The sequence below is a fragment of the Chryseolinea sp. H1M3-3 genome (assembly GCF_029360725.1).
Taxonomy (GTDB): domain Bacteria; phylum Bacteroidota; class Bacteroidia; order Cytophagales; family Cyclobacteriaceae; genus Chryseolinea.
Window position 1 is genome coordinate 381,310 of sequence record NZ_JARKMY010000010.1, and the last position, 57,671, is coordinate 438,980.

45 protein-coding genes (1 of these 45 running past the window's edge) are annotated in these 57,671 nt (G+C 41.3%); 18 read left to right on the forward strand and 27 right to left on the reverse strand.

The genetic code is table 11. The features are described from left to right. The 9 genes from P2W71_RS18530 to wecB form a co-directional block, all read left to right on the forward strand. Positions 1-946 (forward strand): asparagine synthase C-terminal domain-containing protein (locus P2W71_RS18530; protein WP_276372806.1); only part of this gene is annotated, 946 nt, incomplete at its 5' end. A 93-nt stretch (positions 947-1,039) separates the two neighbouring features. Further along, a complete protein-coding gene (locus tag P2W71_RS18535) occupies positions 1,040-1,822 on the forward strand; it encodes a class I SAM-dependent methyltransferase (protein ID WP_276372807.1) in 783 nt (260 codons plus the stop codon). Between the two features lie 65 nt (positions 1,823-1,887). Beyond that, a complete protein-coding gene (gene asnB / locus P2W71_RS18540; RefSeq protein ID WP_276372808.1) occupies positions 1,888-3,783 on the forward strand; it encodes an asparagine synthase (glutamine-hydrolyzing) in 1,896 nt (631 codons plus the stop codon). After that, positions 3,780-4,871, forward strand: a complete 1,092-nt coding sequence (locus tag P2W71_RS18545) for a glycosyltransferase family 4 protein (RefSeq protein ID WP_276372809.1) — start codon at positions 3,780-3,782, stop codon at positions 4,869-4,871. The genes asnB (P2W71_RS18540) and P2W71_RS18545 overlap by 4 nt, the downstream gene beginning before the upstream one ends. 168 nt (positions 4,872-5,039) lie before the next feature. Beyond that, positions 5,040-6,839, forward strand: a complete 1,800-nt coding sequence (gene asnB, locus P2W71_RS18550) for an asparagine synthase (glutamine-hydrolyzing) (protein WP_276372810.1) — start codon at positions 5,040-5,042, stop codon at positions 6,837-6,839. A gap of 20 nt (positions 6,840-6,859) precedes the next feature. Next, on the forward strand, positions 6,860-8,185 hold the full coding sequence (locus P2W71_RS18555) for a hypothetical protein (protein ID WP_276372811.1): 1,326 nt from the start codon (positions 6,860-6,862) through the stop codon (positions 8,183-8,185). A 31-nt stretch (positions 8,186-8,216) separates the two neighbouring features. Continuing rightward, the gene (locus tag P2W71_RS18560) at positions 8,217-9,434 is read left to right on the forward strand and encodes a delta-aminolevulinic acid dehydratase (RefSeq protein ID WP_276372812.1); all 1,218 of its coding nucleotides are present in this window, start codon (positions 8,217-8,219) and stop codon (positions 9,432-9,434) included. A 73-nt stretch (positions 9,435-9,507) separates the two neighbouring features. Continuing rightward, positions 9,508-10,323: a WecB/TagA/CpsF family glycosyltransferase gene (locus P2W71_RS18565; RefSeq protein ID WP_276372813.1), complete on the forward strand. Its 816-nt coding sequence runs from the start codon at positions 9,508-9,510 to the stop codon at positions 10,321-10,323. Between the two features lie 7 nt (positions 10,324-10,330). Then, entirely contained in the window at positions 10,331-11,464 is a 1,134-nt protein-coding gene (gene wecB, locus P2W71_RS18570; protein WP_276372814.1) for a UDP-N-acetylglucosamine 2-epimerase (non-hydrolyzing), read from the forward strand. A 41-nt stretch (positions 11,465-11,505) separates the two neighbouring features. Here the strand turns inward: wecB and P2W71_RS18575 are convergent, their stop codons facing one another. After that, positions 11,506-12,384 carry a ParB N-terminal domain-containing protein gene (locus P2W71_RS18575; protein ID WP_276372815.1) on the reverse strand — a complete coding sequence of 293 codons (879 nt, stop codon included), beginning with the start codon at positions 12,382-12,384 and terminating at the stop codon, positions 11,506-11,508. 61 nt (positions 12,385-12,445) lie between these two features. Here P2W71_RS18575 and P2W71_RS18580 point away from each other — a divergent pair, with 61 nt between their 5' ends. Next, complete coding sequence (locus P2W71_RS18580; RefSeq protein ID WP_276372816.1) at positions 12,446-12,883, forward strand: hypothetical protein; 438 nt, start codon at positions 12,446-12,448, stop codon at positions 12,881-12,883. Positions 12,884-14,050: 1,167 nt separating this feature from the next. Next, complete coding sequence (locus P2W71_RS18585; RefSeq protein ID WP_276372817.1) at positions 14,051-14,914, forward strand: RNA polymerase sigma factor RpoD/SigA; 864 nt, start codon at positions 14,051-14,053, stop codon at positions 14,912-14,914. An 88-nt stretch (positions 14,915-15,002) separates the two neighbouring features. On the opposite strand, the gene P2W71_RS18590 is transcribed toward P2W71_RS18585, so the two are convergent. From P2W71_RS18590 to P2W71_RS18625, 8 genes are all read right to left on the reverse strand, one after another. Then, positions 15,003-17,189 carry a hypothetical protein gene (locus P2W71_RS18590; RefSeq protein WP_276372818.1) on the reverse strand — a complete coding sequence of 729 codons (2,187 nt, stop codon included), beginning with the start codon at positions 17,187-17,189 and terminating at the stop codon, positions 15,003-15,005. Positions 17,190-17,456: 267 nt separating this feature from the next. Further along, entirely contained in the window at positions 17,457-17,684 is a 228-nt protein-coding gene (locus tag P2W71_RS18595) for a hypothetical protein (protein ID WP_276372819.1), read from the reverse strand. Positions 17,685-17,695: 11 nt separating this feature from the next. After that, the gene (locus P2W71_RS18600) at positions 17,696-18,190 is read right to left on the reverse strand and encodes a retropepsin-like aspartic protease (RefSeq protein ID WP_276372820.1); all 495 of its coding nucleotides are present in this window, start codon (positions 18,188-18,190) and stop codon (positions 17,696-17,698) included. 167 nt (positions 18,191-18,357) lie between these two features. After that, positions 18,358-19,065 (reverse strand): LytTR family DNA-binding domain-containing protein, encoded by a 708-nt coding sequence (locus P2W71_RS18605; RefSeq protein ID WP_276372821.1) that lies wholly within the window; start codon positions 19,063-19,065, stop codon positions 18,358-18,360. A 2-nt stretch (positions 19,066-19,067) separates the two neighbouring features. Next, positions 19,068-20,057 (reverse strand): histidine kinase, encoded by a 990-nt coding sequence (locus tag P2W71_RS18610; protein ID WP_276372822.1) that lies wholly within the window; start codon positions 20,055-20,057, stop codon positions 19,068-19,070. Positions 20,058-20,266: 209 nt separating this feature from the next. Then, a complete protein-coding gene (locus tag P2W71_RS18615) occupies positions 20,267-20,839 on the reverse strand; it encodes a cupin domain-containing protein (RefSeq protein WP_276372823.1) in 573 nt (190 codons plus the stop codon). A 212-nt stretch (positions 20,840-21,051) separates the two neighbouring features. Then, positions 21,052-21,573, reverse strand: a complete 522-nt coding sequence (locus tag P2W71_RS18620; protein ID WP_276372824.1) for a pyridoxamine 5'-phosphate oxidase family protein — start codon at positions 21,571-21,573, stop codon at positions 21,052-21,054. 264 nt (positions 21,574-21,837) lie between these two features. After that, the gene (locus P2W71_RS18625) at positions 21,838-22,620 is read right to left on the reverse strand and encodes a hypothetical protein (RefSeq protein WP_276372825.1); all 783 of its coding nucleotides are present in this window, start codon (positions 22,618-22,620) and stop codon (positions 21,838-21,840) included. A 1,019-nt stretch (positions 22,621-23,639) separates the two neighbouring features. On the opposite strand from P2W71_RS18625, the gene P2W71_RS18630 reads away from it, so the two are divergent. Continuing rightward, the gene (locus tag P2W71_RS18630; protein ID WP_276372826.1) at positions 23,640-24,212 is read left to right on the forward strand and encodes a YdeI/OmpD-associated family protein; all 573 of its coding nucleotides are present in this window, start codon (positions 23,640-23,642) and stop codon (positions 24,210-24,212) included. Positions 24,213-24,244: 32 nt separating this feature from the next. Here the strand turns inward: P2W71_RS18630 and P2W71_RS18635 are convergent, their stop codons facing one another. Beyond that, positions 24,245-24,610 (reverse strand): DoxX family protein, encoded by a 366-nt coding sequence (locus P2W71_RS18635; protein WP_276372827.1) that lies wholly within the window; start codon positions 24,608-24,610, stop codon positions 24,245-24,247. A 93-nt stretch (positions 24,611-24,703) separates the two neighbouring features. On the opposite strand from P2W71_RS18635, the gene P2W71_RS18640 reads away from it, so the two are divergent. Further along, positions 24,704-25,060 carry a winged helix-turn-helix transcriptional regulator gene (locus P2W71_RS18640; RefSeq protein ID WP_276372828.1) on the forward strand — a complete coding sequence of 119 codons (357 nt, stop codon included), beginning with the start codon at positions 24,704-24,706 and terminating at the stop codon, positions 25,058-25,060. Between the two features lie 170 nt (positions 25,061-25,230). Here the strand turns inward: P2W71_RS18640 and P2W71_RS18645 are convergent, their stop codons facing one another. From P2W71_RS18645 to P2W71_RS18710, 14 genes are all read right to left on the reverse strand, one after another. Beyond that, positions 25,231-26,802 carry a glycoside hydrolase gene (locus P2W71_RS18645; RefSeq protein ID WP_276372829.1) on the reverse strand — a complete coding sequence of 524 codons (1,572 nt, stop codon included), beginning with the start codon at positions 26,800-26,802 and terminating at the stop codon, positions 25,231-25,233. An 88-nt stretch (positions 26,803-26,890) separates the two neighbouring features. Further along, positions 26,891-28,585: a RagB/SusD family nutrient uptake outer membrane protein gene (locus P2W71_RS18650; protein ID WP_276372830.1), complete on the reverse strand. Its 1,695-nt coding sequence runs from the start codon at positions 28,583-28,585 to the stop codon at positions 26,891-26,893. 5 nt (positions 28,586-28,590) lie between these two features. Continuing rightward, positions 28,591-31,653: a TonB-dependent receptor gene (locus P2W71_RS18655; RefSeq protein WP_276372831.1), complete on the reverse strand. Its 3,063-nt coding sequence runs from the start codon at positions 31,651-31,653 to the stop codon at positions 28,591-28,593. 201 nt (positions 31,654-31,854) lie between these two features. Then, on the reverse strand, positions 31,855-36,048 hold the full coding sequence (locus tag P2W71_RS18660) for a hybrid sensor histidine kinase/response regulator transcription factor (protein ID WP_276372832.1): 4,194 nt from the start codon (positions 36,046-36,048) through the stop codon (positions 31,855-31,857). Positions 36,049-36,600: 552 nt separating this feature from the next. Further along, on the reverse strand, positions 36,601-36,798 hold the full coding sequence (locus P2W71_RS18665; protein WP_276372833.1) for a hypothetical protein: 198 nt from the start codon (positions 36,796-36,798) through the stop codon (positions 36,601-36,603). Positions 36,799-36,935: 137 nt separating this feature from the next. Then, the gene (locus P2W71_RS18670; RefSeq protein WP_276372834.1) at positions 36,936-38,303 is read right to left on the reverse strand and encodes a nucleotide pyrophosphatase/phosphodiesterase family protein; all 1,368 of its coding nucleotides are present in this window, start codon (positions 38,301-38,303) and stop codon (positions 36,936-36,938) included. Positions 38,304-38,398: 95 nt separating this feature from the next. Next, positions 38,399-39,619, reverse strand: a complete 1,221-nt coding sequence (gene eboE / locus P2W71_RS18675) for a metabolite traffic protein EboE (RefSeq protein WP_276372835.1) — start codon at positions 39,617-39,619, stop codon at positions 38,399-38,401. Positions 39,620-39,645: 26 nt separating this feature from the next. Continuing rightward, positions 39,646-40,800, reverse strand: coding sequence for a 3-dehydroquinate synthase (locus tag P2W71_RS18680; protein ID WP_276372836.1), 1,155 nt, complete (start codon positions 40,798-40,800; stop codon positions 39,646-39,648). Positions 40,801-40,888: 88 nt separating this feature from the next. After that, entirely contained in the window at positions 40,889-41,770 is an 882-nt protein-coding gene (eboC, locus tag P2W71_RS18685; protein WP_276372837.1) for a UbiA-like protein EboC, read from the reverse strand. Between the two features lies 1 nt (position 41,771). Continuing rightward, entirely contained in the window at positions 41,772-42,677 is a 906-nt protein-coding gene (locus P2W71_RS18690) for a TatD family hydrolase (protein ID WP_276373342.1), read from the reverse strand. A gap of 129 nt (positions 42,678-42,806) precedes the next feature. Then, complete coding sequence (locus P2W71_RS18695; protein WP_276372838.1) at positions 42,807-43,730, reverse strand: EboA domain-containing protein; 924 nt, start codon at positions 43,728-43,730, stop codon at positions 42,807-42,809. Between the two features lie 463 nt (positions 43,731-44,193). After that, positions 44,194-44,646 carry an ester cyclase gene (locus P2W71_RS18700; protein ID WP_276372839.1) on the reverse strand — a complete coding sequence of 151 codons (453 nt, stop codon included), beginning with the start codon at positions 44,644-44,646 and terminating at the stop codon, positions 44,194-44,196. 41 nt (positions 44,647-44,687) lie between these two features. Further along, positions 44,688-45,203 (reverse strand): nuclear transport factor 2 family protein, encoded by a 516-nt coding sequence (locus tag P2W71_RS18705; protein WP_276372840.1) that lies wholly within the window; start codon positions 45,201-45,203, stop codon positions 44,688-44,690. A gap of 59 nt (positions 45,204-45,262) precedes the next feature. Then, the gene (locus tag P2W71_RS18710) at positions 45,263-46,105 is read right to left on the reverse strand and encodes a helix-turn-helix domain-containing protein (RefSeq protein ID WP_276372841.1); all 843 of its coding nucleotides are present in this window, start codon (positions 46,103-46,105) and stop codon (positions 45,263-45,265) included. Positions 46,106-46,547: 442 nt separating this feature from the next. Between P2W71_RS18710 and P2W71_RS18715 the strand changes: the two genes are divergently transcribed. Then, on the forward strand, positions 46,548-49,607 hold the full coding sequence (locus P2W71_RS18715) for a T9SS type A sorting domain-containing protein (protein WP_276372842.1): 3,060 nt from the start codon (positions 46,548-46,550) through the stop codon (positions 49,605-49,607). Positions 49,608-49,772: 165 nt separating this feature from the next. Here P2W71_RS18715 and P2W71_RS18720 read toward each other — a convergent pair whose 3' ends face one another. Beyond that, the gene (locus tag P2W71_RS18720) at positions 49,773-52,436 is read right to left on the reverse strand and encodes a PAS domain-containing protein (protein ID WP_276372843.1); all 2,664 of its coding nucleotides are present in this window, start codon (positions 52,434-52,436) and stop codon (positions 49,773-49,775) included. A gap of 626 nt (positions 52,437-53,062) precedes the next feature. Between P2W71_RS18720 and P2W71_RS18725 the strand changes: the two genes are divergently transcribed. From P2W71_RS18725 to P2W71_RS18740, 4 genes are all read left to right on the forward strand, one after another. Next, positions 53,063-53,428: a metalloregulator ArsR/SmtB family transcription factor gene (locus P2W71_RS18725; protein ID WP_276372844.1), complete on the forward strand. Its 366-nt coding sequence runs from the start codon at positions 53,063-53,065 to the stop codon at positions 53,426-53,428. Next, positions 53,388-53,888 carry an SRPBCC domain-containing protein gene (locus tag P2W71_RS18730; protein WP_276372845.1) on the forward strand — a complete coding sequence of 167 codons (501 nt, stop codon included), beginning with the start codon at positions 53,388-53,390 and terminating at the stop codon, positions 53,886-53,888. Before P2W71_RS18725 ends, P2W71_RS18730 begins: the two co-directional genes overlap by 41 nt. 505 nt (positions 53,889-54,393) lie before the next feature. Next, entirely contained in the window at positions 54,394-55,107 is a 714-nt protein-coding gene (locus P2W71_RS18735; RefSeq protein WP_276372846.1) for a hypothetical protein, read from the forward strand. A gap of 117 nt (positions 55,108-55,224) precedes the next feature. After that, positions 55,225-56,169 (forward strand): glycoside hydrolase family 43 protein, encoded by a 945-nt coding sequence (locus tag P2W71_RS18740; protein ID WP_276372847.1) that lies wholly within the window; start codon positions 55,225-55,227, stop codon positions 56,167-56,169. A 30-nt stretch (positions 56,170-56,199) separates the two neighbouring features. On the opposite strand, the gene P2W71_RS18745 is transcribed toward P2W71_RS18740, so the two are convergent. After that, positions 56,200-56,946: a DUF1080 domain-containing protein gene (locus P2W71_RS18745; protein ID WP_276372848.1), complete on the reverse strand. Its 747-nt coding sequence runs from the start codon at positions 56,944-56,946 to the stop codon at positions 56,200-56,202. A gap of 27 nt (positions 56,947-56,973) precedes the next feature. Next, positions 56,974-57,671: the 3' portion of a Gfo/Idh/MocA family oxidoreductase gene (locus tag P2W71_RS18750; RefSeq protein WP_276372849.1), read on the reverse strand. It continues 613 nt past the right edge of the window; only the last 698 of its 1,311 coding nucleotides appear in the window; its start codon lies beyond the right edge, outside the window; it ends in the stop codon at positions 56,974-56,976.

Genomic DNA, 57,671 nt, shown 5'->3' on the forward strand with positions numbered 1-57,671 from the left:
CACAGATCATCATGAATATTACTGCACAACAAAAGAGGCGCAGGATATATTGCCAGATCTTCCCGAAATTTATGACGAACCCTTTGGAGATAGCTCTGCCATTCCTACTACACTGGTAAGCCGATTCGCTCGAAAACATGTAACCGTAAGTTTGTCTGCTGATGGCGGCGATGAAATATTTGCGGGTTATATGCGATACCAATATCTGCAAGAGCTAAATGATAAACTAACGAAAGTGCCGAGGTTACTATGGTCAACGACCAGATCGGTATTAAATTTTTCATCTGGCGCACTTCCTCTAATAACACACGTTCATAAAATTGGACGGCTTTCAGAAATCTTAAACACATATAAAAAAAACGGTCTTTCTGACATCTATCATCAACATTATAATGTCAGGGAAGTAGACGCCCTGTTACCAGCAATAAAACAAAAAGTAGGATTGCTTGATGATCTGGGCAAAGTAAATCACGAAAATGATTTTATGAATACTTGTCTGGCGCTTGACTACAACACCTATATGGTCGATGACATACTGGTAAAAGTTGACAGGGCTACCATGAGTACTGGTTTGGAGGGGCGAGAACCTTTGCTGGACAACAGAATCATTGAATTTGTGTCACAACTTCCTTCTGAATTGAAATATCATCATGGTGAAAAGAAGTATTTGCTGAAAAAGATCACATATAAATACCTTCCTAAAACTTTAATGGATAGACCCAAAGCCGGATTTTCAATTCCGATGAATGAATGGTTTCGCAATGATTTAAAAAGTTATTTGTTCGAATTCATCAACGAAAAGCAATTATCAAAACATAACTTGATAAATGTAAAGAAGGCAATTTCCGTCAGGGATGAATTTCTATCGGGTAAGGAATTTAAGGAGACACAAGTCTGGCTTCTGCTCACATTTCAGATGTGGTGGAATAGATGGATGGAAAATTAAAAAAACGTTAGAAAACAACGTTTTTAATAAAGTTGTTCCTGACGATATAAAGTGCAACTAGTGTTCAATCCCGTTTGTACAACTGTTTAATTTATGGAAGCATCTACCGTCCGGTATCAAAAAAGAATGACCTCACAGTTAGGTATCATTCAGGAACTCGGATTTCAGATTAACAGAGATTCGGTTATCCTTGATCTTGGCTGCGGAAGCGGAAATTTGATTAATGAATATAGAAAAAATGGCTATCAGGCTTACGGTTGTGACTTTGACTTTCGACCAGACGTAATCGCGTCTTTTGCCGAAAATGGCATAATCAAAAAGATCTGTGCTGATAAATATCGGTTACCCTTCGAAAGTGAAAGTATTGACTTCGTTTTTAGTGATCAGGTATTTGAACATGTTATCGATTATCCGGAGACACTTTCAGAAATTAAAAGGATTTTAAAACCGAATGGCTTTAGTCTTCATTTTTTCCCTTCGAGATATAAAATAATTGAGGTCCATGTGAATGTTCCATTCAGTTCTGTGATTAAGAATAAACTTTGGCTTACCCTTTGGGCTTATTTAGGCGTGAGGAATAATTATCAGAAAGGAATGCCGGCGAGAAATGTGGCAACCCTAAATCATGAGTTTCTCAATACGCGCACAAATTATCTGACAAGGTCTCAAATAAAAAAATATTGTAAGATGTATTTCAAGGATGTGAGGTTTTGTGAAAAGAACTTTTTCAAGCACGTCCAGCGAACGCCGTACTTGTATCGGTTGTCGAACATCATCCCTCTTGTTCCAATGATCTATAGCGAACTGCATTCCAGGGTTATCTTTTTTACAAACAGAACTGAAAATGTTGAAGGAAAAATTGAAATTGACAAATAGGTATATTGAATCTAGTGACCTGCGGGTTCTCTGCAAGCTTGTCTGACATTTATAAAAAATTAACAATGTGTGGTATTTCCGGTTTTTTTCATTTTGATACTAAACGTAATGCAAACGCCGGCACCCTAAAAAAGATGGCTGATGTGCTATCTCATCGCGGTCCGGATGACGAAGGATTTTTTGTTAACCAGAATATCGCCTTAGGGCATAGACGACTGGCAATAATCGATTTGCATACTGGGCACCAACCCATGTTTAGTGAGGACCACAAAATTGTTTTGATATTTAATGGCGAGATCTACAACTACCTCGAGCTACGAGAAGAGCTACGGCTCCATGGAAATAAGTTTACAACCACCTCAGACAGCGAGGTAATCATCAATGCCTATCGAACCTGGGGGGTCGATTGCCAAAACCGTTTTAATGGGATGTGGAGTTTTGCGCTGTGGGATGATCACTTGAAAAGAATGTTTGTATCACGAGATCGAATCGGAGAAAAACCATTGTATTATTCAAAATTTGATGAGTCATTTATTTTTGCCTCTGAAATAAAATCTATCCTCGTATATGGAGTACCCGTTAAGCCTAGATTAGAAATGACTCAATTGTACCTGAGCATGGGTTTTATACCGGCGCCTTATACATATTATGAAAATATTTATCAGTTGATGCCAGGTAAGTACTTACTTATAGATCATGAGCTTGTTAAAGAGGGGACTTATTGGGATCTCCCTGACATTTCAGAAAAAGATCTCATCAACGACAAGTTGCATGTAGAACGAGAGTTTTCGAAGCTATTTCACGATGCAGTTAATATAAGGATGCGTAGTGATGTTGCGTTTGGGGCGTTTTTAAGTGGTGGATTAGATTCTTCGTGTGTTGTGAGTGCCATGACCAGTCACACATCAAAACCTATTAAAACATTTACTATGGGATTTGAGAATAAACTATTTGACGAACGTCCTTTGGCCAAAATGGTAGCTGACAAGTTTAAGACTGAGCATCATGTAGGTGTACTTTCATCTGAACACTTTTATGACGCGTTAGCCAAGGTTGTATTTCAATATGATGAACCATTTGGTGATCCATCTGCTATTCCAACGGGACAGATCTCTCAATATGCGTCGAAGCATGTAAAAATGGTATTAACAGGCGATGGTGGTGATGAAGTGCTCTCAGGTTATACTAGCTATTTCGGTGAGCGGTTTGCCGGACAATATCAAAACTTACCTGCTACATTAAGGAAAATACTGCTTGTGCTCGCCAGGTTTTCCGCAAAACCATTCAGAGGAAATTTAAGATACAAGTTAAACCGTATTGCAAAAGTTCTTCACGCCAGTGACCTTACTTTCGAAAAACGTCTGTTGTCAAAATTATGCCAAATCTCGCCAGATGAACTTAGTAAAGTTATAAAACCAGAATTCAAGATGATTTCATTCAACGAGTTCTATGAAGAAGCTATGAAAAAATGCAGGTTCAAGGAATCTTTTTATAAGCTCATGTACTTCCATCATAAGGTAACTTTGCCAGGCGATATGCTGACAAAAGTTGACAGGATGAGCATGGCTTACTCCCTGGAACCACGAATCCCATTCCTGGACCACCGAATAATTGAATTATTATTCAGCGTTAACAAAAATCTAAAACTGAAAGGGCAGTTAAATAAAATTATTCTGAGGAATGCCGTGGCCAATAAAACGCTTCCTAAAGAATTACTGAGCGCTCCTAAGAAAGGCTTTAGTGTTCCACTCAGAGACTGGTTTAAGCAGGATAACTTATACAATGAGATCAAACAGATGCTCCTTAACAAAAAAGGAAATACAATTTTGGACGAAAGTAGAATTGAAAACTTGATTGATCAAAATAACCAAGGACATACTGATGCAGGTAATTTTCTTTGGATGCTTCTGGTTTTAAGAAAATGGAACGATGTAAATCAACAGCAGTGTTCAACATCATGAAAAAGATATTGATTTTAGTTCCAGATCTAAATCTACAAGGCGGAGTTGCGAATTATTACAGAACATTGAAGCTTGATGCAGATAAGAATGTTACATACTTTACTGTTAACAAGCAAAATAAACAGACGCCTTTTGAAACGGCAAAAAGGCTACTCCTGAATTATTTTAGATTTTTCTATATGCTTTATCGGCACAACTACGAAGTAGTAGTTGTAAATCCTTCCATGGACACTGGTAAATCATATTTTCGCGATTCAGTTTTTATTATCATAGCGAGACTTCTAAATAAAAAAACAATCGTGTTTTTCAGAGGATGGTTGGATTCATACGAAGAAAAAATCAAAAAAAGCAAGTTTAAGTCTTTACTCTTTAAATGGAGTTATGCCAGCGCCGGCAGTTACATTACGTTGGGAAATATTTTCAAAAAGAAATTAATAGGTTTAGGGGTTCCCGACAAAAGTCAATTTTTTCTCGAGTCGACAGTAGCGGACTCCAGTTATTTAAAGGAGTTGGATTTGGACAAAAAACATCTGAGTTTTAAAAAAAATATATCCTTTCTATTCCTTTCAAGAATCGAAAAAGAAAAAGGATTGCATATCGCACTTAATGCATACGAGCTTTTCCTGGAAAAAAATCCAGGTCGGGATTCTTGTTTCCTAGTAGCTGGGGACGGTGACGCATTGAGTGACGCTATGGAATATGCAAACCAAAAACATATTCCCAACATACATTTTTTAGGAAATGTCAGCGGTGATAGAAAGAAAGAAATTCTAATCACATCACATATATTGATTCTCCCAAGTATTTCCGGTGATGGCTTACCAAACACGGTGTTGGAATGCATGCTATATGGAATGCCAATAATTTCCAGGATTACAGCTGGAATTCCCGATGTCGTTCAGCAACATGTAAATGGGTACTTAACAGAAAGCCTGGATTTCGCAGTCTTTGCAGATTTTATGTCTACTATTGCCTCCAATGAGGTACTCTATAAAAAGATGTCAGAAAATAATCAACGGATTGCATTAGAAAAATATACGAGTGAAAGAGTTCGAGAACGTATTCTTAAAATCTATAATTCGTTTTAAGGTGAACTATTAAATCTCGGAACAGAATACTATTATAAAAGTTAGAGATAGCAACGTTGTTTGTAGAATCTTTACAAGTGTGTATGGCTATCATCATAGAAAAAAGATATTACGTTGAATACTCGGTCTCACATTTTACACTCCTAAGGGGATTAAATTATAAAATGCATGTGTGGAATTGCCGGAATTTACTTTAAGAAAATTATAAACGGTCATTTGCTTGATAGATTCGAGCACCTGGTAAAAGCAAGCCAATATAAAAGAGGTCCTGACGAATTTAATAAGCTTCAGATTTCTTCGAATTTATTCTTTTATCACAACATGCTTTCCATTATCGATATCGGAAATGCTAAACAACCTATGTCAGATGAAAAAGGCATATTAACCTATAACGGTGAAATTTATAATTATAGAGACTTAAAATATTCACGGGAGAAATATGCAAAAAAGTCTGATACAGAAGTATTATTAAAAGGACTAAACAACGAATATATCGAGTTCTTAAAAAGGACGAATTCCATGTTTGGTCTAGCTTATTATAACATATCCAAAGCGGTATTGCTATTGTGTCGCGACAGATTAGGTATTAAACCAATTTACTATATCGACAATGACGACGTATTTGCATTCGCTTCAACCATTACCCCGCTCACCATATTTTCCAACAAGAAATTAAATCATCGACAGTTGTGGCAATTTTACTCCAACCGCGCATTTAAGGCGCCAGCTACAATTTTTGATGATATTTATGAACTACCTGCAGCATCGTTTCTGGAGTTTGATACCCGTCAAGAAAAATTAGCCGCTGTTAAGTCGTGGTGGACCAGGAACAAGGTTGAAGAATTATATACAAACGAAAATGAAGTCATTGAGACCATTGAGCAACTTCTTGTAGATTCGATAAAAAATAGATTGGTAGCAGATGTGCCAGTAGGACTGTTTTTGAGTGGGGGCGTGGATTCCTCCTTAGTTGCAGCATTAACCGCAAAACAAACAAGTAAGCTGAATGCTTTTACAGTTTCATTTTATGATGAGAAGTTTGATGAATCCCCGTATGCTAAACAGGTCTGCAAGCAGTTTGGCATTCGATACAATGAGATAAAAGTAAATGCTACAGATTTTCTTGATAGCATTAACCATTGGATAACTATTCAGGATGATATTGTTGCGGATCCATCCGCCTTACTTCTTTACAAAATATCTGAATATGCAAGCAGTATGAACTATCGCGCGCTCCTTGCTGGTGAAGGTAGTGACGAATTATTTGCCGGCTATAATTCCTATAAATATTTTAATCTGTCGCGAACTATATATAATTCTTTTGGCAAGAATGTCCCTTTCAAAAAGAATATAGTGTCCCTCTTTAAGGACCATTCCAAATGGCAGGATTTTCTTTCTAATTCATTGCATACCCCAACATTTTATGGAACCGCTAAAATATTTGAACCTCATCTGCTAACCGAGCTACTGCCAGATTTCAATAATGACGAACAAGAGAAAGTTTACGATTTGAAAAACGCAATGGATCTGGATATCAAAGACAGAATACAAAATGATATCTTAACAAGGTCCGATAGATCAACAAGTGGTGCATCTATTGAATTGCGTGTTCCATTTTTGTCGCACCAACTGGTTAATTATTCTGCAGGAATAAGTCAGGAATTATTAATGAAGAATAAAACATCTAAGTACCTTGTAAAAAAATTAGCATCGAAGTATTTAGACCGTGATTTGATCTACAGAAAGAAGGTCGGGTTTGATTTACCAATAAGACATTGGATATCGAATGAGTTAAGGGATCTGATGGAAGAAAATATAGATAATTCGATCCAAAAAGATTTCATTAACATGAATGTTATTAAACGGTGTTTTGATCTCCATGTAAAAAGTAACATTGATTACTCCACAAAACTCTGGGCGTTTTTATGCCTGGAACTCAGCTATAAATATTTGTATAAAATTTATTAGGGGCCGTCAAAGTTAGGATAATGAATAAACACTTTCTTAAGCGTATAAGGGATAATATTCCTGAACCTCTTAAATATATTACCGCACCGATATTTCGTAATAGGTTGGTGCGAAATACAAACTTTCAGTTTTATTACGACTTGCTTTCCAATAATCGAATGAGCAATGACGAGCAACTGGAATTCCAATTTGGTCAATTAAAAAATGTGTTGAACTATGCTTATAAAAATGTTCCGTATTATACTAATCTCTTCAACAAAATTAATTTTAACCCCAATAGTGTCACCGCTTTGAATGATATTGAGGTGCTGCCGTTATTAACCAAAAATACCATTAAAGAAAATTTTGACAACCTAACGTCAAAAGAAAAGGTGCCTGGAGGATATTATGTTGCAACAACCGGCGGAACTTCAGGCGAGCCCTTGAGGGTGCTACTTGATTACAATTCCATTTTTAAGGAATCTGCATTTGTCTACTTCTTCAGAAAAAAATTAGGATATAGGTTTGAAGACAAATTGGTAACTTTTAGAGGCTTAGAGTTTGGAAGGCATCTGTGGAAATATAATCCAATGTACAATGAGTTAGTGTTCTCCCCTTTCAAGCTATCTAAACTTACAGTGCAGCAATATCTCGAAAAGATCACACAATTTAATCCTCGGTACTTAAATGGGTATATGTCCTCCCTCTACTTATTCGCTAAGCTTTTAGAAGAAAGTAATGCACAAATTAAATTGAAGTTAAAGGGAATATTTCTTATCTCTGAAAACATCGACAAAACTGAACGAAAGTTTTTGGAAGACTTTTTTTGTGTTAAAACGATGACCTTTTATGGGCACAGTGAACGTTGTGTAATTGCTGAAGAAAAAGAAAATGGACTCTACAGCGTATCGCCGTTTTACGGTTATACGGAGTTGATCAAGCATACCAACGGTTATGAAATTGTAAGCACAGGATTTTTGAATCAAACCATGCCATTAATTCGTTACCAGACAGGGGATATATGCGAAAAAGAAAAAGATCTTATCGCAATCCATGGCAGATGGACTAACGAAGATTACCTGCTGGGATTGAATAATGAGAAAGTATTTCCGTCAGCCTTTAACTTTCATAGCAACATCTTTCAACATGTTAGTAACTATCAATTCCTTCAAGAAGAAAAAGGAAAATCAAAGTTGATGTTAATTGTTAATAAAGACTTCAAGATATCAGAACTGGCGGTGATGAAAAGAGAGATAGATAAAAAAACCAAAGACGTTATTGACTTTGAAATAAAAGTCGTCGACAATTTAATATTGACTCCGAGGGGAAAATTTAAAAGATTCGTAACAAATAATAAACGCGACTAATTATACAGCTATCCATATTTGCTATATCAAAATGCAAACCAATACAGGCGTAGATAAAATTGAAAAGGTAGTTCGAAACAAACATTTTGAAGATAGTTATACCAGATTAAAGAATTACTGTGAGAATGAATCTTTCAAAGGATGGGATCCCTATGATGGTTTAAACAGCAAAATTTTTCAGGCCATACCGTTTATTCGATCAAACCGCATAGCTCGCCTTTGCTGGATTCAGTTCTTCAAACGTTCACCCATAAATTTTAGACGGCCGCTCAAAGTTTTAAAGGAACATAACAACAAAGGGCTGGGACTTTTTCTAGCTGGATATTGTAAAGAATTTAAAACAAATCCGACACGTGCGGTAGAGGGAAAAATAATTCAATTAGCAGAGATATTAGTTAATAATAGATCAACGCAATATGCTGGCAGTTCGTGGGGCTACAATTTTGATTGGCAAGCAAGGGCATTCTTTCAGCCAAAAAATACGCCAACCGTGGTCGCTACAACTTTTATAAGCAGTGCCTTACTTGATGCTTATGAAATAACAAAAAATGATAAGTTTCTCAACACGGCTCGAACAGCGTGTAATTTTATTCTACATGATCTTAACAGAACCTATGACGAAAAAGGAAATTTTGCTTTCTCTTACTCTCCTTTAGATCATAGTGTTGTTTTTAATGCTTCTCTCTTAGGCAGTAGATTACTGGCACGCGTATCTAGTATTACAGGAGAAAACGGGTTGATTGAAGAAGCAAAAAAATCAGTCGCTTTTTGCTGTGATCGGCAACAAAGTGATGGATCATGGAGATATGGAGCTTTACCATTCCACCAATGGATCGATAATTTCCATACGGGATATAATCTTGAATGCATCAACGATTACATGAAGTTCAGCGGAGATGCAACATTCCAAAAATCTTTAGATAGGGGTTTTACTTACTACATTCATACATTCTTTACCGAAGAAGGTATTCCAAGGTATTATAGCAACAATGTTTACCCCATCGACATTCATTCACCGGCGCAGCTGGTAATTACATTATCCAAACTCGAGAAATTCAAAACATATAAAAAATTATTGGATAACGTACTTGACTGGACGATTAACAATATGCAGTCTGATAAAGGTTATTTTTATTATCAGATCAATAAATATTTTTCTTCAAAGATAGCTTACATGCGGTGGGCGCAAGCTTGGATGTTTTACGCCTTATCAACTTATTTTTATGAAGAATCAAAAATTACAAACTAAATTTAGCTAGCTTCACCAACGTTTCAGTTGAGGCCGGAATACCGTTTATCTATAACTTTTAATCTCCCCTATTATGCCCTCCAAGGTAACGCGAGTTAGTATTTGCGATATCCCCGTTGATGCATTGACTATGAAGCAGACGGTTGATATCATCGACACAGCCATCCGTGAAAAGAGGCCATTACATCATGGCGTTATTAACGCTGCCAAACTGGTAAATGCCCAAAAAAATTATGAGCTTAAAAAGTCGCTTGTTGATTGTGATGTCATCAATGCAGATGGAAAAGCTATTGTTTGGGCATCACGATTTCTTAAGAAACCCGTTCCTGAGCGAGTCGCAGGAATTGATCTGATGGAAACATTGATCGCACGGGCTAAGCAAAATAAGTATAGGATCTACTTTTTTGGCGCAACAGAAAATGTTGTTGAACATGTTGTTAAAAAGTATGCTACCATTCATGGCACAGACATCATTGCCGGTTATTGCAATGGCTACTATTCAAAGAAAGATGAGCCGCTCATTGCTCAAAAGATTGCATCCTCGGGTGCCGATATTTTGTTTGTTGCTATAACCTCTCCTACTAAGGAAATTTTTCTTAATACTTACAAGAATTCAATCAAGATACCATTTATCATGGGTGTTGGTGGCAGTTTTGATGTTGTCGCAGGCGTTGTTAAGCGCGCGCCAAAATGGATGCAACAATATGGTTTGGAGTGGTTATATAGGGTCATTCAAGAACCAAGACGTTTATGGAAGCGCTATTTGATCACGAACAGTATGTTCATTTACCTGGTCCTGAAAGAAAAGTTTTTTCCCCGGACTTATAATTCAAAACCCTCTATTTCCACCAGCGAGGCAGAACTGTTGCTTGCGCGGGATAAAAAGTAAAAAACCGATGTTAATTACTATCGTTGCTGGTGCAAGGCCAAATTTTATGAAAATTGGGCCCATAATTAACGCCATTAAATTTCAACAGGAAAGAGACCGCTACATCAATTACAGGTTGGTGCATACCGGCCAGCATTATGACCAAAAAATGAGCGGCAATTTCTTTCACGACTTAAGAATACCTGAACCTGATATAAACCTCGGGGGCGGCGGAGGAACGCAGGCGGAACAAACAGCAGCCATTATGGTGAAATTTGAAAAAGATCTTTTTGAAAATCGATCCGATGTCGTTCTAGTTGTTGGAGACGTAACCTCCACTATGGCTTGTACCATTGCCGCCAAGAAATTATGCATTCCAGTGGCACATGTCGAAGCAGGTATTCGTTCAGGAGATATGACAATGCCGGAAGAAATCAATCGTGTGGTGACTGACTCTATTTGCGACCATTTTTTTACAACCAGTGAAGTTGCCAATGAGCATCTTTTGAAGTCGGGCGTACCCGACAACAGAATTCATTTAGTAGGAAATACAATGATCGACACATTGTATCAAAATCTGCACAGAATTAGACCGCCGAGGCTTTGGTCGCAAATCAAGCTAAGTTCATCAAATTATTTCTTGCTAACCCTTCACCGGCCGTCAAATGTTGATCATCCCCAAGATCTTAAAAAGATGCTGGATGTCTTGCTGAGCAATACAAATTTGCCGGTAGTTTTTCCCGTCCATCCGCGAACAAAAATCAGATTAGATGAACTTGGGTATCGCAACGATCGGCTAATAGTTGCAGATCCTATGGGCTACCTGGAATTCATCTTTCTTGTTAAAAATGCAAAAGCTGTCATCACCGATTCGGGTGGTATAACAGAAGAAGCTACCGTATTAAATGTTCCCTGCCTGACCCTAAGAAATTCAACCGAACGTCCCGAAACGATTACCATCGGGACAAATGAGTTAGTTGGAACGAATCCGTCCAATTTGATTCCATTCTTAGAGAAACTGCGCACTGGCAAGTGGAAAAAATCTAGCATCCCACCGCTGTGGGATGGCAAAACTTCTCCCAGGATTGTATCGAAATTAATGACGATATATCAGAACGAAACAATAGAAGCGTATTCCGGATTCTCAATGCCTTCATCTTAATGATAATGGCAATTCCATAGCGAAGCCCTAATGATGTTGCTTCAATCGAACAACTCATCCTCCAGTTTTTCTATTAATCTTTTTAGCTCCTTGATGGCTTTTACGTCCCGTTCGTTTATTGCCTTATTGATCGCACTCAGAATTAGGCCTTTTATTCGACGTAGTCTGTCACTTTTGTCAAGAAAAATAGGTTCTGAATTTTTAACTTCGCCTTGAAGGTTCTTTGACTTTTCCCTTTCCAGTTTCTTCAAGCCTGATTCTACTTCCTCCAGGATTTCGGCCTTTATGATTTTCGCCTTATTGAAAAGGTCAGCCTCATTCTTAATTGATAGCCGATCAGGATTTTTGGCACTACACAAAGCTTGAACATCCCCTTTTTTGACTTTCGATTCCCCTGTCAGTATCTGGGCTTTTAATTTGGGGTTGGTCCGTCCAACTATATTAAGTCCTTCAGCGAACTTAGCATCCCGCTTAATGGTACTTTCACTCACTTTGAAAAAGCTTGCAACAACTTCTGAGGTCGAAGTTTCACTTTGGCCCTTCGATTTTACGTTATCGTAACCACCCTTCCTTTTTTTCAAGGAAAGATATTTTAGTCCCCTGTAGTAGCTCATCTGGTCAGGGTTAAGATTTCTTCTACCAATTTGGTTATCGATCATCCACACTTTCGCGTCTTCAATACTATTAAGCTTGATCTTGCGGATTTTGTATGGAATATTTTTCTTTTGACAAATTTTAAACCGGTTGTGGCCGTCCACCAGTACCAACTGGCTTTCATTCTTTTCCCACACAATGAGTGGTTCTCGGCACCCCTCCTCTGTCAAACTTTTTTCAAGCAAAAATAATTCTTCTTCACCGAGGGGTATAATATGTTCCCTGAGTTCTTTAAGAATGGTAATTGGCTGGTCGACACTTAACATTTTGTGCTGGCGTGATGTTAGTAAAAAAAAATTGTTTAAATTTCCTGAACAAAAACGTTATATGTTGTCAGAAAGTTTCAGAATAGGAAGGACGCATAAAATGTTCTTCTCCGATCGGTTTAATATAGAACTCACCTTCTCTCGCAACGGTGGGATTACTGGAACTCTATTCCCGTTTCCTGCATTAAAAAGTATTAGCAGCGACATCTCAGGATTATATACGATCATAAATTCAAATACCGTTTTATCTTTTTTTTGTAAGTTTAAGAATCCTAATGTAATAACAAAAACTGAAATTTTATTTGAGGGCGAAATTATTGAGTATGAAAACAATCATGAATGCCTGATAATTAAGTGGTTAGCAATACAAAACACCTTCGCTTGCCAAATGGTAGACAAGGATATCGAGATTCTGCTTGATACCCAACATCAAAATGGATTGGAGGCCGTAAAGATACACGCTTACATGAAGCAATACTCGCTGGAGATAATGTCCTAACTTCTCATTGACATAAAGAAATCAACTCTACTACCAGTTTTATCTAAAGAACAGCTCGATATCACCTCGTTTTTTTTCATTACAACTTATAGGCCACACGCAAAATAACGTTTGACTATATTCATTAGTGTTTTTATCAGTATTAGAGCATCCAAAAAGATTAAATGCATACATTATCGTTAGATTGTCGCATCCTCAGATAATAAGTCACGAAATCAAATAAGGTGATGATAGATATTAGTTCTTCACCAATCGCTCAATACTATCAACCCATACCCTACTAGTCGGCACTACTGAAGGATGTATTGTCTTGAGTGAAGGAATAGTAAGCATTCTTCAGCGGACCTTTTCAATATAGCACGAAGGGCACAGGCTCGTGGGGAATGATACATGTCTCAATAAAATGAGCACTACAAGACCAAACTGATTCGATTCCTTTCGTGGCCATATTTAAATTACATTAATTACTCACCACCTCCGCCCTATGACTTCAGATGTTGAATCGTCAGAAAACTGAAATAATTATCGTTTATGCGATAAAAACGATCAATGGCCGTCAGTATGCCCCTCGAGTCTTAAGGTAAGCGCTCTCCGGATGAGCTAATATTCCTTCCACCAGCCGAAAATGCACAACTATAGTGAGGAACAACACAACAACATTCTATTAATCACAACCTTTCTCTCAATTTTTTTGTTGAATCTATGAACGTGCTTAAAGCACATCGGCGGCTATTAATGGCTTTATCAATATTTGCTTCGCCTTCGCGGTAAGTTGAACAAAAAATAATAAATGATGGAAAGACGAGCGGGATTAGATATTTAAGAATTAAATTACAACAATCTACACAGTAAAAAGGGTTAATGAAACAACATAGACGCAGTGGTAAGTAACAATCCAGCCACTGCTAACAGAATATGTCCATCTGCGGTCGGTTTTAGGGCCGTCGGCATTTGGTTCACCCTCGCGCAAACGATTACGGTTTTTTTCGAAGCACGTCGCATATCCAACAATCTACAACGGCAGACCTATTTCACCAATTTAATTGAGGCGCCGATTAACAGACCGTGCCATTGGCAACACCAATTGAATCAAATACGGCGCACACAAGAGTATGCAGCCAGCATAGGTTATAATTTTTATAAAACAGTTCAAAATTCAACACAACAATGAGGCAACTAAAGATCGTTAAACAGATTACCAATCGTGAGAGCCAATCGCTCGATAAATATTTACAGGAAATAGGTAAAGTAGACCTGATTACTGCTGAAATGGAGGTAGAGTTAACGAAACGAATTAGAGAAGGAGATCAGATTGCCCTTGAAAAGATGGTAAATGCCAATCTCAGGTTTGTCGTTTCTGTAGCAAAACAATACCAGAGCAACGGCTTAACACTTGGCGATCTCATTAACGAAGGAAATGTAGGGCTGATCAAGGCGGCGATGCGTTTCGATGAAACACGAGGTTTCAAATTTATCTCGTATGCCGTTTGGTGGATTCGGCAATCTATTTTGCAGGCACTCGCAGAACAATCGAGAGTCGTGAGAATTCCATTAAACCGGGTAGGGTCGCTTAATAAGTTAAATAAAACATTCTCTGAGTTGGAACAAAAATTCCAACGAGAGCCGTCGCCCGATGAGTTGGCAGAAATCATGCATTTGGATACGAAGGAAGTGACTGATACCATCCAAATGGGTGCTCGACATGTTTCCGTAAATGCTCCATTTGTGCAAGGTGAAGAAAATGGGTTACTCGATGTATTGGAGAATGATTCAGAAGAAACACCTGATTCCGGATTGATTGACGCTTCGTTACGTACCGAGGTCCAGCGGTCGCTTTCAACATTAACTCAAAAAGAATCTGATGTTCTTTCTCTTTATTTTGGCCTGAATGGCGCGCATCCGTTAACCCTTGAGGAAATCGGTGAAAGGTATCACCTGACGCGCGAGCGTGTACGCCAAATAAAAGAAAAAGGTATCCGGAGACTTCGGACAACTTCACGAAGTAAGTCTTTGAAATCTTATCTGGGTTAAACAGGAGATTAATCGCCTATTAGTCTAAAAACAGGGAAGAGGTCGTTTACGATAAACCTCTTCCCTTTCTTTTAACAATTAAGGCGTCCTACTTTGCCAGTGGATCCGGCCGCATCTGGAACTTAAATACCTTACTAGAAGTACCTTTTCCACCTTCCATGTGAAAAGGGGCGCGTGTACTCACCGTTGCCCACAATCCGCGGCCCTTCCAACCTCCGTCGGGATCATCAATTCTGCCGTCCATCCATTTGGTATAAAATCCCATCGGATAAGGAACACGTAGCACGACCCATTTTCCATCCTTTAGTGCAAGAAGTCCTTCCGATTCATTTCCTGTATTAATAGGTGTATTCGCACCCAGGCCCGATGTGTTAAACTGATCTACCCAAGTATAATAGCTACCTTCGGCGCTTCCGGGTGTATCGACTCCCTGCATCTGAGGCAATGGTTCAGTATAGAATGTCCAGCCCTCCTGACAATGTTGTCCAGTAGCATCGGGTCCATTGAGGGCGCCTTTGCATTTCCTTCTATCGAAGCTTGCCATATGGCCACTCGCGAGGGCAACCCATGAAACGCCATTCCTATCCACGTCCATTCCACGCGGTGAAAAGCCTTCAACAGGTTCACCTGCACTATCGAGTGGCAACTCATAGTATTCCACCAGAGCTGTTTCATGTGGATTTGACCCGGGGTTTAATCGAATCACCGCGCCTGGATATCCCAAAGAAGATCCCCATACAGAACCATCTGGCGCTGGAGAAACTGCGTATAGACCTTTCGATATTCTTTTATCTTTTTTAGGATCAATCGGTTGGTTCGGCTCGACATATTGATCTCTTTTGCCATTTCCATTCGTGTCCAGAACAAGGGGCGTCCAACCTTGCGACACTTTCTCATCGCCAGTCTCTTCATATTTCTTCGTATCCAGCCAGCCGATGACATCTCCCCCACCGCTTGTCCAGAGCGTATTATTTTCATCTTCGGCAAACATCAGGTGATGCGTACTAAAGCATGTATTGATGTGCGTATATTTTTTTGTTTCAGGATTATAATATCCCAGGTGGCGGTTTGCCCTTTGTAAGGGAAAAGCTTTAGCAGAGGCATGGTCGGAACCTTCTTTGCAAAAGTCTGGGTTATCAGGTGGGCGTACCGTTGCAGTGATCCACACACGGCCTTTGTCATCGAACATTGGATTATGAACATTGGTCTTACTATTCCAGATCGGCTCATCTCCCCAGTAAGGCGAGGGCTGTGGCATGTCTGGTCCGGTGGCTACTTGAGTTGTTGAATCGCGCACGGTTAACGGCACCTGGCTTAGGCTGTGATTCATAGGATCCAACACGGGAAGATAGTCGGCACTAACCTCCAACGCCCCATACAAGGCGCCATTCGCGTTCACCGTTGGTTTTCGCCGGTCGGTTGAAACCAGATCGTGAAGGTATACTTTGGGATCTGCCCAATCCCATTGCGTGATTACTACATTTCTCTCCATGCCTTGGGGCCGTGGCGGAGTTGGTGGCACTTCACCCTTAGCGATGCGATCCGTCCAGTCGGCAAACATCTTGAGTACTTCCTCACGTCCGATTTGATGAAGCGACGAAACCATTGAAGCGCCGGCCTGACCGGATTGTAACCGACGCTCCCACGCCTCTACGGAGGAATTAAATTTCCCCAGGGAAGCCTGAAACTCACGCGTTCCTTTACTACCAAGTTGATGACATGCCAGGCAAGTACCAGATTTTATTTGTCTTAGAAACTGGGCTTGATTTGTAATACCCGGGGATATTCCATTCCCTTTTGGGCCCGTTCCAGGAAATTCACTTTTGTCAGGCGCATGGAGAAGTGAAAACCAGTAGCCCGCGGGATAATATTCCGCCGCAGCTTGTGGGTTGGGAGCAATTGTCGCATCAAGGTCCAGGGTACTTCCCGGCTTAGCTTCTTTCTTTGGAGAATCCACCAAACCATATCCGCGAACCCAAATCGCATAATTAGCTTTTGGCAGATCCGGTATTAAATATTGTCCTTTGTCATCGGTCACTACAATTTTTGCGTAACGGGTCGGCAAGTCGTGTGTTTCAGCAATTACCCATACACCTGCCTCAGGCCCGTTGGGACCTGTAACAATCCCTCCAATGTCATCATCACCAATTTCTATCGATTCTTTCTTTGGGTTACAGGCGACGAACATACCGACGAAAATTGCAACAAGTAAGGTATTAGAAATCCATGCTTCCTTTTTCTTAAGGCAAGTACTGATGTTCACTAATGCTTTCATAGGTAAGGTTTTATTGGTGAGCCGAGACAATGATTGGTCTAAGGATTGGATCAACCACTGCTTCCTTTGCGTTAACTAAAAATAGAAACTTCTCATTGCTCTGGCAATTTTTTACAGGACGTTTCCAAACTCGATCTGATGAATCTTTGTAAAGTGTCAAACTGAGGGGAGAGCGGCTCAATTTTGATGTGTACCACCAAGCCTTTCAATTCTTAATTTTTTCTTTTTGGCTCAGGAACCATTTGCTTGGATACTGAACGAGAAAAATTAAAAGATTTTTATTTTTTCGTGATAAATGGTCCGCAGGTATTTTTTAACGACATACCCTTTCCACAACCAAAATCCTGAGATCACAAGCACGGGAAAAAATATAAACCTTACTGCCATCGACGCTTGAGGTATTTCAGCAACAGGCCCGTATATATAACCAATCACAGGAATAGATATAAGCAGATGCAACCAACGAATTAGATTTCTTTCAAAAGATGCTTTCATTTTATTAAGGATTAGTTAGCGACTGTACTTCCTTCATTTACTTTATAGGATATGGTCTTACTTTCATAATTTATGCTGATGCCGTATTGCGAAAGAATATCCGAGCCTATAATGCCAGTGATTCGAATGTTCTCTCTTCCGCTAATTAAGGCAAAGAGTCCATTCAAGTCCTTTGATTTTAAAGCTGCATGATTAATGGTAAGGATTCCGATCTCAATTTTACAAACAAAAGATTCAAATCCGACGCGTCCACCCAAACCGTTGATTTCCGTTTTATCCTCGTTGGAATCAAATCTCTCTGATAATCCAAAGTGTTTTATTATGGCTTTGTTGATGAGCGTAACCGAGGCACCGGTATCGACAATAAACCAGGCGTCCCGCCCATTTAACTTACCCTTGACCATCGGAATCTTTGCCGCCGCAAGACGAAAAGAAATAAAATGATAGTCGTCTTTCAGAACAATCGGAGATGGTGCACATCCTGCATAGACTAAAAACATGAGCATGATTAACACGTTTTGAACTATCATTTTGTAAATGCTTTTTCTGATTTTGTGCGTTACCAGGTCAATAAACACTCGACTCAGGAATAACCAACGGAATGAAATGCATCGCGTTTTGTGAAGTATACGAGCGAGTAAACCTTGTCGATAAACGGGAAAAGACCCGCTACTTACTTTCTGTTTCCAGTGATAAGCTTTATACTTTCTTTAAAAGATTCTCCAACTGGAATTTCGGTTTCATGAATACATACAAAATCTCTTTTAATAGAAGTAACCTTATCAACAGCGACGATAAATGACTTATGTATACGAATGAATTTAGAAGGGGATAGCTTTTCTTCCATTGCCTTCATGCTCATTCGCGTAAGTATCGGTTTGGAAGCAGACGACAGGTGTATCTTAATATAATCCTTCAACCCTTCGACATGCGTAATGTCATCAAAAATAATCTTAACAAGACTGTACTCGACATTAATAAAAATGTGGTCAGGAATTGAAACAGCTTTGGTTGACTTTTCAGTCCTCATGTCGAAAAGGAGTTTAGCTTTATTACAAGCTTTAATAAAACGCTCAAGCGCCACGGGCTTCACTAAATAATCTACAACCGACAAGTTGAATCCCTCAAGTGCATATTGCTCATAGGCAGTAACCAGAATAACCATCGGTGGTTCTGGAAGCGTCTGAATAAACTGCAATCCATTTAGGCCAGGCATCTGAACGTCCGTGAATATGAGATCTATTTTTCCGGCGTGTAGCGATTCCGATGCATCACGCGCGTTTTTACAGCGAGCTACCAGTTCCAAATAAGGAACATGCCTGATGTTGTCCACCAGAAGATCCAATGCCCATTTCTCATCATCGACCGCAATACAACGCATGGTTAACGTAGTTTTATCCTAAGATCGACTTCAAAAATACCCTCCCTTTTCTTAATTGAAAGCTGATGTCTTTTAGCGTATAAAAGATTTAAACGCGATTTTACATTGCTAAGTCCAATCCCGGAGTTCATATCTTTTGACAAATTTCCCTTTTCGAATTTGTTCATAACCTTGAAGTGTAATGAATCATCCTTCACAAACAGGTCGAGTTTAATTACGGGTTTTTCCAGAACAGTGATTCCATGTTTAAATGCATTTTCCACAAAAGGAATGAGTAGCATCGGTTCAATCGAATACGCCGTACTGTCATAATTAAAATTCGTTTGAATCACTACATCTTGATCAAAACGAAGCTCCTGTAAATTGATATAATTTGTTAGGTACTCTAACTCCACCTGCACCGGTATCTTCTTTACCTCCGACTCAAAAAGCATATAGCGCATGAGTCCTGAAAGCTTTATCAGGGATGGTTCGAGTTTTTCGGACCGATGTCGCGCCATAGACACGAGATTATTCAATACGTTGAATAAAAAATGAGGATTTACCTGGGATCGAAGAAATTTCAGTTCCATAGCAAGTTGTTCCCTTTCCGAATTTATCTTATCCAATATTAGCCGATAAACTGTACTGATAACAAAAAACACAACGATGGGAAAAAAGGTAAATCCGAAGAAATCCTGACTTGCCGCCAATAGCGGAAACGATGCATTCAAAATCAACACCTTAAGATTATAAATGACAAGTATCAACAATGCTACACTGACTACATACAGCCACCAAAATCTGGAATTAAAAAGCTTCGAATACAAATAATATGCATTGAAATAAAACAGACCAATGTGTATAATATTGGTTAGTGTAAAAAAATTACACCGAAAAGATCCTACGTGTACGTAATGATTTTCAGGAGATGAAAATGTATAGGGCAATACCAATACCGCTCCCCAGACCAGAACGTGTAAAGCTATCGTAACATATTTTGAAGTTGTCACCTGCATTAGACAATAACAAATATGTCCAAAAATTTTCTATCAAAGGAAATTTGATACGAATGGGATAAGTCTGACGACAAACAGGTAACAATATACAACAACTAACAAAGATCAATCGCTTCAACAAACGGACTAAAAGCCAAATCTTTGAGACATAAAGGAACCAAACTTTTAATGAATTATGATTTTGATTACCCTTTCACCTAGGTCTATTGTTTGAGGTGACCCAGTGGAGGTCCTACGCGCTCAAACCCGTGTGCTTTTCGAAAATTGTTTGCTTCTTCCTGCGACATATTCGACAGTTTCCCCTCGCTCACGGCATGAAAATATTCTTCCATTTTACCAGCCGGTTGAAAGAACATCAGCAACCTTCCTTCACCTTCACCTAGCTTCGCAAAACAATGTGGTACCCCTCTTGGACCAAATACGCTGTCACCCTCTTTAAGCTGATAAACTTCTTCACCAACCTTAACAGCAAATTGGCCCTTTAATACATACCACCATTCATCCTGGTTATAATGGATATGAAGGGCTGGCCCACCCTCTCTCACACGAACTGATTCAAACATGTAGATGTCGCCTTCAGTATCTTTTGAAGACACCTTACAAAAAAAAGTATCACCTTCAAATAAGGATATGCTTTTACCAAAGCGATCTTTGCCCGCATCGACTTTAAAAGCTTTAGGGATTCTCGTCCTGACGTATTGTTTTGCCTGGATAGCAAGTGGAAGCGTCATTGTAATTCCAGCTAGAATTCGTTTGAAAAAATTTTTTCTTTTCATAATATCTTTCTTTTAGAAGTGTATAGCTGCTTGCGACTGACTAACAAAATCATCGCCTTACCTTTCAAAAAGAATATATTTTATGAGCGAAATCAATCACCTTTTTGGGTGATGATCAAGGCAACAGGAAGCGTAACTTTTCCGAATTTGGGTAATAAAAAAGGTCTGAAAAACTTCAGACCTTTTATTGCAGAAAAATAGCTATTAAAAAGCTACCTAACTGATATTGTTCCCTCCACGCCTTCCTCAAAGGTCTTCCCGACAACGGCAGATGCCGCAATTTTGATAAGCGATACAAGTTTGCCATCTTTCGTATCCCAGTAAAATCCTTGTTCCGGCGTAACTTTTATAACAGTAACCCGAGGATCATCCTTTCCTTCCGGAAACCACGCCTTTGCGATATCACTCCAAAGTTCATCGATCTTTTGCCGATCCCGCGATATGCTGGCCTTACCATATACAGACAAGAATTCATAGTTGGAAGTGTTGGAAATAAATAACTGCACCCTTGGATCGCTGATAATCTCTTGATTTTTATCGCTGTCACTGGCACTTAAAAACCAAAAATTTCCCTGGTCGCATACCTTTTGCACAGCCATCGGTCGTGTGGTAAGAGGAACCGTTGTTAAACGTGTCGTAAAAAGACAGGTTGATTCATGTTTTACAAGTTCTTTAAATTTATCAATCGCCTCCTTATGGGTGAGGTTTTTGATTTTTGATGCATCGTTTTCCATACATTATTTGTTTGTTACCGGTTTGAGGCTCCAAATAGCGTTCCTATTACGATTAATGCATTTGTTTAACACAACGAGCTAAAATATGACAATAGCGCCCACCAACCTTGAACAAAACACAGCATTTGCGGTCCACATTGTAGAGATATTTACGCGCTGAATAACAACACCAGGTCTACACGCCGTTTTATTATTGCTGTGATGTGATCCTTAGATATATACAACGTTATGTTTACGGAACTTTAATCATACATGAAGTCATCATCAAAAGGAGTAGTTAGATTCCAAAGCTGATGCGCTTACGACACCGTTCCCGTTTCGGAGGTCCTTTCTAATTCGAATCAAACGAGATACAAGCCTTTCTGCTTTTTCCCCTCCGTTATACAAATAACTTTTTCTATCCTGAAGATATCGCCTCTCAAAATCATTGGCATACTTTCCACTTTGGTCCTTTGGGTTATGGCCGACGAAACTGATACTAACCTCTGGCCTTTTGTATTTCTTTTCATAAAACTTCAGATATTCAGCAAGATTGGGCACTATATATTTTATATGACCCAATTCATGGCTTAACAAGAATAAAGCATTTTCAACCATCCAAATATCAACAGAGACAGAATAATCGCCATAAGTTGAGACATTCATGTCTTCATCCATTGACCGTCGTTCGAAAAAGCTTGCTGCCTTAAGTTGTACTTTGGAATTTTCACGCGGCACTACTTTTACATATACATCCGTTGGCCTTCCTTTCTTATCTTTTATACTATCAATCTCATTGTAAATGCCAGGAGAGACAATTCTTAGTTCCTCAATCAATGCGGCTGTGATTTCATAAAACGATATATAGTTAATCAAAGCTTCAATGTTGGATTTCACATCAAGCCGTTGAATCACTGTCATATTCTTATCTTCTACTAACAATAAATTTAGTTTTTGAAGGGATGTCTTAGCGCATTGGAGTTCCGATTCATAACCGTTTTTGATTCGTCCAACTACATGGCTGTACGAAAAAACAAATAGCACAATAACCAAATAAAATGTCTTCATGTCATGATTGTTAATGTTAACTTTTTTTAAAACTAATAAGCAATAAGAATCCACTGCTAAATCATTATCACTTAGCATGTCGCGACGCTTTACAGTTCTGAGGATATCCGCTAAGCAGGCAATTGAACTCGCAACTGCGTGAGTCAATTTTTGTACCTGACTAAAAACGTCAAATTTTTACATTACAAAGGCTAGTGTAATGCTCGTCGTTCATTCGTGAACAGAATTATGTTCCGAATCGAACAACGGTCACTCGATCCGCTTTAAATATAATTGATGACAATACGTTTACTTGAGGTTTAGCAGAAGGTTACTTAAGAGATGATGACCTTTCCAGAAAAGTTGCATGCCAAGCATTTAAAAAAATAACATTTTGTAAATTATTAACACTCAGAAAAAGATGTCCGCGTAAATCCAGCCGGAGATATCAAAAAAATATTAGAAATTTATTTAACGGCAAGTTGATGCTATGCATTAAATGCTACAGGTGTGAATCTACCTCACAAAGTCGGATTTATTGATGATGGTTACGAAGGCATACCCTAACACAATAACGGTTAAAATAATAATGACAACGGTGGGCGTTTTCTTAGGTTTTGCAAAGAAGATGAATAAAAGAATGTCTATTAAAAACGTCCACATAAATAAAGATAGATAATTTGAATTACTTTCAATAGTCATAATTCATAAACACCATGCTTTAAGACCATCACATCGCCCGTCAGGACATATTTAATAAAGTGGCTGTACATTGATTCGAACAATGTTTTGTCGCTGGTTTTAACCATCATAAACTACCCAGGTAGAGTGGTGGGATTCGAACCCATTCAGCAACTGTTTTGCCATTAAACTAACAACCTTATACTTTGAACTCAAACGATTAGCAATCTAAAATAGTTTGAACTTATCTTTCAAAAAAAAATTTATTTCAATTACCTACCAAACACTTTTCTCCTGACATACTATTGACATCGAACAGAAGAACTTTAATACCATGATAGAAAATCAAAACAACATTTATGGAAAAGGTAAATGGCATCCGCACATTTAATCCGGCAGACCGGAACGCGTGGCGAAACTGGCTTCTTAAAAATCATGAGTCAACCGACCCGGTTTGCTTGATCGTATTTCACAAAAAGAGCAAGCCGCCTAATATAGCGTACGACGAAGCCGTTGAAGAGGCGCTTTGTTTTGGGTGGATTGACAACAAGGGAATGAAAAGAAACGATGAAAGTATGTATTTGCAATTTTGTCCCCGAAAGGAAAAAAGCAATTGGAGCAAACTCAATCGTGAGAGAGCCGAAAAAATGATCCAAACGGGATTGATGACGCCTGCCGGACAGTATTTTGTTGACATTGCCAAGAAAACCGGCGCATGGGATGCATCTCTCCAAACTGACGTAATCCCCGCCGACTTACAAAAAGCTTTTGATAAAAAGAAAAAAGCTTTTAAGAATTTCCAGTCTTTCGCACCATCGTCTCAGCGTTTAATAATTCAATGGATCACCGATGCAAAAAAAGCGGAGACCCGCCAACAGCGAATTGAAAAGACGGTAGAACTCGCGGCGCAAAATATTAAAGCGAAGCCGTAGTACCCCGCAGGTTCCATTTTTTTGTTGTATCATCAAATGATAAGTTTGAAATGCTTATCGGTTGCTAACAATACAACAGATGAAATGGATCCCAGCAGGGCTCCATAAAAATGCTCGTATTCATGATAAGCAAAATGTACCATCAACGCACCAATTGCAAAGGGAAAAAGCCAAAGCACCGCGATGTTCTTCACTTCATGATATCGTATGCCCATAAGCAATCCGATTACACCGATCAGTTCGCCGTAACCTATAAATAATGTCCATGTTTCATCGAATCCAAATGACAGCATTCCTTCCATCATGCTTTGTTTCTGAAAAACTTTAAAGAGGCTTGCATAACCGAAGAGATAAAGATAATACACGAAGGTAGCCCAGTGAATTATTTGTTTGGCCATTTGAATTTTTAATTTCATTTCACAAACTTCATATGTAAGTACCCGTTGAACAAGTACCTACAAAATTGTAGGGTACCAACAAATATGTATGATATGGTAAAGGAGACTACAAACAAATTAAATAAACGCACGCTTCAAGATGACTGTGGGATGGCATACTTCATGACCGTATTGAGTGGCCGATGGAAACTTAGTCTCCTTGCATTCATGCTCGACGTTAAGACGTTACGCTATGGCGAACTTAAAAGGAAACTTCCAGCAATTTCAGAGCGGATGCTGATTACGCAATTAAAAGAATTGCAGAAGGATGGATTGATCTTTCGTACATCGTATCCTGAAGTACCTCCCCGCGTAGAATATGGACTTACTGACAAAGGTATGTCTTTGAAAAAAATCCTTTTGCTGATGTCGACGTGGGGTGAAGAAAATCGTCCTCGGGATAATCGGTAAAAAAACAACTGCGTACATCAGATGGGAAACGTCTTTAACGGAGCCGATAGACGGTCCGTGCTTTTCCACATCTTTACATGAATCGTTCCACGTTTACTGGCCGTGAACAATATTTCATTCTAGCCCTCTAATTTCATTATAAACTGCTTCACAATATTTTTTAGAGAGCTTTATTTTAACTCGCCGACCAAAGTGAGGATGGACTTTTTTGGAATGACAATATTATCGGCATTTGATTTGGGAAGTGGCTTTAATCGCTCGTCCTCATTTGGGCCGGTTACGTAAGGCTGCCATGATTTTATCTCACCCCCCTTGGTGTGTATTGCAACAGATGAATCGCTGTTACCGTTGTTGATAATGACGGTTATTAGCGTTTGGTTGTTAGCGTCTAAATAAGACGAAATCATCAGTTGACTGACATTATCAAGGTCCATGTTCGCCGCAGTCACTGCGATTCGCTGCGCTCCGGGACGAATGAACCTGCTGAAATTCCCAAATGCCCAAAGGAGTTTTGAATCTTCAATTTCGCCTTCTGTTTTATATTTTTCTGCATAGATCAACCCATCCTTATAGTCGTAAACGGAAACTGATAACCACCAGTGCCATGCCGAAGCATTTGCAAAAACAAGATCATGATGAATTAATCTTGCAACGTATAAGGCAGGCGTAATGCCGGTATCTTTGCCAGGCCCTTTCACTTCTTCTTCGTCGCCTAGAATACAATATTCGCTTTGCCAGAACTCCAGCGGCACGGTAGCAGTCTGTACTGTTTCAGAAACCTTCATCCGGACACGCTTCAATGTTTCAGCAGGCGCAGCGGTAAAATAGCTATGGCCAGTAATGGTTTTATCTACGTTAGAAAGATCACCAAGGAATAATGGAGATTGTTCGTTGAAAAATTCATAGACCTGATTACCCCGTGTGGGTTTATCGGCTGTTTCATAAAGATAATTGAGCTTCCCCGCCTCCGCTATTTGAATCTTAATATCCAATTGCACAGCTGTTAAAAGTGAATCTAAATCTTTTGTGATTGCAAAAATCTCCGCATTTGTAAATGGAGATCCTTCTTGTCCATTGCCCGTCCAATCCCACTGCGGTTCATTAAAAGGGCTTAGGTAGTTGAAAGGGATTTCTTCCTTATGAAATTGTTTGGCAACTTCCACCAGAAATTTCGAGAAAGGTAAATAGTTTCCAACTGGAATATTGGCTTCTTCCCCATTACTGGAATATGCCTTACCATTTTTTGTCAATTGAATAGGTGGGCTATTGGTAAAACCAAGGAATTGCTTTACACCTCTTTGCTTTGCAGCATGCATAAACCATTTCTGACCGGCCTGCTTTGTCCAATCGTATGACATATCATCTTGAAGAAAGCCTTCCGTTTTTCTCCAATCATCAGAAATATTATTTTGGGTTGCACTTCCCGCACCGATGTTGAATCTCCATAACGACAAACCGATACCTTTGGGTTTTCCAAGATCATCTACCTCCATGCTAAATAACCAGTCGGCTACCTGCTTTCTTTTGGCATCAGGCCATTGTCCTATATATTGACAAGCCCAGGCATCCGACGCACCAAAATTTCTTATGATTTGTTTTTTGTCGGCCAGATCAATCACAATAGTATTTTGGGTATCATCTTCGTATGCTTCTAACGAACTATTTTTTGAACATCCTGCCAGTAAAGCCAAAGAAAAAAATAAGCTGAATAATGTGCGGCCGGCTAAAGGGAAGTGCTTCATTTTTCGTAATAAGAATTTAAAAAAAGGTGAAGGTTCAAATGAACCTTCACCACATCACCCTAACCCAAACGAAAGAGTGATTTTGCTTTTAATTATATAATGGATTTTGCTCGATCGCGCCATTGGAGGCATTAATTTCCTCTACCGGAATAGGGAACCAATAGTGTCTGGCTGAAAATGTTTTTCCCGTCAACGCGACTTTGGGAGCATAAGTAAAGGTACCATCCCCATTCTTTGTAACGGATACCCCACGTGCCGGTTGATTTTCAACGTCTTCGGCGATCATCCAACGCCTGACATCGAAATAGCGATGTTCCTCATAAGCTAATTCTACCCGGCGTTCATTACGAATGCGTTCACGCATTTCATCCGTCGTGAGTCCAGCCGGTAGGTCAGGCATGCCCGCACGATTTCTTACCTGGTTTACTGCATCATGAACCGATTGATCGGGACCCGCTGCTTCATTTTGAGCTTCGGCATAGTTCAATAAGATCTCTGCATAACGAATGTAACGCCATGGGGAGACTCCCATATTATTCCAATCGTCAAGACTGATGTTTTCATTTAAAAATTTACGCAAATAATATCCTGTAGGAGAAGTATTCCATGGCTCATTACCGGCAGGACTGTCTTTTCCATCAGGAAGGAAAGTTTCTATCTGACGTCCACGGTAAGCAGCGCCATTGTAGAGTATAGAAGCATAAAATCTGGGATCTCTTCCGGTATATGGATCCTGAGGATCATAACCCGATGCTCCATTATCGATAGCCATACCGTTAGACATTTCGTAGTCATCCACAAGGTTCTGCATAGGACAATTTCCACCCCAGCCACCAAAGCCATTAGGAGCGTTCATTCTTTCCATCGCCATAGCACGGCTGGTGACAGAGTATTCGCGGAAAAAGATATCCTCTACGCCAGGTGCGGATAAGAAAAATTTGCGGTAATTCTCTGCAGGGTCAGCATCGAGGTTTTTTACCAGATCAAACTTGTTAAGATCCATAATATCCTTTGCAGCATCGGCAGCTACCTGCCATTTGGCCGCATCATTCGCTCCTCCCGTATACAACGGACTGGCTGCATACAACAACAACCTTGACTTTAATCCCATCGCTGCCGTACTTGTTGCCCGCCCACGTTCCCAGTCACTTCCTGGATCCTGGGGTAGCACTGATATGGCAGCTTCCAATTCTGATTTTATATAATCCACCGTCTCAACGATGGATTTGCGTTCATACAAATCAGAAAAATCATCAGTAAGCGTGGTAACGCGGTCTCCAATCAGCGGCACACCACCAAAACCTTTTAGCAAATCAAAATATCGGTATGCCCTGATGAAGCGCAATTCAGCTGTTAGAAGACTTCTCCGTTCGTCCGATATGGGTGTCGCACCAATATTTTGAAGTGCAAGATTTACTTCGCGTATGCCGCGATAGCTTCGTGCCCATGTGGTGCTGGTCCAGCCAAAAAGCACGGGGCTTAATTGCCCGCGTTGTACAAGGTAAGTCTGATCATCATTGCTGTACACTGCTTCATCTGTTATGGAGGCATACATAGCCCAGTGATATCCTCGCCCAAAGCCAATATTCCGTTCACCATCGCTAGCCTCTTTATCAGCCATTCGAATGCCGGTATACAAATTAATAATATAAGCTTCCGTTAAGCCAGCATCTGTCCACAGCGCTTGGTCGGTTACAGTCGTGGGCTTCACCTCCAGGAAATCTTTGTCACAGGAAACGAGGCAGCACGCCATTGCTATTAAGACATATAAAGAATATTTCATAACCTCTAGAATTTTAAGTTGACACCGATATTAAAAATCTGTTGCTGCGGATAGAATTGGGCATTCTCAGTCCGGCCTTCAGGATCAAAATCCTTTACCTTGCTGAAAGTTGCCAGGTTAAAAGCGTTCACATAAATACGCGCCCCGCTAATTCTGATTTTTTCCGCAACACCAACCGGCAGGTTGTAGCCTAGTTCCACATTCTTGATTCTAAGAAAGGAAGTATTGTATAACCAAAAGTCATTTCTGTTTAACCCGCCATTAATACTTGAAGACGTACGGGTATCCACTCTTGGATAGGTACCTTCGGTATTGTTCGGACTCCACCGGTTCTCTGCCCAGGAGTTAAAGTAATTTCCAACCGAACCTGCTTCTTGCAACACATACTGAACCACACGTGCCTGGCCTTGTAATAATATACTCAGGTCAAAATTCTTGTATGCAAAGCCCGCGGTGAAACCGTAAACGATCTGTGGAACATTGCTTAAGTTCTCACGAACCCGGTCGTTCGCGTTAATCTGTCCATCTTTATTTACATCGTCAAAGATGAGATCACCCAATTGATTTCCAGGAAGGCTTGGATAAGCTGCCAGATCTTCTGCTGTCTTAAACACTCCGATAGCACGGTACAACAACTGTGAACCCAACGGGCTCCCTATCCTCTTTTGGTATTCAGGTATGCCGGCGGCGTCATCGAGGAAGATAGCTTCACTTTTATTATAAGTAAAGTTTCCAGCAAGGTTGATATCCAAATTACCCACTGTCTGATTATATCCTAACTGTACTTCGACGCCACTATTTTTTACTTCACCAATGTTTTCCGCTGGTATAATAGGAGGTTTTCCAAACTCGTTCACGATCCCGGAGACATAGGGAATTGAACCCGTTCTGGGTATCAGCAGATCGGTTCTTCGTTCATTGAAATAATCCAACTCCATCGTGAATCTTTTCAGGAAGCCAAACTCAAGACCGATGTCAAGTTTTTTAGCGGTCTCCCATGTAATATCAGGATTGGCCAATTGAAATACACCGAAGGTAGGAACAGGTGTTCCGTCAATCACATACGCTCCATTCCTTAACGTAAAGGAGTTGAGATATTGAAAAGCATTGATGCGATCGTTACCTAGTAATCCATAGGATGCCCGAAGTTTTAAATTGTTGACGGCAGCGACATCAAACCATGACTCCTCCGATATCCGCCATCCAACGGAGGCGCTGGGGAAAAATCCATACTCTTTTCCAATAGGAAATATGGAAGATCCATCGTAGCGAAATTGAACTTCCACGAGGTACCTCTGACCATAATCATAAGACAGCCTACCAAAATAATTTCGTCTTGTAAAATGCTTACTGTTTCCACTGTTGGAACTCTCTTCAGGCGCAGAGCCTCCCAGATCAATTTCCGGAATCTGATCAGACAAGAAACCTCTTCGGAACGTTTCAAAGTAACGTCCTTTTATTTCATTCTGCTCATAGGCTATAAATGCTTTGAAAAAGCTTTGTCCGATTGTTTTTTCATAATTCAGACTAACATTGATGGATCTCAGTGTACTGGTAGTATCACGTTGTGTAAGTTCAGGTGTAACCGGGCCATATTTGCGCGCCTCGTATGTGGTTGGCGTTGTGCTGGTGTTCGGCACATAAGCGGTCCATGGTTTACGGAATAACTTTCTGCTTCCAAAACTTAAGTCTTGCGCAACGAAGCCCCTAGCGGATAATCCTTCCAAAAATGGAAGCTTGTACTCAAAATTTATCAGGCTATTTAAAACGGTTAAAGGTTGTTCGTCAAAACCTGTCTTGTCAGTAGCAATGAGGATGGGCGTGTTTCCGCCTTCAAGGCCTGGAGACGGCAAGTTGCCAGGATAATAAACCGGGAGGGTGGGATAGGTACGGTATGTTGCACGGAAAATATTTCCAGCTCCTTCTGTGGGTAATATTTTTTTCTCGTCGCGCCCCGCGAGATCAACCCCAATTTTAAAATTCTCCGATACTTTTATATCCAGATTGATTCTTAGATTCCATTGTTCGAAATCAAGATTCGTGTTCTTATAAATCCCTTCCTGATGTCTTCTTCCGAGGGAAACAAAATAATTTACATTTTCACCGCCACCATTGAGTGACAAATTCTGCTGACTCTGTAATGAAACGGGTCTCATAACTGCATCAACCCAATTTGTATTGGGATAATCAACGGGATCAGATCCATCCGCAAACTTTTGAATATCTCCGGCAGAATAAATCTGATTAAGTCCTCCCGCAGGATTATTATAATATTGAATCTCATTCAGCATCTGCGCATAGGTAGATGAGTTCGCCATCTCCGGCAAGCGCGTCGGCCTCACAAAACCCTGATTGTTGGTAAAGGTAAATACTGGCTTACCTTTGGTGCCCCGCTTCGTGGTTATCAGGATTACACCATTTGCTGCTTGTGCTCCATAAATAGCAGCCGACGCATCCTTTAATACGGAGACACTTTCAATATCATTGGGATCCAAACGTTCCAACCCGCCAATGCGATTAGCCACACCATCAATGACAACCAGCGGAGAATTATTTCCCACGGTACTTTGACCTCGAATCAACAATCTCGAATTGTCAAAACCCGGCTCTCCCGAAGCAGTGCTAGCCACCACACCGGAAACTCTTCCGGCAAAAGAATTAGAAAGATTTGGTTGTGGGCTTTTAACAAGTTCTTTGCCTTTTACTGAAGTGATGGCACTTGTCAGGGATTCTCTTTTCGTTTCTCCATATCCTACCACGACAATCTCCGAGAGTGTTTCAATGTCTGCAGCAAGTTTGATTTCAAAAAGAGATTGAGAACCCACCGTTACTTCCTGGGATTTATAACCGATAAAAGAAAAAACGAGAACGGCATTCTGATCAGGAACATTCAAGGCAAATGCCCCTTCAGCATCTGTTGTGGTTCCAACAGAAGTGCCTTTTACAATGACGTTAACGCCGGGTAGTGGTGTGCCACTTTCTTCCTCGAGTACCTTACCCTCAACTTTACTTCCCGTTTGTGCAAAGAGGAAGCTACAACAGAACTGCAAAACAATTACTATGAGCATAGTCGTGTTTCGCCTAATTTTCCTTGGTAGATGATTTATCATATTTATTAAGCTTTAGTGTAGACGGTCGAAATGGCGTGATGCATCTGCCCTGGCGTAAAAAAATGCGCATCAAACGTTGGCAAAGGTTATTTATAACGATTGCTGTGAAGGGGGTCTAACTAATAAAAAAGGGGGGTGGAATGAGCTTTTCTAAGAAAATCAGCTATTCAGGTCATGCTTCACGGGAGGTTCCGTCCTCTGCGACGCTTCCGTTTGCTTAATAAAATCTGAAGGGGAATATCCAAACTCCTTCGTAAAACACTGTCGAAAATACTTGAGGTCCGAGAATCCAACCATGTAAACGACTTCGAAAACTTTGTACTTTTTGGTTTTGAGTAATGTAGCGGCCTCCTTCATCCGTAAGGATCTTATGTACTCGCCTGGTGAAAGACCTGTCAGCATCTTTACTTTTTTATAAACCAGCGATCGGCTCATGTTTAAAACGTCGCAGAGTTCGTTGATATTAAAATCAGGCTTATCGATGTTTGCCCTTAACATTTCATAAATAGATTGGAGAAATTTTTCATCCAGAGAGTTTATGTTCGAGTTTCCCTCCGTAGGGGAATCAGGTGTAAAAAGGTTCCGGTAAAACCGCATCAGATTTTCCCGCGATTGTAAAAGATTGTTGACTGTCAGTCCAAGTATATCAGGACTGAAGGGTTTTGTAATGTAGGCATCCGCGCCTGTTCCAATACCTTCCTTATGATGGGTTAAACTTGTTTTGGCAGTCAGCAAAATAACCGGAATGTGACTCGTCCGGATATTATTCTTTATTGATTTACAAAAGTCTATGCCATCCATTTCAGGCATCATGATATCGCTGATGATTAGATCGGGATGGTTTTGAGTAGCGACTTCCAGTCCTTCTTTGCCATTTGTCGATTCGAATATCCTATAATGCTTCTCAAAATATTCTTTCAGGAAAGACCGGATTTCATCATCATCCTCAATGATCAATAAACTTTTAAAACCCTTTTTGTTAGCGGAATATTCCTCCGCTTCCTGAAGCAGCATATTTTCTTTGATCGTCGTCGACTTAATATCCGACAGCCCATTATCTGTGGCTGTCTCCACGATCATTTCATCCGCTTTCAAATGGTCTTTGCCCAGCGGGATTTTAATACTGAAAACGGACCCGTTTCCTTCCGCACTATCGACAAATATTTCGCCTTTATGCAAGTGAACAAGTTTCTTTGCCAGCGACAATCCTATGCCAGAGTTCATCGTCCCGGAACTATCGCCCTTGTAAAACCAATCAAAAATATTTCCAAGGTGTTTTTTTGGAATACCGATGCCATTGTCCCTGATCTTAATAATAGCCCTACCGTTAGGATATCGGTCTGTTATTTGCCTGCCCACATGAATACTAATTTCATTTCCTTTTCCAATGTATTTAAAGGAATTAGAGAGAATGTTGTTGAGCACCATTTCCAGTTTTTCCTTATCGAACCAAAGGGTGATTACTGGCTGTTCGGCATGAAAATAAAACTTGATATTCTTGTGATTAGCCAGTTCTTTAAAAGTAATGTACACTTCTTCAACAAACGCAACGATGTTATCTTCCTTTACCTTGAGCAAAATATTACCGCTTTCAATTTTTCGATAATCAAGAAGCTTGTTGATAAGATTTAAAAGCTTATGTGCATTTCGGTACACCAGCTTGAGTTTTCTTCCTTCTGACGTAAGGCCTCCATCCTTTGCCAGCATTTCTTCAAGTGGGCCAATCATCAACGTGAGCGGGGTTTTAAACTCATGCGAGATCTCCGTAAAAAAAGTCAGTTTTTGCTGCACCAATTGTCGTTCATGCTTGCGCTGGCTTTTTTCAATTTTTAATCTTCTTCTGAGATTCAATTGCTTTTTTCGAAATGAAAATATAATAAAAGCAATTCCCCCAAATGTTAATATGTAAAGCGTATAGGCAATGGGAGTCTTCCAAAAAGGGGGTGTTATTTTTACGGAGACGCTGGCATACTCCGTGTTCCATACATTTTCAACGTTAGATGCTTTGACTTTAAACACATATTCACCGGGTTGTAAATATCGATAAGTAGCTGTTCGCTGATTACCCACAAAATTCCAATCTTCATCAAAACCCTCTAGTTTATAAGCGTAAATATTTTTCTCAGGATAACTATAGTTCACTCCTACAAATTCAAAAGTCAAGACGTTCTGGTCATCGCTTAAGTTAATGTGATCTGTGCGACTAATCACTTGCGTCAATACCGGCGGTCCATCGGTGCTATCATTTACCTTGATCGGCTTGTTGAACAAGGAAAGTCCTGTAAGCATAATCTCTGGTTTTTTCAGATTCTCGATAATCTGATCAGGGTAAAAAATATTGAGACCTAACGTCCCACCCATACACATATATCCACCCAGTTCATTATACAAAGCTGAGCCTGGATTAAACTGCCCTTCCTGCAAACCATCAAAAACATCAAAGTTCAAAAACTTATTTTTCCCCACATCATACTTGGAGATGCCGGTATTGGTACTAGCCCAAACGTTTTGGTTGTTGTCAATAAGAATAGCGTTGATCGTATTATTGGCCAAGCCGTCTTTATCGGTGTACCGTTTGAATTGATCTTTTGCGGGATCAAAAGAACAAAGTCCACCACCTCTTGTTCCTATCCAAATACTTCCCTTCCGGTCTGCTTTAATGGCGAATACAACATCGCTCTTTAATTGTTCGGCAGCCGTTGGTCCATTAAAATGTCTCTTGAATTTTTTAGTGGACGGCGAATAAGAATAAACACCATCACCATAACAGCCGATCCAAATATTTCCCTGATTATCTTCAGTAATGGAACGCACATCCCCATTCAGCAATGCATCATTAAAATGCTCCGGATTCGAATAGACTTTTTCTTCCTCATCCAACAAACATAGACCGCCTCTGTTAGTGCCGATCCAGATGTTATGTTTTGAGTCTTCAAAAATTACCCTGACATCATTCCCGCCTGCCTTCGTTTTACTGTTTTTATAGTGGTAGTTAATAAAGGAGTCCTTAGCGCGATCATACAAAAATAGTCCTTGTGAATAAGAACCAAACCAAAGTCTTCCTTCTTCATCACGAAGGGCAGATATAATAGCATTGTCTGTTAAGCTTGCACTGGTTTCCGAAGTATAATGACGGATGGTATTGCCGTACAGGTCTGACTTGTAAATTCCATTGCCATCGGTTCCCAGCCACAAATTACCCTCATGATCATAACACATGCCGTAATAAGGGACATAACTTACCGCCGTGTTTTTATAAATTGGTTTTTGTACCCTTACAAAATTTTCTTTTACACTGCTGATAAAATAGATACCTTCTCCAAATGTGCCGATCCAAATATTTTTGTCCTTGTCTTCATAAATGAACTGAATGGTACGCTTTGAGATGTCATAGTCATTGAGGTGTTTAACACTGACAAAAATAAAATCATCCAGCGGCCTTGTGTTGAACTGCCTTAGATCCAACTGATACAATCCTTCGCCCTGTGAGCCGATCCAAAGATTATCATTTGAATCTGTAAAAAGTGAAAAAACATTCACTGTTGATATGGGGGATTTTCTGTCTTTGAAGGTGAAGAACTTATTCTCCTGCCTTTTATAAACGACAAGTCCCTGGCTGGTGCCGATCCATACATTTCCAAATTTATCTTCTGCAAAACAACGGACGTTTACCAACGGAAAGTTTAAACCGCCAGATAGGTCATTCATTTTCTTAACCACAGCACCCTGACTAACCTGAAAAACATTTACGCCTCCCTCCTGCGTTCCTACCCACAACAAACCAAATCTGTCCTCAAGCATGGCGACCGTTTTTTCGCTGGTTAAACCAGGCAACGTTTCAGGCGTGTAGGGTATGAATGTTTTCTTTTCTTTATTGAAAGAAGCAAAGCCACTCCCATACCACGAAATCCATAAATTACCGGCGCTGCCTTCCGTAATGAAACTGACATCGTTGAAAGCATAATTCTCTTTATCCTTAAAATCGTGACGATATATTGAGAAAGTCTCTTGATAAGGATTGAATTTCAACAAACCCTTCCTTGACGATACCCAGAGCGTACCTTTCGAATCCTTAAAAATACTTTGAATGAAATTATCGGCAATGCTGGTTTTATCATCAGGATCGTACTGAAATACCTTAAATGAATAGCCATCGAAGCGGTTTAAGCCATCTTCAGTAGCAAACCACATCATCGATTGGTTGTCTTGGGTGATACTGTTGATTACGCCTTGCGAAAGGCCCTCTTTAATACTCCAATGCTTGGTAAGATTGCGAGGCTGGAATTGCGCGATCAGCCCGTGACTTAATAATAACAGGAACCCAACAATTACACTATACTTTAGTCTCGTCATAGCTGATTGTCTTATAGCCATAGTTATCAGTTCCGTAAACTTAAGTTATAGCCGGGATTATGTTCAATAAACTTGGCCTTTCCTAGGGGGACATTTGAATATGGTTAGCGGGGCAAATGTATTCTTGCGATTTCAGGCAGAAAAAGCAATTGATTTGGTCAAAAGTTAATGGCGCAAATGTTTGGATTCTTCTTTCTAAAGCGAATCATCTTGCATCCCTAACGGGATTCGCTTCCAAACGTGCGTGTTTTTTGTACCGATATTTCATCCCCTAAAGGACCCTAAAGGGATTTACGCAGCACATGAAAGAAATTAAAGCACAGCATGATTTATTTCAGTTGCCATTTATCTCATCCCGCTGATCAAGTCGTTGTCGCATCTAATTGGTTAGATGCACACGCCCGGTGCCGTTAGGCATCGCATATTAGTATCACTCAGTCGAGATTTAGCGGAGTGCCGTAGGCATCATATATAACAGCAGAGAAAGCCATTAAGGAAGAATTGTCTCTGTTCGTTTTGCTCATGTCCATCAACGCCTCGGGTAAATCCCACCTATTTAAAGATATTACTCTCCGCCACCATTTTTTTATACTCCGGCAGAATCTTTTCATAAAGGCTTTCGTCTACTTTCTTCAATGAATTCATAAGCCCACCGATACCAGACTCTCTCAGGCTCACACGTTGTTTTCTGATATCTTCCATTTTCTTCCGGATCGTTCCTTCCAATTTGAGCAGTTCTCTTTCGGTCATAGACTTAAAATTATGGTGCAAATTAACCTAGTTATCGTTCTTCTAATAATATTTAAATTTTCCGGCCCGATTGACGCTTTACCATTAATTCGATTGGCTTTATCGGTACACCACTTGGCAAGAGTCCCTTCAATACGTCACCCCGTGTGCAAGGATTCATCAAGATGTTCCCAGATTACTTCATATACATCCGTAGGAAGCAGTTCTTGCTTCTTAACCTCCTGATCGGTGATCAACACCGGATGGAAAGTAGACGGGGTATTGATATTTCCATGAGACCCTTTGATTAGCGTAGCATCTAACGGAATAACATCCATGACATACCGGAGTGCTGCTTTTTTTCGTAATAACTTATAGGCTGCACGTAATTTTGAGGACATAAACATTTCAACGGGATCGTAGCCGGGCTTTTTATGGATATCCACGGTGCGGGCATAGTCAGGTGCTTTATTGTCGTCCTGCCAGAAGTAGTAGCAAAACCAGCTTCGCGCGTCAGCCATCACTACAAGATCACCCGACCGCGCGTGGTCGATGTGATATTGATGTTGCTCCTTTCGGTCAAGCACCAATTCAACGCCGGGAATTTTTTCAAGGATACTTCTTACTTTTGAAATTGCGCTTCCATTATTTATATATACATGTGCAACCTGGTGATCGGCGACTGCAAATGCTGCAGACGCTCCAGGGTCCAGTAATTCAAGACCTCGTTCTATTCGAATCTGCAGCAAGCCGTTTTCACGCAATACGCGATTGATATAGATGGGGCGGTCAACATTGGTAATTCCGTATTCCGATAAAAGAATAATCCATGCTCCGGCCTTTGTATAGTGAGAAATCAGCTGCTCAATAACATTATCAATTTCTTTAAGCTCTTGAGATATGAGGCTAAAGTTCTGTCCGAATTTCTGAAGACAATAATCAAGATGCGGAAGATAGATTAGCGTTAGCGTTGGATTATATTTTTGATCGGTAATCACAGAAGCATCAGCAATCCATTGGGTAGACTTGATATTTGCGCCAGGTCCCCAAAATTGAAATAGAGGGAACATGCCCAGTTCTTTTTGCAATTCATCACGCAGCATGGCGGGATGTGAATAACAATCGGGCATCTTTCTTCCATCTGCGAGGTAATTGGGCCGCGGCGTTACTGAAAAATCAGCAGTCGAGTACATGTTGTACCACCAAAACATTTTTGAACACGTAAATGCAGGATTGATGCGCTTCCCTTTATCCCAGATTTTTTCACCGTATACCAGCTTGTTGGATTGCTTCCAGAATTTGATCTCACAATCTTCACGGTCATACCAGCCATTGCCAACAATCCCATGTTCGCTGGGCCACTTTCCTGTCACATAAGTTGACTGCACCGATGTGGTCACAGCAGGCAACATCGGCAAGATCGTATGGACGAATTTATTTTGTGTATACTTTTTTAAAAAAGGTGTATGCTCACCGATCAACCCGCTGGACAATCCTACAATATCAATTACAACCGTCTTCTGCATGTTTTTTTTAGAAAGCCTACCAACTATCCATACTGGTAACCTTATTACCAACTACCTCTTTACCCCCCACCGATTACCCTTTACCGATTACCTGCCTACCTGCCCACCCCATTGCTCAAATAACTCATCACCCATTCCATTTCCCGAATAATAGATTCCGATAGTGGTAGCTTCAAAGCATCGGGTATCACCTCCCAGGTATATGTTTCCACTTCAAGGTGTTTCGTAAACGGTTGCTGCTTTTGAATAGACAAAACATCCCTGATATCGTCCTGGGTGGATTTTAGTAATCCATAATCCTCAACGAACAGCGGAACATGAAAATGCGAACGCCATTCTTTTGTTGACGGGTTGCCTGCATCATTCAACGCTTCCGGGAGATCCGGATACTGCTTTAACGTACCGTCTACCTGCCGCGCAACAACCTGATGCAGGTAGGTTGATTCATTAAACTGCCGGAATGCCTGAATTACCTTTTCTCGTTTCGTCTGGTCCTCTGGAATGAATGCCTTCAGTGCAGCACTGATTTGAATTTTTCCGACTTTTATTTTTTTCTCCTCGAGTTCCTTAACGATAGCAGCGTGGTTTTCATAACCCACCGCGAAATGACAAACATCATAGCACAACTGAAGGTGATCTTTGATCGCTTGCGTGGCTTTTTCGGTTGTTAGCCCAAGCTGCTGCTGCAAATATACTGTGCCTAAAGGCAATAAATAACGATCATACCAATCAAAAAACTCGGGACCATTTCCCAGCAGGCCATCAGGTTCCGGTTCAATATCCAGGTGAAGCAGCTTGCCAGTATCATTTTTGATTCGGATAAGATGCTCAACAACCTGAAGAATATTTTTTGTTGTCTTTTCGAAGACGTCCTGTTCAGGTGCACCGCTGTGCCAATATTTATAGGACAATGGTGATGTAGAAATTCCACCTTCCATTCCATCCGGCAATAACATTATCAGAATATTAAATAAGCGAATGGTATAGGCAACCCGTTCGGGCGTTGTCCAGTCGGGTGCATGCACCTGATCCTTTACTTTTGTTCTGTGAAATCCTCCGTAAGGAAATCCATTCATGGTAAAAACATAGCAATCTTCTTTTTTTAGCCAGTCTTTAAAATCATTAAGCGCACTTTTCTCCTGAAGCTGAAGACTCGCCTCGTGCGACAACCGTAGCCCTATGCCAAAAGACTGTGAAGCGCTGATTCGTTTTTTTATTCCGGGAATATTTTGTTTCAACGCGGCAAAATGATCGATCCAGTTTTCGCCTGCATGTATGTTTGTACAGTACGTCAGCAATCCATGAGATGTACGCATAATTCTATTTTGAAATGAGATTCAATTTAAGGGTTACTTCTATCTTTCAACAACTGGCTGGCCTGCCTTATCAGGGCACCATCCATTTCGTGAACTTCTTCGCCAATACCTATGCCATTAAGTAACGTGATAGTGAGTTTCCCCCCCAGGTGTTCACGGAACTCTTCCAGGCCCTGAAGCAGGGGGCTTTCGTTATCACGAACTTCTAACAACGGGTGCGTTGTACTCAAGCCGAGTGTTTTATTCAGATTCAGGATCACGTTCATGGCTTCTTCACTTAACCTTCCGCTCAAATAAGAATAGACACTGTCGAGAGCGATACCGATAGCCACAGCCTCACCGTGACGGATATGGAAGTTTGTGAGCTGCTCGAGTTTATGAGCGCTCCAATGACCGAAATCTAACGGACGGGATGAGCCCATTTCGAAAGGATCCCCTCCACGAATATGTTGCATGTGAAGATCAGCACAGCGTTTAATTAGAGATTGCATTGCCGGCATATCCCGTTTGGCAAGTAATGCGGCGTTATCCAACAGCCATTGAAAAAATGCCGCATCTTTGATCAACGCCACTTTTATCGCCTCCGATATTCCCGACCGCCAGTCAACATCTTCAAGGGTAGTCAGAAAATGAAAGTCGTTGAATACGGCGACAGGTGGCGCAAATGTTCCCAGAAAATTTTTCTTGTTAAAATAGTTAATGCCATTCTTAACGCCGACACCCGAATCGTTTTGTGAAAGTACAGTGGTAGGGATGCGAATATGCCTGATGCCACGGTGTGACACAGCGGCAGCATAGCCTGCAAGATCCAGTACAGAACCCCCGCCGATTGCGACGAGATATGAATGCCTGTCTATCTTATGGTTGTGGACTGCAGTAACGATTTGACGAAACAAGTTTTCATCATTTTTTGCAGCTTCGCCACCAGGTACAATCATCATTTCTTCAATAAGTGAAATGGATGGAAATCCTTTGAAATAGGATTTAATGCCGTTGATCAGATCAGGATGATGGGCGACAACACCGTCATCTAAAACAAAAAAAATCTTGGGCGTTGCATCTGATTTTTTCGCCGTACTAAAAAAATTCCCGAGAAGCGGATTTTCCTTACTAAAAAGGTGGTTGGTGAAAAAAACTTTATAATCAAACCGAACACTGAACGACTGCTGCAAAAAATCCATAAAAGGCCTACTGATAAATTTCGTGAATCGCTAAAATTAGCAGGAATAGGCCTGCTCTCCTCTTCTGTTTATATATATTTTTCGTCGATCAGGTAACAGCAAATAGTTTGGCCAAAAGGATAGAGACCGGTAACAGCAACACAATAAAGAGTGCCAGGTATAAGGCACCAAACGCGGCTGCCCAGCTGGCATTCATCACGATCAACGCCAGTACGCCCGCCCTGACTGCTCTACCTATGTTCCGCCCTATCGGCGCTTGGAATGCCTTAAGCAATGGAACATAAATGAGGATGGCAAGAATGACAAGAAAAAACACGGCGTAAACACTATTTCCCTGCCCTATCGAGACATACAGTATTGAGACAATTACCACCAAATATAAAAACCCTGCAAATAAAATTGTTTTGCTTTTTCCACCGTGGACTTCACCCCGGCTGATCATCGTAATTGCGGCAATATAAATAACCGGTATTACCGCAAAGTGACCAAAACGGAATAACACATCGGGCACAAGGCTTATCCCCAATAAAAGATTCAGCCCTCTGCAAAGGCCCATGTTTAAAGGCCCCAATATAAATTGATGTTTGCCCCATTTATCGTAGATGAGTGCCGCGAGTGCAATTACAAAGGCGATAATTCCGGACGGATAAGCGGCGCGCCCGAAAGCAGCTGCTATACCAATAATCAGCAATGACGCTCCCAGAAAAGTACCTTCTTTTTCTGTGATGAGTCCGCTGGGAATTGGACGTTCAGGTCGTTCGATACGATCAAGTGCCGCATCAAAAACATCGTTGAATACCACACCTCCGCCGTATAGGCCTATCGTAGCCAATATGAGTAAAAGCAGGGCAGAAAGTTCAGGCATGCTACCGGAGTATCCCGCAATGGCGGCGCCAGCAAGAATATCCGAAATTGCTGTAACAATATTGGCAGGTCGCGTGAGCCTGAGAAACCCGATCAGCTTTTTCACTTTATCGAATGATCAACGAATCCTTATTGATCCGAGGCTGCTGACCGCCACGCAGGATGGTATTTCCTTGAAATTTAAGACTTTGATCAACTTGCTGAGTCGTGGAGAAATCCGTTTCATGAAGTTGTCCGCTCTGGCCAAAGGCAGCGATGGCATTTTTGTACGTGACCAAGTGAATGATATCGTCCGATATCCCACTTTGCTTCATTAATGCTGCAGTTTTTGGAACAGCCAATGGATCGCTTATTCCCCAGTCGGCGGCGGAGTTGACCATGATGCGTTCAGCACCATATTTTTTAACAACTTCCACCATTCGTTCATTCCCCATTTTTGTAAAGGGATAGATGGTAAATGCAGCCCAGAATCCTCTTTCCAGAACTTCCTGGACCGTCTCTTCATTGTTATGATCAACGATCACCATTCCGGGATCAAGTCCACAGTCAATGGCAATATCCATACTGCGTTGTGTTCCCTGCTTCTTATCGCGATGGGGTGTATGAATCTGCACGGGAAGCGACGCCTCCTTTGCCAACAGCAGTTGAAGCCGGTAATATTTTTCTTCGGCTTTGGTCTGATCATCAAACCCGATCTCACCTACCCCGACCACCCCTTCTTTATAGATAAAAAGAGGGAGAATTTCCATGACCTGTTCAGCGAGTGCTTCGTTATTTGCTTCCCTTGAATTCAGACCAATCGTACAATAATGTTTAATACCGAATTGAGAGGATCTAAACCGTTCCCAGCCTACCAGACTGCTATAATAATCCTGGAAGGTTGCCACACCGGTACGCGGCTGACCCAACCAGAAAGCAGGCTCGATAATACCAACAACTCCCGCATCTGCCATGGCCTGATAGTCGTCGGTGGTGCGCGAGGTCATGTGGATGTGAGGATCAAAGAATTTCATCCCTTTAATACTTTCAAGATACAAGGGTATCTCCACTCGAGGCTCGAGATCTTTTTCGGTGAGGTTATGGCTACAGCTCATAGTTTCTTGCGTTTCATTCTATCAGGCACTTACAAATATGGCCGATTCTCAGGAATTTCTTTCGAGTTTTTTAGCAAGGTCTGCCCAGCTCATACCACTTTTTGCGATATCGCGGAGGACCGGATTTTTTTCAACCAGTTCACGTGCAGGGGCATAATTACTTTGCATACAGGCTAGCGCGGCAGCTTCACGTTCTGTCTCCTGTTCGGAAGATGCGATCCGTTGGATGTCCGGGAAATTCTTTTCATTAATAAATTTACCGACACACTGCCAAAGTAATGGATGAACGGTGCGATGTGCCGCCCATCTTTCGTGTGCATAATCGGATAAAATATTAGCCAGGTTCAGGTTGGCACGTTCATCCAGATTTATAATTTGGTGAATAGGTTTTTCCGTAAAAATGGCCTTCATTACTAACTGATTCCATGCTGGCTCATCAAGGTTTTCTGATGGATAAGGATTGTTACACATGATCGCCCTGAGGACGTCACCAATGTTGCTGCGAATACCCTCGGCACAGCGCGCGCGCCATCGCGCAGGATAAGCCAAGACGGGTAACGCCGAATACAACGCAACCTGCTCATTCATCTCCGCGGTGGGAAACAAATCTTCTATGGTCTTAATGTATTTGTTTTCATCCTTTGTATCGAGATGCAAGAGAATCCAAACCCGGCACAAGCGATCGATTTCCCAATGCTGAATAATAAAGTGAGATCGGATTTGCTGAATTTCAGAGATTTCTGAGTCAGATAATACAACTGGCTGCTTTCCTGTTTTGCGCGTTACGGCAGCAAAGGCAACCATAAAGCTCTGAACATTCTCACTCTTGGAGATCAATGAAGTTTTCTCCGTAAGCCATTGCCAGGCATCTGTTGATACATGCCGTGAAATACAATCGGCTAATTTTGATTTGAGGGAGTTCGCGTTGTAAGTGAACACCGTGTTTTTTGTACGCTCTTCTGTTGTTGGCATAATACAAATCTAATATAAAGAGACCTGTTTTGAATTCATAGCGGCAACAATCATTAATAGCGGAATGGCATCTGCGTTTTATGGTAGCTTTATAGAGCTGCATGCGAAGCTGCAAGGTACTTTGAGCCTTTTTAGGCTGGGATTAAAGTTTATCCCCAATAAGACATTGCAGAATTGACAAATGACTGGCTGGTGAGAAAGGGGTGAGCGTGTTTTAACGTATTAAGAATACAACTGCTCGTTTGCAAAAAAAAATATTTTAACAGATCTAACGCCATCGCTATTGGTGAATTGGCGCGTGACCTCATGCCGGGGCAAGATGCAAAATTGAAACCCCAACGTAAGTAAACGCTGGGGCTTTCGATTTATAAATTTGAGTGATCCAGTTGCTTGGCAATCTTAAGAGATAAGTTTACGGTCAAGCGCCCGACACCACCTGATCTAGCGATTAAACCTGCCCACTTTACCCTATCAATTGCTTCAAAAAGTTTTCATGGTCCCAAAGAATGCGTATCTCACGGATCTTTGTCTGATCATCAAATTTAAAAATGAAAATATGATCCGAGTCAAAGCGTAAGCCCTGCGCTGCAATGCCAAGGAATTCTTTTTGCTGCGTTCCGAAAATTTTGACGCGACAATGGACAGCATTGGCCTCTTCATTCCAGTCTAGTTGCATAACCGTATTATCAAGATCAGGAAAACAGTCCATGAGCGTTATCCATATATGTCTTCCGACTTCATTAATTAATCCTGTACCCAGCTCTTCCAATGGTTCAAAAAAGACTAGTCCATCGGTAGTGCATAGGTTAAGCATGCGGGCAATATCTTTTTCCTGATAGGCAGAGAAAAACTCAAGACAGATTCCCTTCATTTCCATTACGGAGGTTGACTCCTGAACCAATTTTGTTGTTTTCATAATATTAGTGTTGTGTACTCGTTGGAGTACGGTTATGTAATTTAATTCTTTTTCCTGCCATCCAACAGCCAGCCGACGTAAGCAATTCTCCACTGACCGTTATGTTTTTCAAGTATCCGCGTTTCGTAACTGAGGCCTGGCATGTCCATCGCTTTTTCTCCTGTATCCGTGCCATATTGCTCAAAGGTAACCCAGGCCATGTTGCCAGAAATCCGGATGTTGAAATTTTCCCGCGCTACGTTCTGTCGGTTTTTCTCAGGATTTTCTTTGATAAGCTTTTCCATTCTATCGCCGATGACCGACCATCCTTTTCTTACCGTAACCCCGCCATGCTCCCACCAGCCTACAACGCGCACATAATCATCGTGCACCCAGCAGTTGGATAACTTTTGAAAATCTTTATCCCAGAATGCTTCAGTTTCTGAGATGATTACTTTTTTAATTGCCTCTTCTTCAGAAACAGATGGCATAGATTTGTTTGACGTTTTTAAAGTTACCGCAGTGCTGATCAAAAGAGGACCTAACAAGATGCAGCAAAGAATGTATGTAAATTTCATGGCTTTGTTTTTTTGACAAAGCTATGCGGCATGAATATGCGCCCATAGTAAAAATGCGGCTACGATTTTTTATTGTTGTGCAACAGCCGAATCAGCTCAGCATGTTCCTGGTGATATTTTACAGGACTTAAGTTATTTAGCGCCTTAAAATCTTTGATAAAATGATTTTGATCGTGGAAGCCTCCCTTGAAAACTAAATCCTGCCAATCGATTTCTTCGTGATGCGCAACAATGTTTGAGATATGTGCCATTCGGACAATGCGACAATATTGTTTAGGTGTAAGCCCGACTTTGTCAGTAAATTTTCTTTCGAGATGCCTGCGACTCACGCAGAGCTGATCCAGCAATTCTTCAATGGAAATCGTACCATGGCTCTTAAGAATGATATCGGACGCCAGGTCGGCTACATTCATTCTTTTTTCATAGCCTTCCATCGCTTCCAACAAAAAGGAGTGTATTAAGGCTAACCGGTAGTCGGTACGCGATTCATTTTTCAATCGTTCAAACAGCAACCGTGATTCCGTTTCCCCTATCGCCATCTCTAATGCAACACGTTTGTCGACCATATCTTTCAATGGATAATTTAACAGTGTCGCGATGGCAGTTGGTTTAAATACCACCCCGATTTGTTGAATATGGCCAGATAAGCGGAGCTTGTAATTTTTTGTTTGCTGGCCTATGATAACGGCGGATGGCGAAGGGGTGAATTCTGTATCGACGCCGGCGCAAACATCGTAGTCGCTGATGAAGTTAAATGTCATTGCCGCATAGCCGGTAGGTGGAGACTGGATGATCTTTACATCATCGAATTTAGCTTCAAAAAAATAATAGCAGATTAAAAACGGAGAAAGCCTCACGTCAGGCGAATATTTCGAATATGTCAATTTCCCTGAGCCTTCCATAGCATTTGCATGATGTGCGATAGCCTGATTTGTCCTCGACAGTCATGTGAGCGTTTTATCGCAATCCAACCCGAATATAGCAATTGTCAAGGTGAACCCCTCGCTACGATGTTTGATGCTCTTATTCGAGCGTCTCTATATTTTTATTAGAGTTACAATTTAAGCAAATATCGCAAAGACAGTTTTGCTTGTCGAAAGGGTACAGACGCGATATGCAGTTTAGCACTAACAGGTTCATCCATCTGGGATGGATCCGGGTAATCATTTATTCTCGATACAAACAAATAACCCTGAATCTTGGGTGTCTACCTTAATAAGATAATCGTGGCAGCAGATTAAATCAACTGTTCCCACATATTTTTTAAAGTTTCGAGATATCCGAACAAAACGCTCACAACGGTCTTTATATAAGTATTCAAAACTTTTATAAAAATTATCCATTATGAAATCCTTTTTACGCAGGTTACTATCCACCGTGTTGGTAGGTTCCCTGGCATCGTTGTCTTTGGACAGTTTAGCGCAAGTTCCCGTATGGCCATCAGGTTATCCCTCCTCCGTTCCTAGTTATTCGGATCCCGTTACGAATGGAGTGTATCAATCGAATGTAAGAGTAAGAGTTCGCACGGATCAGCCGGGGTGGGCTTACTTCGTTACCTATCAGACACCTCCACCCACGGCGCCCTCGGCCGATGACATTGTGAGATATGCCAGAGGCACTTTGTCGGCGCCCTCAGGTATGGTAGGAAAAGATTCTATCGGCATCGGCACAGCCAATACCACCTATACGAAAGATGTTCCTAACCTGGCCCAGAATGCCAGCGGATATACGACGTATGTTGTTGCGCGAAGTACCGCTGGTGTGGCAAGCATTGTGAAATCCACTCTTTGCAGATTAAAATTAAAAGGGAAAAGAATCGCATCATCCTACTTTTATCTTGAATACCTGCCGGCTGACTACAACAACAATTCGAATTCCTATCCGCTCATGATATTTTTGCATGGCGCAGGTGAGCGAGGCAATTCTATTGGGTCATTGGGCAATGTTATAACGCATGGTCCGCCAAAAGAAATTACTGCCGGCAAGGATTTGCCTTTTATAATCATTTCGCCCCAATTGCCTACGGGAACATTTTGGGATTCCAATCTCGCAAATGTTGATGCCTTTGTTGAAGCAATAAAGGCTGCATATCCACGCATCGACTTAAACCGGGTCTATTTAACTGGCTTAAGTATGGGTGGGTACGGGACATGGAAGTATGCACAAAGAAATCCCGAAAAATTTGCTGCTATTGCTCCTATCTCCGGTGGGGGTAACGTAAGCCAGGCGTGTGTATTAGAAGATATGCCGATCTGGGCACTACACGATGATCCCGATGACGTTGTTCCGACAAGTAATACAACCAACATGGAGAATGCCATTACAAACTGTGCAGGGTATACAGGAAAAATGAGGGTGACTTTATATAGAAACAAGAATAGTGATGGCAGCCCCAGGGATGTTCACGCAGGTTGGTCAAGAGCGTATGGCACGACCAACAACAGTATCTCACCAGAAAGTACAGCAACGTTGGAAGTTGTTGAGCGACCGGGGCCTGTACCTGATGATATGACACTCTATAGTTGGCTGCTTCAATATAGTTTAGGCAATAATCCACCCGTTGCCAATGCAGGAACAGACATTACTTTTACCCCTCCGCCCAATAGCCGAACGTTAACCGGCACGGGCAGTGATAGCGACGGCACGATTGTTTCTTATTTATGGACACAACAAAATGGTCCCAATCAAGCAACCATTCAAAACGGATCAACACCTTCTCCAACAGTGAGCAACTTGATAACGGGTACGTATACCTTCAGGCTGACCGTTACAGATAATGACGGACTGCCAGCGACCGATGATGTAAATGTAGTGGTCCAGGCGCCGGGCCAGGTAGTCTGGAATTCTTACAACATTGTTATGCAATCCAACCCTGCACAACAGGGCCTTGTGACCAGCAACAACAACGCGGTTCAGGCAACTGTTGAATTCTATCAGTCAACCAATGATTTTGGTGTTGACAAGGGTAATCTTTTTACAACCTTTACACCCGCCAATCACACCAATTCAAACAGCGCAGCAACCAACTACTGGGCTAATGGTACGGGCAATGTTTATCCATATGCTGCCAAAAGCACACAGGGAAGAGGCCTTGAACCAGGCGAGGGAAATGTACAGCCGCCTACAGGAGTTTTTGATCTTCAGCTTCATCCCCCGAATACCAACAAGTTAACGGTTTGTGCATTTGTCGTCCCTTCTTCCGGAAATTATACCCTCAGCGGTTTGGCGGCAAGAAGAGTGTTAACGCAATCCGGCACAGCGCTCTACAAAGTGTTTGATCAAAATAAAGTGTTGCTCACAACCATTCAAGTAACGCCAGACCAGGACTGGGTGACAGATTCAAATTCATATTCATTGGGAACGCTGGCTGCCGGCGACCGGATTTATTTTGCCACGGACCGGGAAGGAAATTATGCTTATGACTTTACCGAGGTATCCTGGAGTGTCGCGATGGAACCTACCACTGTAACGCAAACGTGGAACTCCTATGATCTTGTGATGCAATCCAGCCCGTCGCAACAAGCCGTTGTTAACAGCGACAACTCCGTTCAGGCAACGCTTGAATTTTATCAATCAACCAATGATTTTGGAGTAGACAAAGGAACACTTTTTACAACATTTACACCTTCCAATCACACCAATTCAAATAGTGCTGCTACCAACTATTGGGCTAATGGTACCGGTAATGTTTATCCCTATGCGGCCAAAAGCACTCAAGGAAGAGGCCTTGAACCGGGAGAAGGAAATGTTCAACCTCCAACAGGTGTTTTTGATCTCCAGCTCCACCCGCCGAACAACAACAAGCTAACGGTTTGTGCTTTTGTTGTTCCGAGTTCCGGTGACTACACGATCAGTGGCTTAGCGGCACGGAGAGTGTTAACACAAGCAGGTACCACGCTTTACAAAGTTTTTGATCAAAACAAAGTGCTGGTCACGTCCATACAGGTTACTCCAGACCAGGACTGGGTAACAGATCCGAATTCATATTCATTGGGCACCCTGACTGCCGGAGACAGAATATATTTTGCTACGGATCGGGAAGGAAATTACGCTTATGATTTTACGGAGGTAGCCTGGACTATAACGTCAACGGCCGGTGGTAGCATGGCAATGGGACGATTGGCTTTCGAAACGCCTGAACAAACGGATAAAGTTGCGGAAAATGGCGAGCGGGAAATAACACTTTATCCGAACCGTGTAAAAGATGAAATCAATATTTCAGGAATCAAAACAGAAGCCGAGATTCAGATTTATGATTTGTCTGGAAAAAATATTGTTCGTCAACAATTAACGAGTACGGACGGAACGGTGAACATTCAAGCGCCCATGCTACAACCCGGTATGTATTATATGGTCATTCAAACCAACGGTTCGATAGTTCATAAGAAATTTCAAAAAGAATAAATTTTAGTAGGGTCTTTTGAAAGGTTTGGAGTCCACTGCTCCAAATCTTTCTTAATAAATCCCGGCTTCATCGTCGGCTTGACTTTTTTGATTACCGACCTTTCAAAAAAAAATATTTTTCCATGCCTGCAACGTGACAGGCATCAGCAATGGATATTTACAACACTATTGCGGAAATAGAATGGTGAATTCTGCTCCCTTATCTTTTTCTCCCTGAGCGCTGATCATCCCTCCATGGCGTTCAACAATTTTTTTACAAAGCGCAAGACCTAATCCAGTACCTTCATACTTGTCTTTGGAATTCAGTCGAAAAAACGTTTGGAATATTTGCTCTGCATAAGCTTCGTCAAAGCCAATTCCATTGTCGGACAAGCCAATTTTATAATACATTTTACCGGCAATGTTAACAGGGTCGCATTGGATATGGATGACAGCAGGTACATCACTTTTTGAGAATTTGAGCGAGTTGTTAATCAGATTATAAAATAATTGATAGATCAACGGTGAAATGCCTTTGAAGGTGGGAAGCTTGCCATAAGTAATGATTGCTTTTTTTTCATTGATCAATACCTCGAAATCTGTCTCAATGGATTTTATAATTTGGTTCAAATCAATATTTTCAAATGCAATTGATTCAGTGGTTACAGATGAATAATCGAGCACGCCCTCTATCATGGTATAAATCCTATCGGTAGCGCGGATGATCTTATCGATAAAACCAGTGCCACGATCGTTCAAAACATGTTTGAATTCCTCCTGTAATTTTAAACTGAAGAGTTTAATTTTTCTTACAGGTTCCTTCAAATCATGGCTGGCTACATGAGCAAACTGCTGCAGATCTTCATTTGAACGTTGTAGTTCCATGGTTCTTTCGTTCACGATATTTTCCAGATTCATTTCCAGAAGTTTCTGATCATGGACATCTGTTGCCGTGCCATACCACTTGATCCCACCTTCGCGCTTAAAAGGGTAAGCGCGACTAAGATGCCAACGATAAGACCCATCTTTCATTTTAATCCTATGCTCCGTTTCATAAGGTGTCAAATTAGTGACAGCCTGGTTCCATGTTTTTGCCGTTAGGGTGATATCAGCGGGATGGACGAAACCTTCCCATTTCCACATTCCAGCTTCGTATTTCACGTCTGAAAATTCTGTGACACGGTCATTATAATAAGTAACCGAACCATCCTCCTCAGCAATCCATACCACCTGGGGCATTGAGTTCGCCAGATCGTATAATTTGAGTTCGTTCTTCTCGACCTTCTTCCTGGCATTTACCAGGTCCGTCACGTCATTGGCGATAGCGAGCAGACCAATGATCTCTCCTTGTGAGTTTCTTTGTGGCTGAAAACCGAAATGGACAACGATCGTTTCCGTCGTCCCATTTCGTAAAACATTGACTGGCGTTTCTGGCGATTCATATGAAATGCCCGTCTCGAAAACCTGTTGAGAAATTTTATCAATCCCTTGCTGAGCCACTTCGGGAAGCACTTCCCATACGGGTCTGTTAATTACTTCTTCGCGATTCCTACCCCAGTAAATGAGCATTGTTTCATTCACCATTTCAACAACAAGATCATTACCTTTGAAAACAGCGATTCCTACAGGCGTTTGTGCGAATAATCTTTTTACAGCCTCTTCACTTTCTATTAATGTTAATTTATTTTCCACCTGTTCCGTTACATCTACGGCCATATGATGAATAGCATAGATTTCGCCCAGGTGATCTCGCAACGCCTTATAGGTGTAGTTAAAATAATATGGTCTTATGATACCATCTATTTCGAGATACGCTTTAACCTCTCTTCCGGTAAATGCTACGCCCGTAGTGTACACGTTGTCTAATTGCTGAAGAAATGGTTGTCCTTGCAAAACCGGCAGGGCTTCAATAAAAGTTTTGCCAATAATCGAATGGTCCTTGCCCCAGAACTTAAGCATAACCTCGTTTACATATTGTATTCTGAATTCTCTGCCCAAATAAAGTCCTGCCCCAACCTCAGGTGTTTCGGTGATTAATGTACGGAAGCGTTGTTCGCTTTCTTGTAACTTTAGCAGTGCTAATTTTTCTTCGGTAATATCGAGGGCCGTACCGAGCAGTCGCTCCGGATTTCTATTTTCGTCGAAATTAATAACACCGTTTATTCTCACCCATCGAATGCTTTGGTCAGGTAATAACAGGCGCGATTCGTATGAAAGTTTTCCGGTTTGAACGGCTTTTTGCTGTGCAATATTCCTTATGGCGAGATCGTCCGGATGAATCCGTGACACATAGGCTTCATGGGAGACTGGCGATGTAAACCCAAAAATTGAATCAAATCTAGAAGATGTGGTTGTCTGACCAGTTATATAATTTCTTTCAAAGGTACCCATACCCACAGAATCGATGATCAGTCTCATTCTGGCATCAGATTCTTCTATTTTTTGTCTCGCTATAACCTGATCGCTGACGTCATACCCGACCGCAAGCACCCCGGTTATTTTTCCCTCATCATCGCGTAATGGTTTATAGGTAAAATTCACATATACCTTTTTTATGGTATTGCCTGCTGGCAGGTATGCAGTTTGCTCTTTGCCCTCGAAGGTTTCTCCTGAGTGATAAACATGCTGAAGCAATTTAAACACATGCTGATCTTTCATTTCAGGCATTGCTTTAAGAAGGGGCATGCCGATGATGCTACTGTCTTTGCCCCAAAGGTCAAGAGTGACCTCATTTGCCATATCAATCACAAAATCATCGCCCGAAAGTAAGGCTGCAGAAAAAGGCGCTTCTTTAAAAAGACTTCGAAATCTTTTCTCGAAAATGCTGAGGTTTAATATTTCACTACCCATTACAGGAAATTAAAAAAAATGCTCTAGCCGCCGTCATTTGATTATTTCAAAGGATGATGAGAAACCTTAAAACAAAGGGGTACACGGAAAGTTCAAAACACCAGTCCCTTTGCCCAAGGATAATTGGCTGCAATGGCTTTCGCCTCAATTCCATTGCCCTGAATCGGAAGACCCCGGTTCAGTATCGCATCAGTCTGGAATCAGTGTAGCTTGAAATATCCATCTTTAAAAGTCGTTTTTTACCGAAGAAGAGATACAAAATACTGTACCGTGGCTAATGCGCTATCGTAGGAACGACGACGAACCACGGTCATCGTCTAATGAACATCTGGACAACAACGATGAACATCTGGACGGGAACGATGAACATCTAATAAACAACTGATGAAAGACCAATGCCATATGGAAGCTAGCCTAATGCCACAAGTCGGCCGATATGATGGGCAATTAACAAATGGGTGTTAACCGGTTCGTCAGCAAGTCACATAATTTGCGCCGGTTGTTTCTGAAAATTTAGTACAAGAGTATCAACGAGATACAAAAAAGCTTAATAAAAAAATAGTGAAACGTTATGCACCCTAAAGGTTGCATATTATATTTGCACCCATACGGTTGCATTTACACATATGAGACGCGATGTTTTTCAAGGAATTGCTGACCCAACTCGCCGGGCACTTTTAGGGCGACTTACAAAGGAGAAGCTCAACCTCACTTCTGTGGCGGAGTCATTTGACATCAGCCGGCAATCTGTGACGAAGCATCTTCGGATACTCATTGAATGCGGACTGGTGACGGAACAAAAAGAAGGCCGCGAGAAATATTTCAAGGCGCAGCCCGAAAAATTGAGTGAAGTAGCAGCGTGGATGGAGCAATACAGGATGTTCCTGAGTAAAAGTTACGATCGTCTGGACGACTATTTAAAAACACTTCAAACAAAAAAACCGAAAAATCATGAGCAAAGAAAAAGTCAAAGTAGAAACAAACGGAAATGAAATGATCACTACACGCAAGTTCAATGCACCTCGGAAGCTGGTATTCGACGCTCACACGGATTGCAAACATCTGGAGAACTGGTGGGGACCACGCGAGTGGCCACTAAGCTATTGCAAAATGGATTTTCGTGTAGGCGGAAAATGGCACTATTGCATGAAAGGCCCTGAGGGCATGGAATCCTGGGGCATGGCTTTATATAAAGAAATTAAAGCACCTGAGAAGCTCTACTATGAAGATTATTTCGCTGACAAAGACGGCAACTTGAATAAGGAAATGCCTTCAACGATGATCAAGACACATTTCGAGGAAGTAGGTGGCACAACCATTGTTAAATCCAGTGCTGTTTACCGAAGCAAGGAAGATCTCCAAAAGGTTCTCGACATGGGCATGATCGGAGGATTGGAGGAAACGATGGATAGACTGGATGAATATATGGAAACGTTATTGGCCGCAAAATAAAAGTTAGATCCGAAACGGGAGGTCACTGGAATCGAGTGACCTCTCTTATTTATTTAGAATTGTTTAGCAAGACATTGAAGAATGGATCTTTTCTTTTCTGAAAAATAAAAACTCCCCGTCCTTATAAATCCAAGATCAATAGCTTCAGTGAGTCCCTTCCCAGCCGGGCAAAACAACTCATCCAATTTCTAACCAGGGAAAGCCGAACTTTGGAAGGTAATATGAACTGCTGTTCGGTATGACAAAACAGGTGTTGTGATCGTAATTTCTCTCCTGCTCCCCCGCTGAATCAGAACCAGATTGGCCGATAACGATTTTACAGTTCTGAATTTTAAGTTTTCGCCCTCCTTAGGCTCTGCTGCCCTTGGCTTCATAGTCTTATGTTACAATAATGCTACGCATTGGGAGCGCTGTGTTAAATGTTTTCGTCTCACCAAAATAGTTTTGCGCCTGGTGGAAGCCGAAAAACCATTTTCAGAGTAGGCGTATTCTAAAATTATCAATCATGAGAAATATTTGGTTTGTTGTAACAGTCGTGTTGGGCTCGATAATCATTGGAGGTTGCGAGGATCCGGCCCTGACAAGAAATCCTTCAGCACAACTTGGTACTACTATTCTTCACGGAAATGACGAAGGACCAGGTTCTTATACTGATCACCCAAATGGTAGCAGGTATGCATATCCAGAAATTATTTTCAAAGAATTCATTCCCAAAGATGATTTGTATAATTGGAAAACGCTGGCATGGCGGATTACTTGGCCGGTGTATGCACCGGGAGCAGATGCCGATAAAATACCCACGCTATTTAGTTTGAACGGAGCTTTGAATAGTTTTTATTATTTGAACAATGTCGACCCGGCAAATACTTATAAAACGGTATTCTCCCTTTATCACGACAATAAGTTAACACGCCCCGCGGATTTAGCGACGGAGTTAGACTTTGTCGCCACAGCTCCCAAAGGGAGTATGAAAGAAGCATGGTTTGTATACGACAAATGGAATACCCCTCTTGATCATATTCAACATATGGTAGAACAGGCACCAGGCGGTTTTCAATGGAACTATTATGATGAAATGACTGGCGAAATAGCGTATAATGCCGGGGATTATTTCAAGTTCAGGCTGGACCAACCAGGAGAACCTACCCGCTGGGGTGGAATTCGTATCGTCTCCATGACACCAAGAATCATTGAAGTTTATGTAGCAGTGCCACAGTAGAAAGCTGACTTTTATAAATCATAAAGTTGTTTTAGGGTCTTTGCTATTGACCAAAAATGCATAGGGACTTCATAATCCTTTTACAAAAAATGTTGTTTAGTGTAAAAGGTCAGGATCATGGATTTATCTCATACTGTTAAAAAGTCGCAAGATGGTTTAGGCAGAGACATTACCACAGACAACTGCAACAATCCCATTATCAGGCATAAGTTTACAGCAGATCCAACGGCGATTGTTTATCGAGATACGCTCTACTTATATACGGGTCGCGATGAAGCGCCGGAAGACCAGGCCAAGTATGTGATGAATGAATGGTTGTGCTTTTCATCCCAGGACCTTTGTACCTGGACGGAACATACAAACATATTAAAACCGGTAGACTTCACGTGGGCAAGCGGCGATGCCTATGCCTCAAAAGTGATACAACATGAAAAGAAATTTCTCTGGTATGTTGCCGTAACGCATCGAACGATACCCGGTAAAGCAATCGGTGTCGCGGTTTCTGATAATCCGGATGGCCCTTTTACAGATGCAATAGGGGCTGCGCTGATCACCAACGACATGATCGGCGCATCACCCGACAGCAAAGACAATCTGGACCCAACGGTAATCATAGACGATGATGGATTTGGTCATATGTATTGGGGAAACTCTCAATGTTACTATGCCCGCGTGAAAAAAAGTATGACGGAACTCGACGGCCCGATACACAAAATCGACCTTCCGGGATTTACAGAAGGCGCAAACATCCATCGACGTAACCAATGGTATTACTTATCCTACGGTTACGGCTTTCCTGAAAAAGTAGCTTATGTAATGAGCAGGAAACCTGAAGGTCCTTGGGAATTTAAAGGTATCCTCAATGAAATCCCAGGCAACTGCATGACGAATCGGCCCTGCATGATTGAATTTAAGGGGAGATGGTATTTTATTTACCATAACGGGGCGCTTCCAACCGGAGGAAGTCACAGGAGATCCGTTTGCATGGATTACCTTTATTATAATGAAGATGATACCATCAAAAGAATTATCATGACTTCCGAAGGTGTGAAGGCTTTGTGAACTTGTCTTCAAAAGTAAATGATGGCACTGTTACTTTGTCTCGGCAGCAGTTTGTTCCGGCGAAGTAACACCCGGAGGAAGTTCGACCAACGAAAAATTCCTAAAGTGAATTTTTGCACCTTCCGATTCAAGGCATAGGTAACCTTTTTTCTGCGACGACCTGCTGATGCCATTCACAAATTTACCATTCACAGATAGCTTGATGACCCCGTCAACACAAACCACATCGTAGGTATTCCATTCCCCCCGACCTTTGCAGCGATTTTCAATCGACTTGCTGCGTGTACCTCTTGGGTTATCAGGAGTAGTGTCCACGCCACCGACACCAAAAAGCTCACCGTGTACATAGGCTATTGGAGGAACTGCCCCATCCCGAACGTTGAGCTTTACCCAATCCAGCTCGAGCATTTGTACTTCAACACCATCGGGCAGCCGGCTTTTTTCGTCCGGAACGGCGCTGCTCCAAACAAATACACCGGAGTTTCCTCCCGGTTCCATGTGCTTCCATTCGACATGCATGACAAAATTTTCATATTGCTTTTCACTTCGCATCACACCAATTGGTTGCCCTGAACATATCAGTTCATCCTTTTTCAACGTCCACGTGTTTGCATCGGTATTCACATTAATCCATCGCATGGGCGTTTGCTGTTTCTTATTTGCAAAAAAGTTATCAGCGCTTGACTCTGCACCAAATTCTATGTGCTTTTTTTGCGCATACAACGGCGGCACCATACACAGCGCAACAAGAAAAAACAAAACGTGTGTGACAGTCATTCAAATCGGATTTGGTGTAAACGAATATTAGAGAACTTGTGTGATACCAGGAATTGCGATATCAGGACTTTTGTGTTTAAGATTCCAGTTATACTCGTCGATAGCCGGACCTAATACCTGAGTTGAGTTAAGGGCGTCATTCCACGAAAGCGTCTGCCCGCTATATGCGACCATCCTTCCGAGAATGGCAACCATCGTACTGTTCGCCATTCTTTCCCCGTCGTTCATAGGTTTAGCGTTTCTGATGGAAGCAAAGAATTCGTCGTGCTGTGTCTGGTAAGGATTGTTTTTTTCTCCATCGTAAATCCATTTATTTTTTCCGGTGATCTCGTGTGCCCACTTCCCCATATTGGCGTATGCGTTGCCTAAAGTTCCCGTAATCTCAACTGTATTCCGGTTAGAGCAACCCGGCTGCTGCCTGCTGAAACTAAATGCACGAACATTATTGTCATATTCAAATTCGATCGCAAAATGATCAAAAATATTCCCATACTTTGGGTCGACCCGCACTTGCCGGCCTCCGGTTCCTGTTGCCCTGGCCGGAACTTTATCACCCATCGCCCACGTCATGAGATCCAGGCTGTGAACGATCATCTCCACGAGATAATCTCCCGACAACCAATTTTGATAGTACCAGTTACGCATTTGATATTCCATGTCCGTCCAGGAAGATTGGCGTGGATGATACCATAGGTCGCCACCATTTCTGGTAGATGATACCGATA

Bases quoted from the DNA above. Each gene is read 5' to 3' on its own strand.
- P2W71_RS18740 (WP_276372847.1), top strand. From the start codon at position 55,225: ATGGATTTATCTCATACTGTTAAAAAGTCGCAAGATGGTTTAGGCAGA.
- P2W71_RS18700 (WP_276372839.1), bottom strand. From the start codon at position 44,646: ATGAAAACAACAAAATTGGTTCAGGAGTCAACCTCCGTAATGGAAATG.
- P2W71_RS18735 (WP_276372846.1), top strand. From the start codon at position 54,394: ATGAGAAATATTTGGTTTGTTGTAACAGTCGTGTTGGGCTCGATAATC.
- P2W71_RS18715 (WP_276372842.1), top strand. From the start codon at position 46,548: ATGAAATCCTTTTTACGCAGGTTACTATCCACCGTGTTGGTAGGTTCC.
- P2W71_RS18725 (WP_276372844.1), top strand. From the start codon at position 53,063: ATGAGACGCGATGTTTTTCAAGGAATTGCTGACCCAACTCGCCGGGCA.
- P2W71_RS18730 (WP_276372845.1), top strand. From the start codon at position 53,388: ATGAGCAAAGAAAAAGTCAAAGTAGAAACAAACGGAAATGAAATGATC.
- P2W71_RS18625 (WP_276372825.1), bottom strand. From the start codon at position 22,620: ATGAAGACATTTTATTTGGTTATTGTGCTATTTGTTTTTTCGTACAGC.
- P2W71_RS18560 (WP_276372812.1), top strand. From the start codon at position 8,217: ATGCAAACCAATACAGGCGTAGATAAAATTGAAAAGGTAGTTCGAAAC.
- P2W71_RS18600 (WP_276372820.1), bottom strand. From the start codon at position 18,190: ATGCTCATGTTTTTAGTCTATGCAGGATGTGCACCATCTCCGATTGTT.
- P2W71_RS18605 (WP_276372821.1), bottom strand. From the start codon at position 19,065: ATGCGTTGTATTGCGGTCGATGATGAGAAATGGGCATTGGATCTTCTG.
- P2W71_RS18565 (WP_276372813.1), top strand. From the start codon at position 9,508: ATGCCCTCCAAGGTAACGCGAGTTAGTATTTGCGATATCCCCGTTGAT.
- asnB (WP_276372808.1), top strand. From the start codon at position 1,888: ATGTGTGGTATTTCCGGTTTTTTTCATTTTGATACTAAACGTAATGCA.
- P2W71_RS18640 (WP_276372828.1), top strand. From the start codon at position 24,704: ATGGTAAAGGAGACTACAAACAAATTAAATAAACGCACGCTTCAAGAT.
- P2W71_RS18745 (WP_276372848.1), bottom strand. From the start codon at position 56,946: ATGACTGTCACACACGTTTTGTTTTTTCTTGTTGCGCTGTGTATGGTG.
- wecB (WP_276372814.1), top strand. From the start codon at position 10,331: ATGTTAATTACTATCGTTGCTGGTGCAAGGCCAAATTTTATGAAAATT.
- P2W71_RS18575 (WP_276372815.1), bottom strand. From the start codon at position 12,384: ATGTTAAGTGTCGACCAGCCAATTACCATTCTTAAAGAACTCAGGGAA.
- P2W71_RS18615 (WP_276372823.1), bottom strand. From the start codon at position 20,839: ATGAAAAGAAAAAATTTTTTCAAACGAATTCTAGCTGGAATTACAATG.
- eboE (WP_276372835.1), bottom strand. From the start codon at position 39,619: ATGCGTACATCTCATGGATTGCTGACGTACTGTACAAACATACATGCA.
- P2W71_RS18680 (WP_276372836.1), bottom strand. From the start codon at position 40,800: ATGGATTTTTTGCAGCAGTCGTTCAGTGTTCGGTTTGATTATAAAGTT.
- P2W71_RS18585 (WP_276372817.1), top strand. From the start codon at position 14,051: ATGAGGCAACTAAAGATCGTTAAACAGATTACCAATCGTGAGAGCCAA.
- P2W71_RS18535 (WP_276372807.1), top strand. From the start codon at position 1,040: ATGGAAGCATCTACCGTCCGGTATCAAAAAAGAATGACCTCACAGTTA.
- P2W71_RS18595 (WP_276372819.1), bottom strand. From the start codon at position 17,684: ATGAAAGCATCTTTTGAAAGAAATCTAATTCGTTGGTTGCATCTGCTT.
- P2W71_RS18710 (WP_276372841.1), bottom strand. From the start codon at position 46,105: ATGGAAGGCTCAGGGAAATTGACATATTCGAAATATTCGCCTGACGTG.
- asnB (WP_276372810.1), top strand. From the start codon at position 5,040: ATGTGTGGAATTGCCGGAATTTACTTTAAGAAAATTATAAACGGTCAT.
- P2W71_RS18620 (WP_276372824.1), bottom strand. From the start codon at position 21,573: ATGGAAAACGATGCATCAAAAATCAAAAACCTCACCCATAAGGAGGCG.
- P2W71_RS18635 (WP_276372827.1), bottom strand. From the start codon at position 24,610: ATGGCCAAACAAATAATTCACTGGGCTACCTTCGTGTATTATCTTTAT.
- P2W71_RS18705 (WP_276372840.1), bottom strand. From the start codon at position 45,203: ATGAAATTTACATACATTCTTTGCTGCATCTTGTTAGGTCCTCTTTTG.
- P2W71_RS18545 (WP_276372809.1), top strand. From the start codon at position 3,780: ATGAAAAAGATATTGATTTTAGTTCCAGATCTAAATCTACAAGGCGGA.
- P2W71_RS18555 (WP_276372811.1), top strand. From the start codon at position 6,860: ATGAATAAACACTTTCTTAAGCGTATAAGGGATAATATTCCTGAACCT.
- P2W71_RS18690 (WP_276373342.1), bottom strand. From the start codon at position 42,677: ATGAAATTCTTTGATCCTCACATCCACATGACCTCGCGCACCACCGAC.
- P2W71_RS18580 (WP_276372816.1), top strand. From the start codon at position 12,446: ATGTTGTCAGAAAGTTTCAGAATAGGAAGGACGCATAAAATGTTCTTC.
- P2W71_RS18650 (WP_276372830.1), bottom strand. From the start codon at position 28,585: ATGAAATATTCTTTATATGTCTTAATAGCAATGGCGTGCTGCCTCGTT.
- P2W71_RS18630 (WP_276372826.1), top strand. From the start codon at position 23,640: ATGGAAAAGGTAAATGGCATCCGCACATTTAATCCGGCAGACCGGAAC.
- P2W71_RS18645 (WP_276372829.1), bottom strand. From the start codon at position 26,802: ATGAAGCACTTCCCTTTAGCCGGCCGCACATTATTCAGCTTATTTTTT.
- P2W71_RS18695 (WP_276372838.1), bottom strand. From the start codon at position 43,730: ATGCCAACAACAGAAGAGCGTACAAAAAACACGGTGTTCACTTACAAC.
- P2W71_RS18655 (WP_276372831.1), bottom strand. From the start codon at position 31,653: ATGCTCATAGTAATTGTTTTGCAGTTCTGTTGTAGCTTCCTCTTTGCA.
- P2W71_RS18665 (WP_276372833.1), bottom strand. From the start codon at position 36,798: ATGACCGAAAGAGAACTGCTCAAATTGGAAGGAACGATCCGGAAGAAA.
- P2W71_RS18660 (WP_276372832.1), bottom strand. From the start codon at position 36,048: ATGACGAGACTAAAGTATAGTGTAATTGTTGGGTTCCTGTTATTATTA.
- P2W71_RS18720 (WP_276372843.1), bottom strand. From the start codon at position 52,436: ATGGGTAGTGAAATATTAAACCTCAGCATTTTCGAGAAAAGATTTCGA.
- P2W71_RS18670 (WP_276372834.1), bottom strand. From the start codon at position 38,303: ATGCAGAAGACGGTTGTAATTGATATTGTAGGATTGTCCAGCGGGTTG.
- P2W71_RS18590 (WP_276372818.1), bottom strand. From the start codon at position 17,189: ATGAAAGCATTAGTGAACATCAGTACTTGCCTTAAGAAAAAGGAAGCA.